We start from the raw sequence: 57,671 nt of genomic DNA, 5'->3' as shown, positions 1-57,671 counted from the left end.
TCGGGGTGCGCGGTCAGAGCGGCCTCGATCTCGCCGGGCTCGATGCGGAAGCCCCTGATCTTCACCTGCTCGTCCGCGCGCCCGACGAACAGCAGTTGTCCGTCCGCCGTCCACCGTGCCAGGTCTCCGGTCCGGTACATCCGCTCGCCGGCGCTGGTGGCGGCGGTACCGAAGGGGCTCGCCACGAACCGTTCGCCCGTCAGCCCTGGACGCCCCACATAGCCGCGTGCCACGCCGGTACCCGTCACATACAGCTCACCCGTCACGCCTGACGGTACGGGCTCGAGGGTGTCGTCCAGGATGTAGAGGCGGGCGTTGTCGATGGGTGTGCCGATCGTCGGCTCGGCGTCGGGTGTGAGCGGCTGGGACATCGACGCGCAGACGGTGGCCTCGGTCGGGCCGTACGCGTTGATCAGGCGGCGGTCAGGTGCCCAGCGCCGTAGGAGGGCCGTGTCCAGTGCCTCGCCTGCCGACACCAGGGTCCGTACGGAGGCCAGGTCATCGGTCTCCAGGACGGCGAGTACGGCCGGGGGGAGCGTCACGTGCGTGATCGAGTGACGGGTGAGGAGTTCGGCCAGGCCGCCGCCCGGGGTCAGTTCGTCGGCCGGGGCCACGACGAGTGCGGCACCGGAGCACAGGGCCATCAGTACTTCGGAGGTGGCGGCGTCGAATCCGATCGAGGCGAACTGGAGGACGCGCGCGTCGGGTTCCACCGCGAACCGCTCGATCTGTGCGCCGGCCAGGTTCACCGCGCCGCGGTGATCGACCGCGACGCCCTTCGGGGTGCCGGTCGACCCCGACGTGTAGATGACGTACGCCAGGGCGGCCGGCTGGATCGACGTCCGGGGCGGGGTGTCCTGGCAGCCGGCCAGCTGTGCCTCGACGTACGCGTCATCGAGGGCGACCGGCAGCACGCCGCCGCGCAGGGGCAGCTCGTCAAGGACGTCTTCGGTGCCGAGCACGACGGGGGTGCGGCTGTCGGCGAGCAGGAACGCGATCCGTTCGGCCGGGTACTGCACATCGACCGGCAGGTAGGCCGCTCCGGCCTTGAGGACGCCCAGAATCGCGGTGATCAGCCGCGTTCCGCGGGGCAGGCAGATCCCGACCACCGACTCGGGGCCTACGCCGAGTCCGCGCAGGTAGTGCGCGAGGCGGTTGGCCTCGGCGTCCAGTTCCCGATAGGTCAGCACGGTCTGATCGCTGATCAGCGCGGTGGCCTGCGGAGTGGCCGCCACCTGGCGCTCGAACGCGTCGACGATGGTGGAGTCCGGCGCGGTCGTGGCGGTGTCGTTCCAGTCCACGAGTACGCGTCGGCGTTCGGCCGGGTCGAGCAGGTCCACGGTGTGCAGCGGTACGTCGGGGCCGCCGCGCAGGGTTTCGGCGAGTGCGCCGAGTACGTTCTCCATCGCCGTGCAGATCAGGTGGGCGACGGTCCCCGGGTCGATGGGGTCGATGGCGAGGACGGTGACGCTCATCCCGGCGGGGCCGTGGTCGTTGACGGCGGCGGCCAGCGGGTAGTTGGTCTTGTCACGGGCGAAGACACTCTGCACGCCTTCGACGGAGTGCGTCTCGGCGGAGTCGGGGCCGTAGTCGTCGTGGCGGTAGTTCAGCAGCGTGGTGAACAGGGGTGCGTTGCCGGCGATACCGCTGGCCTGCTGAGCCAGGGCCAGGGGGGCGTGTTCGTGTTCCAGCAGTGCCGCCAACTGGGCGCGCATGCCTTCCACCGCGGCCCGCACGCCGACTCCGCCGGTCCGTACCCGCACGGGCAGGGTGTTGATGAACGGACCCAGGACCCGGTCGGCGCCTTCACCGGCGTTCAACCGCCCGAAGAGCACGGTCCCGAACACCACGTCGTCCCGGCCGGCCAGGGTACTGAGCACCCGGGCCCACACCACATGCGACACCGTCGCCGGGCTGACCCCCAGTTCCCGGGTGACCCGTCGCAGCTCCGCCGTGACCTGATCGGGGAGCCGTACCTCCCGCGTCACGACGTCGCTGCCGTCGCCCTGAACATCGAGCAGTCCGTACGGCGCGGTCGACTCGGTCACATCGCCCAGCAGCCCGGCGAAGAACCGCTCGTGCTCGGCCCTGGGGACGGCGCGGGTCTGCGCAACGAAGTTGCGGAACGGCAGCGCGGGCCTCATGCGGTCGGCCCGTCCGGTCAGCACCGCCCGCAACTCGCGCAGCAGCATGTCCATACCCGTGTGGTCCTGGACCATGTGATGCATCCGCACGGCGCCGAGCCATCGGCCGTCGGCCGCCTCGGTCACGTGCACGTCCAGCAGCGGGGCGCGGCGCAGTTCCATCACAGAACCGGCGAGGGCGAGCAGTGCCTGGGTCGGGTTCGGGTGGGTGTCATCGACGGTGTGCTCGATGACGGGTAGTTCCGCGTGCCGCCATACCACCTGGACCGGCTCCGGCAGCCCTTCCCAGATCACGCCGGTGCGGTAGACATCGTGCCGGTCCACCACGTGCTGGAGGGCCCGCAGGAATGCGTCCAGCCGGTCACGGGTGTCGAACTCGACCACGCGCACGGTGAGGTAGACGTCCTCGCCACCACTCGCCATGAGGTGGTGGAAGAGCATGCCCTCCTGCAAGGGCGCAAGCGGGTAGATATCGGCGACGTTCGGCGCACCGCCGTCGACCGAGGCCACCACCCGATCGATCTCAGCCTGCTCCAGCTCCACCAGCGGCAGCATCTCCGGGGTGATGTGCTCAGCGTCCGCCGGAATCAGATTCTCCGGTACCTCCACCGACCCGACCGCAGCCGCCCGCGCCAGCCCCGCCGGAGTCGGCGACTCGAACAGCGCCCGGACGGACACGGACACACCACGGCCCCGCAACCGCTCCACCAATGACACCGCCAGCAGCGAATGCCCACCGAGCCGGAAGAAGTCGTCCTCCGCACCGACCGACTCCAGGCCCAGCACCTCCGCGAAGACCGCGCAGAGGATCTCTTCCCGCAGGGTGACCGGGCCCCGCCCGCTCCCACCGGTGCGCTCCGGCGCCGGAAGCGCCCGGCGGTCCAGCTTCCCGTTCGCGGTCAGCGGCAGCTCGTCCAGGGCCACGAACGCCGCCGGCACCATGTAGTCCGGCAGCCGTGCCGCCACCAGCTCCCGCAGCCCCTCCACGTCCTGGACCGACGGCACGACATACGCCACCAAGGCGTCCTCACGGGCCACCACAGCAGCCTGCGTCACCTCGGGACGGGTCAGGAGCACGGTCTCGATCTCACCCGGCTCCACCCGGAACCCGCGCACCTTGACCTGATCGTCCGCCCGCCCCGCGAACACCAACTGCCCGTCCGCAGTCCACCGCGCCAGGTCACCCGTCCGATACATCCGCCGCCCAGCATCGAACGGAGACGCCACAAACCGCTCACCCGTCAACGCCGGACGATTCACATACCCGCGCGCCAGCCCAGCCCCGGCCACATAGAGTTCCCCGGCGACCCCGGTGGGAACGGGCTCAAGCGCATCGTCCAGCACATACAACCGGGTGTTGGCGATCGGGCGGCCGAACGGCACCGGACCCGGACGGCCCCCATCCACCACCTCGGCTGCCACCATCACCGTCGCCTCGGTCGGCCCATACGTGTTCACCAACCGACGGCCCACCGACCAGTCCCGCGCCACCGCCTCACTGATCGCCTCGGCACCCACCAGCAGCGTCCCCACCTGAGCCAGATCCTCCGGCTCCAGCACACCCAACAGTGACGGCACCACACTGGCGGCCCGGACACCCGCCAGCTCCGCCAGCCGACGAGGCTCCTCCCGCTGCCCCTCACTCGCGATCCACAACGAGGAACCCGACGACAACGCCACCGCCACATCCAGCACCGACGCATCGAAACTGAACGACGCGAACTGCAACACACCCACACCCGGACCCGCACCCATCACCGGCCCGAACACCGACACCAGATTCGCCAACGAACCGTGCGAGACCGCCACACCCTTCGGCGTCCCCGTCGAACCCGACGTATAGATCACATACGCCAAGTCCCCAGAGACCCCGGGCGCAGAAGCAGACTCACCGGGCTGGTCCAGCTCCTCCGGACCCACCACCACACCCACACCCGCATCCGCGAGCATGAACTCAACCCGCTCACCCGGCAGCCCGGTGTCGATCGGCAGATACGCAGCCCCCGCCTTCCACACACCCAGAATCCCGGTCACCATCCCGGCGCCACGCGGCAACCTCAACCCCACCACCGACTCCGGCCCCACCCCCCGACCCCGCAGATAATGCGCCAGCCGATTCGCCGCCGCATCCAACTCCCCGTACGACAGCTCAGCACCCTCACTCACCACCGCCACCGCACCCGGGTCGGCGGCCACCCAGTGCTCGAACAGCTCCGGCACCGACACTCCGGCCGTCTGGGACTCGGTGTCGTTCCACTCGACCAGCACCCGGGACCGCTCACTCGGATCGAGGACGGGTACCCGGTCGAGGGCTGTATCCGGACCGCCGGCCAGCGTGTCGGCGATCACGCTGAGGACGTTCTCCGTCGCGGTCTGGAGCAGCCGCCCGACCTCGGTCACATCGATCGGAGCGGCGGCTTCCACATTGAAGGTGACGCCGTCCGCCCCGAGGTCACTGACGGCCACCGTGAGCGGATAGTTCGTCCGGTCCCGTGCGGAGACCGTCTGGACGCCCTCCAGGACCTGCGGCCGGCCACTGTCCGTGCCATTGCGGCTGCCGTGATGCCAGTAGTTGAAGAGCGAAGTGAAGAGAGGGGTGTTTCCGAGGACTCCGCTGGCCTGCTGTGCGACGGCCAGGGGTGCGTGCTCGTGCTCCAGCAGCGCCGCGAGCTGGTCCCGCATCCCGTTCACCGCGGCCCGCACACCGACTCCGCCGGTCTCCACCCGCACGGGCAGGGTGTTGATGAACGGGCCCAGCACCCGGTCAGCGCCGACACCGGCGTTCATCCGCCCGAACAGCACGGTTCCGAACACCACGTCGTTCCGCCCGGAGAGCGCCGCCACCACCCGGGCCCACACCACATGGAGCACCGTCGCCGGACTGACACCGAGCTGCCGGGCCATCCCTTGGAGCCGGTCAGCAGCTTCCTCGGGCAGGGGGAACGTCCCGGTTGTCACACCACTGCCGTCACGACGCACATCGAGCAGCCCGTACGGGGCCGTCGGCTCGGTCACATCGCCCAGCAGCTCGGCGAAGAACCGCTCGTGCTCGGCACGCGGTACCCGCCGTGTCTGCGCCACGAAGTTCCGGAACGGCAGTGCCGGTGCCAGATACTCCGTCTCGCCGGTGAGTACCGCTCGCAGCTCGCGCAGCAGCACATCCTTGCCCAGGTGGTCCTGGAGCATGTGGTGCATCCGTACCAGGGCCAGCCATCGGCCTTGCGGCAGTGGGGTGAGGTGCAGGTCCATCAGCGGGGCACGGCCCAGCTCCATGGCCAGCCCCGCCGCGTTCAGCAGGGCGTCAGACACGGCTGCGGAGTCGCAGTGATCGACGTCGAATGTGTGCTCGGTGATCGGCAGCTCAGCGTGCCGCCACACCACCTGAACCGGCTCCCGCAGGCCCTCCCACACCACACCGGTCCGGTAGATGTCGTGCCGGTCCGCCACCTGCTGAAGCGCCTGCGTGAACTCGTCCAACCGGGCGCGTGAGTCGAACTCCATGACCCGCGCGGTGACGTAGACGTCCGCACCGTCGTCCGCCATGAGGTGGTGGAAGAGCATGCCCTCCTGCAAGGGCGCGAGCGGGTACACGTCGGCGACGTTCGCCGCACCGCCCTCGACCGAGGCCACCACCCGATCGATCTCGGCCTGCTCCAGCTCCACCAGCGGCAGCATCTCCGGGGTGATCTGCTCAGCGTCCGCCGGAATCAGATTCTCCGGCACCTCCACCGACCCGACCGCAGCCGCCCGCGCCAGCCCCGCCGGAGTCGGCGCCTCGAACAACGCCCGCACCGACACCGACACACCCCTACCCCGCAACCGCTCCACCAACGACACCGCGAGGAGCGAATGCCCACCGAGCCGGAAGAAGTTGTCCTCGACCCCGACCGACTCCAGGTCCAGCACCTCAGCGAAGGCGGCGCAGACGATCTCCTCTTGCACAGTGACCGGGGCCCTGCCCGCACCCGTGCTGTACTCCGGCTCCGGAAGCGCCCGGCGGTCCAGCTTCCCGTTCACCGTCAGTGGCAGCTCGTCCAGCGTCACGAAGGCAGCCGGCACCATGTACTCCGGCAACCGGGACGCCACCAGCTCCCGCAACCCCTCCACATCCTGGACCGACGGCACGACATACGCCACCAACGCGTCCTCACGAGCCACCACAGCCACCTGAGCGACATCCGCATGCGTCAACAGCACCGTCTCGATCTCACCCGGCTCCACCCGGAACCCGCGCACCTTGACCTGCTGATCCGCCCGCCCCGCGAACACCAACTGCCCATCAGCCGTCCACCGCGCCAGGTCACCCGTCCGATACATCCGCCGCCCCGCATCAAACGGAGACGCCACAAACCGCTCACCCGTCAACCCCGGACGATTCACATACCCGCGCGCCAGCCCAGCCCCGGCCACATACAACTCACCCGTCACACCCACCGGCACCGGCTCAAGCGCCTCATCCAGCACATACACCCGAGTATTGGCGATCGGCCGACCGAACGGCACAGGACCCGAACGACCACCATCCACCTCCCCGATCGCCGAGATCACCGTGCTCTCCGTCGGCCCATACGCATGCACCAACCGCCGACCCACAGACCAATCCCGCGCCACCGCCTCACTGACCGCCTCAGAACCCACCACCATCGGCCCCACATGCCCCAGATCCCCAGGCTCCAGAACCCCGAGGAGCGACGGCACCACACTGGCAGCCCGGACACCCGCCAGCTCCGCCAGCCGACGAGGCTCCTCCCGCTGCCCCTCACTCGCAATCCACAGCGCAGAACCCGACGACAACGCCACCGCCACATCCAGCACCGACGCGTCGAAGCTGAACGACGCGAACTGCAACACACCCACACCCGGACCCGCACCCATCACCGGCCCGAACACCGACACCAGATTCGCCAACGAACCCTGCGAGACCGCCACACCCTTCGGCGTGCCCGTCGAACCCGACGTATAGATCACATACGCCAGATCACCCGCAACACCCGGCGCAGAGGAAGACTCACCCGGCTGGTCCAACTCCTCCGGACCCACCACCACACCCACACCCGCATCCGCGAGCATGAACTCCACCCGCTCACCCGGCAACGCGGTGTCGATCGGCAGATACGCAGCCCCCGCCTTCCACACACCCAAAATCCCGGTCACCATCTGCGGACCACGCGGAAGCCTCAAACCGACAACCGACTCCGGCCCAACACCCTGCCCCCGCAGATAATGCGCCAGCCGATTCGCCGCCGCATCCAACTCCCCGTACGACAACTCAGCACCCTCACTCACCACCGCCACCGCACCCGGAGCCTCAGCCACCCACCCCTCGAACAGCTCCACCACCGAGGCCGCCGGCACCACCGTCGCTGTGTCGTTCCAGTCGACCACCAAGCGGTCCCGCTCACGTGAGTCCAGGACCGGGACGCCGCCGAGGGCCACATCGGATTCGGCGTCCAGTGCTTCCAGGACACTGTGTGTCGTCGTCGCGAGGAGCCTTCCGACCACCGTGGCGTCGATCGGGGCAACCGCCTCCACGGTGAAGCTGAAGCTGTCCGGTCCCAGGTCGTTCACGGCGACGGACAGCGGATAGTTGGTCCGCTGGCGGACGAGGACGCTGCGGACGCCGTCCATGGACTGCGGTTCGGCCGCCGCCTCGCCGCCCAGTCCCCGGTCGGCGTAGCGGTAGTTGAAGAGGGAGGTGAACAGGGGGGTGTTCCCCGCGATCCCGCTGGCCTGCTGTGCGACCGCCAGGGGCGCGTGCTCGTGTTCCAGCAGCGCGGCCAACTGCTCCCGCATGGCCTGCACGGCGGCCCGGACGCCGACTCCGCCGGTGCGTACCCGGACGGGCAGGGTGTTGATGAACGGGCCGAGCGCGCGGTCGGCGCCGACACCGGCGTTCATCCGCCCGAAGAGCAGGGTGCCGAAGACCACGTCGTCCCGGCCGGCGAGTACGGCCAGGACGCGGGCCCACACCACGTGCAGCACCGTCGCCGCGCCGACGCCCAGCTCTCGTGCCGTCTCCCGCAGTCTGATCGCCACCTCGGGCGGCAGGGGGACGACTTTTCGGACCACTCCGCTGCCGTCGCCGCGTACGTCGAGCACGCCGAAGGGCGCGGTCGGTTCGGTCACGTCGCCCAGCAGCGCGGCGAAGAAGTTCTCTTGATCCGGGCGGGAGACACCTCGTGTCTGCGCGACGAAGTTCCGGAACGGCAGTGCCGGTGCCAGTTGGTCGGTCTGTCCGCGGAGCACCGCGCGCAGTTCCCGGAGCAGCATGTGTGTGCCCAGGTGGTCCTGGAGCATGTGGTGCATCCGCAGGAGGCCCAGGCACTTGCCGTCGCCCGTCTTCGTGACGTGCAGATCCATGAGTGGCGCGCGCCCGAGGTTCATCACGGAGCCGCCGGCGGCGACGAGGGCGTCCACCCACTGTGCGGGCTCGGTGGACGCCACGTCGAGGACGTGTTCGACGACCGGCAGTTCGACGTGCCGCCACACCACCTGGACGGGCTCCCGGAGTCCCTCCCACACGACGGCGGTCCGGTAGATGTCGTGCCGGTCCACCACCCGCCGCATCGCCTGCGCGAACTCGTCCAGGCGGGGCCGGGACTCGAACTCCACCACCCGGACGGTGAGGTACACGTCCGTGCCCGCGTCCGCCATCAGGTGGTGGAAGAGCATGCCTTCCTGCAGCGGCGCCAGCGGGTACATGTCCGCGATGTTCGCCGCGCCGCCTTCCACGGTCGCGACCACCCGGTCGATCTCAGCCTGGTCCAGTTCGACCAGCGGGAGCATTTCGGGGGTGAGGTGTTCGGCGTCCGCCGGGATGAGGTTGTCCGGTACGTCCACCGATCCGACGGCCGCGGCTCGCGCCAGTCCGGCCGGGGTGGGCGTCTCGAACAGCGCGCGCACCGATACGGACACACCACGGCCGCGCAGCCGCTCGACCAACGACACCGCCAGCAGTGAGTGTCCGCCGAGCCGGAAGAAGTCGTCCTCCACACCGACCGCGTCCAGGCCCAGTACTTCCGCGAAGGCGGCGCAGAGGATCTCCTCCTGCACGCTGGCGGGGCCGCGTCCCTCTCCGGCGGCGTACTCCGGGGCGGGGAGGGCTTTGCGGTCCAGCTTGCCGTTGGCTGTGAGTGGCAGTTCGGGCAGGACCGTCACGGCGGCCGGGATCATGTGGTCGGGGAGCCGGCCGCGCAGGTGGTGGCGTAGGGCGTCCGTGTCGAGGTGCGTGTCCGGGGCCGCGGGTACCACGTAGGCGACCAGGCGCTTGTCTCCCGGGGTGTCCTCGCGCACGACGACGGCGGTCTGTGCGAGGTCGGGGTGGGTCAGCAGCGCTGTCTGGATCTCGCCGGGTTCGATGCGGAAGCCACGGATCTTGACCTGGTCGTCCGCGCGGCCCAGGTACACCAGTTGGCCGTCGGCGGTCCACTTCACGAGGTCGCCGGTGCGGTACATCCGTCGGCCGGGGTCGAAGGGGCTCGCCACGAACCGTTCGCCAGTGAGTCCGGGGCGCCCGATGTAGCCGCGCGCCACGCCTGCGCCCGCCACGTACAGCTCGCCCGTGACTCCGACGGGTACGGGGTGAAGCGCCGGGTCCAGTGCGTACATCCGGGTGTTGGCGAGGGGGGTGCCGATGGGGACCATGCCGTCGGTGACCGCTGCGGGCGTGAGTTCCGCGGTCGCGACGCCTACGGTCGTCTCCGTCGGCCCGTAGTGGTTGTGGACCCGGCGGCCCGCGGCGGTCGCCGCGGTGACCAGTTCTCGTACCCAGCCGGTGGCGGCGGCCTCGCCGCCCAGCACCAGAGAGGCCGCGGGCAGCAGGGGTTCGTATCCGACGGCCGCGGTGAGTGCGGCCAGGTGCGACGGTACGACTTTGAACGCGTCGATCGACTGCTCGGCGAGGGAGCGGGCCACCGCCGCCGGGTCGGTCACCGTGTCCGCGTCCAGCACGTGGACCCGGCCGCCTGTGGCGAGGCCGGCGAACACCACCGTGTTGCCGAGGTCGGTGACCTGTGCCTGAAGCAGCGCGTACCGGGCGGCCGGGTCGGTCCATCCCAGGCGTGTCGACACCGATGTGACGTAGTTGGCGAGTGATCCCTGGGTGATGCCGACGCCCTTCGGCAGGCCGGTCGAGCCGGAGGTGTAGATCACATACGCCAGGCCGGCCGGGTCTGTGCCGGTCCCGGGTGAGGTGGCGGGGTAGCCGTCCAGGAGGCGGGTGGTCTCGGGGGTGTCGAGGGCGACGGTCCGCGCGGGCAGTTCCGGCGGGGTCTGCCGGGTGCCGATGAGCAGGCGGGCGCCGCTGTCGGTGAGCAGGAACGCCGTGCGTTCCGTCGGCTGCTCGGGGTCGACGGGGAGATAGGCCGCGCCGGCCTTCCACACGGCCAGCGTGGCGGTCACCATCTGTGTGCCGCGCGGCAGGGACAGGGCCACGACGGACTCCGGGCCCGCGCCCAGTGCGCGCAGGTGGTGTGCGAGGCGGTTGGCCGCCGCGTCCAGTGCGCCGTACGAGGTCTCGGTGCCGTCGGCGAGCAGGGCCACGGCGTCCGGGTGGGCGATCGCGTGCCGCTCGAACCGGTCGATGACGGTGGGGGCCGGGGTGGTGGTCGTGGTGGCGTTCCAGGTGTGCAGGACGCGGTGTCGCTCGTCGGCGTCGAGCATGTCCACGCTGGACAGCGGCGCGTCCGGGGCGGCGGTGACCGTCTCCAGCACCCGTGTGAGCCAGTCGGCGAAGCGGTCGGCCGTGGGGGTGTCGAAGAGGTCGGACGCCGCGTTCACGGTGCCGTGCAGGCCGGCCGGGCGGCCGTCGGCGTCGAAGGTCTCCCGCAGGTGGATGTCCAGGTCGAAGCGGGCGGCGGCGTGCGTGGGGCCGTCGAGCGGTCCGGTCCGGATCCCTTGCAGTTCGAGGATGCCCGGTTCCTGGTTGCGCAGGGTCAGCATCACCTGGAACAGGGGGTGCCTGACCAGGGAGCGTGCGGGCGCCAGTTCCTCCACCAGGCGTTCGAACGGTACGTCCTGGTGGGTGAACGCGCCGAGGCTCGCCTCGCGTACCCGGCCCAGTACCTCGCGGAACTCCGGGTCCCCGGACAGGTCCGTCCGGATCACCAGCGTGTTGACGAAGAAGCCGACCAGGTTGTCCAGCGCCTCGTCCGTACGGCCCGCCACCGCCGTGCCGACCGGGATGTCCTCCCCCGCCCCGAGGCGGGAGAGGGTCACGGCCAGTGCCGCCTGTACGACCATGAAGGGCGTGGCGCCCTCGGCCCGGGCCAACTCCGCGACACGCTGGTGTGTCCCGGCCGGTACCCGCAGGGGCACCAGGTGTCCGTCGTGGCTCGGGACGGCCGGGCGGGAGCGGTCGGCGGGCAGTGTCAGCTCTTCGGGGGCGCCGGCGAGGGTCCGGCGCCAGTACTCCACCTGGGAGGAGAGCAGGCTCCGCGGGTCGGTCTCGTCGCCGAGCAGCGCACGCTGCCAGAGGGCGTAGTCGGCGTACTGCACGGGCAGCGGCGCGAACACGGGTCGCTCGCCGCGTGCCCGTGCCGCGTAGGCCGTGGACAGGTCGCGGCCGAGGGGGGCGTGGGACCAGCCGTCGTTGGCGATGTGGTGGAGGACGAGGATCAGGGCATGGTCGTCGGCGCCCAGTTCGAACAGCCAGGCGCGGACCGGTACCTCGGCCGACAGGTCGAACGCGTGGCGGGTGGCGTGTGCCACGGCCGCCGGCAGTGCCTCGGGGGCCACCCGGGACACGGTCAGGTTCCAGTCGAGGGTGGTCGCGTCGAGGATGTGCTGGTAGGGGCGGCCGTCGACGGAGCGGTAGACGGTGCGCAGGGGTTCGTGGCGGGCGAGGACGTCACGCAGTGCCGCGTTCAGGGCGGTGGTGTCCAGTGCGCCGGTCAGTCGTAGGGCGACGGGCATGTTGTAGGTCGGGCTCGGCCCTTCCATCTGGCTGAGGAACCAGAGGCGTTGTTGCGCGAACGAGAGGGGCGGGAGCGCGGGGCGGGCCGTGGCGCGCAGCGCGGGACGGGTCTCTTCCCCGGGCCTCTCTGCGGTCTCGCCTCGGATCTCTTCCCCGGGCCTGTCTCCGGTCTCGCCTCGGATCTCTTCGCCGGGCCTGTCTCCGGTCTCGCCCTGGATCTCTTCCCCGGGGCTCTCTGCGGTCTCGCCTCGGGTTCCTTCCCGGGCTCCTCCTCGTGTCTCGTCCGGTGCTGCTTGTCCGGTCCGCTCTCGGCCGGGGCCGGTGAGGTGGGCCGCGAGTCCGGCCGGGGTGGGCGTTTCGAAGAGGGTCCTGATGCGGACCTCCACGCCGAGCCGGGAGCGGATGCGGGACAGCAGGCGGATCGCGAGCAGGGAGTGCCCGCCCAGGTCGAAGAAGCTGTCGTCGACGCCGGTCGTGTCCCGGCCGAGGACCTGAGCGAAGATCTCGCACAGGGCGGTCTCGGTGGGGTCGGCCGGGGCGCGGCCCGTGGTGCGGTCCGCGGGGTCGTCGGGGTCGGGCAGGGCCTTGCGGTCGAGTTTGCCGTTCGGGGTGAGCGGGAGTGCGGGGAGGACGACTTCGGTGGTGGGCACCATGTGGGCGGGGAGTCGCCGGGCCAGGAAGTCGCGGAGTTCGCCGTCGGCGGGTTCGGTGCCGGTGAGGACGACGTAGGCGACGAGTCGGCCGTCGCCGTCGGCGCCGTCGGCTCGGGCGACGACCGCGGCGCGGGAGACGGCGGGGTGTTCCAGGAGGGCTGTCTCGACCTCTCCGGGTTCGACGCGGTAGCCGCGGATCTTGACCTGGGTGTCGGCGCGGCCGACGAACACCAGTTGGCCGTCGGAGGTCCACTTCACGAGGTCCCCGGTGCGGTACATGCGCTCGCCCCGGGTGCCGTAGGGGCCGGCGACGAACCGTTCCGCGGTGAGGGCGCGCCGGCCCGCGTAGCCGCGGGCGAGTCCGGTGCCGGAGACGTAGAGTTCGCCGGTCACGCCGGTCGGGACGGGGGTGAGGGCGTCGTCGAGGACGTACAGGCGGGTGTTGGCGAGGGGTCTGCCGATCGGTACGACTCCGGTGGCGAGGGTCGCCGGGGTGAGTTCGGCGGTGGCGACGCCGATGGTGGTCTCGGTGGGTCCGTAGTGGTTGAACACGCGTCGGCCGGCTGCCGCCGCGACGAGGTCGTGCAGCCAGGTGACCGAGGCGGCCTCTCCGCCGAGGACGAGGGAGCGGGCGGGCAGTACGGCGCTCGCCTCGGTGTCGGCGGACAAGGCGGAAAGGTGGGAGGGGACGGCCTTGACGTGGTCGATGCGGTGTTCGCGCAGGTAGCCGGTGACGGCGGCCGGGTCGGTCACGGTCTCGGGGTCGAGGATGTGGAGTTGTCCGCCGGTGGCGAGGCTGGTGAAGACGACGGTGTTGCCGAGGTCGGTCACCTGGGGTTGGAGCAGGCCGTAGCGGGCGCCCGGGCCGGTCCAGTCGAGCCGTTGCGACACCGAGGAGACGTAGTGGGCGAGGGCCCCGTGGGTGACCATCACTCCCTTGGGGGTGCCGGTCGAGCCGGAGGTGTACATCACGTAGGCCAGGCAGCCGGGGTCCACCGCGGTGGCCGGTGCGAGGGGCGCGGGTCCGGCGGGGTCGGTTTCGGTGAGGGCCTCGTCGATCCACGTGACCGGTAGGTCCGGTGCGTGGTCGGTGATCGTGCGGCCGGAGTCGCGGTCCGTGAGGAGGGTTCGTGCGCCGCTGTCGGTGAGCATGAACGCGATCCGCTCGGGCGGGAGGTCGCGGTCGATGGGCAGGTAGGCGGCGCCGGTCCGCCACACGGCGAGGATCGCTGTGATCATCTCGGCGCCGCGGGGCAGGCACAGGCCGACGACCGATTCGGCGCCGACTCCCAGGGTGCGCAGGGAGTGGGCGAGGCGGCCGACGCTGGCGTCGAGTGCGCGGTAGGTCAGTTCGACGCCGTCGGCGACGAGGGCGGTGGCGTCCGGGGTGGCGGTGACCTGGTCCCGGAACAGGTGGATGACGGCGGGGGGTTCGCCGGGGACGGTGGTGTCGTTCCACCGGTGGAGCACGCGGTCGCGTTCGGCGGGGTCGAGGACCTCGACGGCGTTGAGCCGTACGTCCGCGGTCTCGGTGACGGTGTCCAGCACGCGCTGGAACCAGGTGGCCATCCGGGCGGCGGTCTCGGCGTGGAACAGGTCGGCGGCGAGGGTCACCTGGGCGCGCAGTCCCGCCGGTTGTCCTTGGTCGTCGAAGGTCTCGCCGATGGTGAAGTGCAGGTCGTAGCGCGAGGGGGGTGCTGCCGCCGCGTCCAGGTCGGGTGTGGTGCCGGTGGCCGGGTGGGCGCCGGGCAGGGTGAGTTCGGCGTGCTCGACGTTCTGGACGGTGAGCATCGTCTGGAACAGGGGGTGGCGGGCGAGCGACCGGGTGACGACCAGTTCCTCCACGAGCCGCTCGAACGGTACGTCCTGGTGGGCGAGGGCCTGGAGGCCGGCTTCCTGGACCTGCGCGAGGATGTCCCGGAAGTTCGGGTTGTGGGACAGGTCGGTGCGGATCACGAGGGTGTTGACGAACGATCCGACGAGGTGGTCGAGGGCGGCGTCGGAGCGTCCGGCGACGGGGATGCCGAGGGTGATGTCCGTGCCGGCGCCGATCCGGGACAGCAGGACGGCGAGGGCGGCCTGGAGGGTCATGGACGGGGTGGCGTTCTCGGCGCGGGCGAGCCGGAGCAGCCGCCGGTGGGTCTCGGCGGGGATGTGGAACGGGACGCGGTGTCCGCGGTGGCTCGGTTCCGCGGGCCTGGGCAGGTCGACGGGGAGGTTCAGTTCCTCGGGTGCTCCGGCCAGGGTGCGGCGCCAGTGGTCGATCTGTGCGGTCAGCAGGCTGTCGGGGTCGGAGGCGTCGCCGAGGAGTTCGCGCTGCCAGAGGGCGTAGTCGGTGTATTGCACCGGCAGGGGTGCGAAGGGGGGTTCCTCGCCGCGTGAGCGGGCCGTGTACGCCGTGGACAGGTCGCGGCCCAGCGGTCCCATGGACCAGCCGTCGGAGGCGATGTGGTGGAGGACCACCACGAGGAGCCGTTCGTCCGCGCCGGCTTCGAACAGCCAGGCGCGCAGGGGCGGTTCGGCGGCGAGGTCGAAGACGTGGCGCATGGCGTGGGCGGCGGCGTCGGCCAGGGCGCCGGGTGCGACCGGTACGACGTCGAGATTCCAGTCGAGGTCGTGCGGGTCGAGGATGTTCTGGTACGGCTCCCCGTCGACGGCGGGGAACACCGTCCGCAGTGATTCGTGCCGTGCGATCACATCGCGGAACGCCTGGGCGAGGAGTCCGGCGTCGGTGTCGGCGCCGAGGCGGATCGGGGCGGAGATGTTGTAGGTGGCCCCGGAGCCTTCGAGCTGGGCGAGGAACCAGAGGCGTCGCTGTGCGAAGGACAGCGGGATGTGTTCGGGGCGGGGTGCGGTACGGAGCGGGAGTCGGGCTTGTCCGGCGCCGTCCGCGGTCAGCCGGGCGGCGAGTTCGGCGACCGTCGGGGCCTCGAACAGCAGCCGGAGCGGTAGCTCGACGCCGAGGGTGTCACGGATGCGTGAGGTGAGGCGTACCGCGAGCAGGGAGTGTCCGCCGAGTGCGAAGAAGCTGTCGTCGACGCCGACCGACTCCATGCCGAGGACGTCGGCGAAGGCGGCGCAGAGGCGTTCTTCGTGGACGGTGGCGGGCGCGCGTCCCGCGGTCGTGCCGTATTCGGGTGCGGGCAGTGCCTTGCGGTCGAGTTTGCCGTTGACGGTGATCGGCAGGAGGTCGAGGGGGACGAAGGCGGCCGGGATCATGTACTGCGGCAGTCGTGCGGCGGCGAAGGCCCGCCATCCGTCGGGGTCGGGGTCGCCGTCCGGGACGACGTAGGCGACGAGTCGCTGGTCGCCCGGTGTGTCCTCGCGGGCCACGACCGCGGCCCGGGTGATGCCGGGGTGGGCGAGCAGGACGGCTTCGATCTCGCCGGGCTCGATGCGGAAGCCGCGGACCTTGACCTGGTCGTCCGCGCGGCCGAGGTAGACGAGCTGTCCGTCGGGCGTCCACTTGACCAGGTCGCCGGTGCGGTACATCCGTCGGCCGCCGGTGCCGTAGGGGCAGGCGACGAAGCGTTCACCGGTCAGTGCCGGGCGGCCGAGGTATCCGCGGGCCAGTTGGACGCCGGCCAGATAGAGTTCGCCGCTCACTCCGGGCGGTACGGGTGTCAGGTGCTCGTCGAGCACGTAGACGCGGGTGTTGGCGACGGGTGCGCCGATGGGGACGGAGCCGTGGTGCTGGTCGGGGTCGCACGCCCAGGCGGTGACCTCGACGGCGGCTTCGGTCGGCCCGTACAGGTTGTGCAGTTCCACCGCGGGGAAGGCGGCGAAGAAGCGGGTCTGGGTGGTGAGGGAGAGGGCCTCGCCGCTGCACACCACGCGCCGCAGTCCGGGCAGGGGGCCCACGTCGGCCTGGAGGAACACGTCGAGCATCGAGGGCACGAAGTGGGCGACGTCGATGTCCTGGGCGCGGATCAGGTCGGCCACGTAGTCGGGGTCCCGGTGTCCGCCGGGCCGTGCCACGACCAGTGTCGCGCCCCACACCAGGGGGCCGAGGAGTTCCCACATCGACACGTCGAAGACGATCGGTGTCTTGTGGAGCACCCGGTCCCCGGCGCCGAGACCGTAGTGGTCCTCCATCCACACCAGTCGGTTCACGATGCTGCGGTGCGACACCAGCACGCCCTTGGGGCGTCCCGTGGAGCCGGAGGTGTAGATCACGTAGGCCGCGCTGTCCGGGTGGATCGTGGGCAGCGGGTCGGTGCCGTGCGTGTCGTCGGCCGCCACGCGGGCCACGGTCGGTGCGTCGTCCAGCACCACGACCGGGGCGGCGTCCTCCAGCAGCAGCGCCACCCGTTCGGCGGGGTATCCGGGGTCCACCGGCAGATACGCGGCTCCCGCCTTCAGTACGCCCCACAGGGCCACGACCAGTTCCACGCCGCGTTCCAGCACGACGGCGACGGTCGATCCCGGGCCGGCTCCGCGGGCGGCGAGGTGGCGCGCGATCCGGTCGGCCCGTACGTCGAGGTCGCGGTAGGTCAGCTCCTCGCCTTCGAACACGAGCGCCACCGCGTCCGGTGCCTGGCGCACACGGGTCTCGAACAGCGTGGGCAGGGTGAGGGGCTCGACGGGTTTCGCCGTGTCGTTCCACCGGGTCAGTACGCGGTGCCGCTCGTCGGTGTCCAGGACGTCCACGGCGTGCAGCCGCAGGTCCGGGTCGGTGACCACGGTGTCCAGCACCCGCTCGAACCGCCGGGCGATCGTCTCGGTCGTCGCTGCGTCGAAGAGGGCGTCGTCGGCGATGAGGTGGCCGATGAGGCCGTCGGGGCGGCCGTGGTCGTCGTGCCGTTCCTCGATCATCGCTTCGAGGTCGAAGCGGGCCACCGGCAGGTCGGAGGGCAGTGCCTGGGCGGTGACGCCGGGCAGGTCCAGGGTTGCCCGGGCCGTGTTCTGCACGGTCAGCATGACCTGGAACAGCGGGTGCCGGTTCAGGGACCGTTCGACGGTCAGTTCCTCCACCAGCCGTTCGAACGGCACGTCCTGGTGGGCGAAGGCTCCCAGTCCCGTCTTCCGGACCCGGGCCAGTACCTGCCGGAAGCGGGGATCGCCCGAGAGGTCGGTGCGCATCACGAGGGTGTTGACGAAGAAGCCGATCAGGTCGTCCAGGGCCTCGTCGGTCCGGCCCGCCACCGCCGACCCGATCGGGACGTCCGTTCCGGCGCCGAGCCGGGACAGTGTCACGGCCAGGGCCGCCTGCACCACCATGAACGGGGTGACGCCCTCGGCGCGGGCCAGGTCCGCCAGGCGCTGGTGGGTGGCGGGGGACACCCGTACCGGCACACGGTGCCCGGTCCGGTTCGCGACGGTCGTGCGCGGCCGGTCCACGGGCAGGGTCAGTTCCTGCGGAGCGCCCGCCAACGTCTCTTTCCAGTAGGCGAGTTGGGCGGCCACGCGGCTGGTCGGGTCGGATTCCTCGCCGAGCAGTTCCCGCTGCCACAGCGCGTAGTCCGCGTACTGCACCGGCAGCGGCTCCCAGTCGGGTACCTCGCCGCGCAGCCGGGCCGCGTACGCCCGTGACAGGTCGCGGCCGAGCGGGCGGTGCGACGAGGCGTCCGTGGCGATGTGGTGCAGGACCAGCAGCAGCACCTGCTCGTCGGGCGAGTGGGTGAGCAGGACGGCGCGGACGGGGATGTCGCGGGAGAGGTCGAAGGGGGTGCGCGCCTCGGTCAGCGCGGCTTCGGCCACCTCTTCGGGCGCGGTGGGCCGTACCGCCAGTTCCCAGTCGAGTTCCGCCGGATCGAGAATGCGCTGATACGGCTCGCCCGCCTCGGCGGGGAACACGGTGCGCAGGGATTCATGGCGTTCCAGCAGGTCCCGTAGGGCCGCGGCCAGTGCCGGGGTGTTCACCTGTCCGCGCAGCGCCAGGGTGATGACGTTGTTGTAGGCGAGGCCCGAGTTTTCCAGTTGGGACAGGAACCAGAGCCGGCGTTGGGCGAACGACAACGGGATCATCAATGCCTCTCCTTTGTGCATCGAACTCCACGCCAAAGCTCCGCATGGGCATCGATGTGCGCGTTTTCCGCGCTCCCCCCGGCCCAGTCGGCCCGGTCATTTCAACGCATCTCCGGGCGGCGAACAAGGCTGAACAGGGGGGTGGCCGCAGTGCGGCGGAGAACGGGAGGAGTGGGAGAGGCAGCCTGTTCAACTGGGCGAATGCGGCGGTTGAACGGGCCGGGGGGCGAGGGGGGCGGCGGGAACGGGGCCGGCCGCCGCCTCGCCGAAGGGGTCCGGGAGGGCGGCGGCCGGGGCGGCCGGGGGCGGGGGCTCCGAGGGCCCCGTATCGTCATCAGCCCCCTTGGTTGTTGGGGAACTTCGTGTTGCAGGTGGTGTAGGCAGCGACCACGTCTTCCTGGGTGTCGGCGCCCTCTTCCAGGGTGATGCGGGTGGTGCCCGGCTCCGGGTCCTTGGCGCTGATCCCTTCCTCGCGCAGGCACTCGGCCTTCTTCACCGCGGTGTCGTAGGCGTCCTCGTCGACCTCCTCGGCGCCCTGCGGCGGGGCGAACTTGGCGCAGGCGGCCTGCGCCGCGTCGATCACCGCGGCTGATCCCTGGGCGGCCTCGAACTGCGGGGCGCCCCCTTCGTTGTCCTCCGGGGCGTCGGGCACGTCCATGCCGTGCTCCCGCAGACACTCGATGAACTGCTGCTGTCGTTCGACGTCCTCCGGCGACGTGGGCGAGGCCGCGTTGGGCTTGTCGTCGCCGCCGCACGCGGTCATCCCGAAGATGGCGGCGGCCACGAGGGCCGCTGAGGCGAAAGCGTGTGTCTTCATGTCCACCAGAGTGGCTGCCGGGAGGTTTCCCCTCGGTGACCGCGGGCGTTAACCGGTCTCTTACACGCGGTGGTACTCGCACCCGACCCCCGCCCCCGCCGGTACGCGGCCCCGGGCGCCCCCACCTGCTGCCCACGCCGGGACACGGGCCGACGGGGCGGTGGGCGTTGCTCGGCTGCGGGCTCGGGGCCGGGCGAGGGGCGGCCCCACCGCGTTGCCGGACCGGGCCGACGGCCACGGACACCGAGGCCCGGGGCACGACCCGGCCGACGGAGCCTCGGCGACCGACCGGGGTGACGGACTGCGGCCCCGGGCGGCGCCCGTCGCGTTGCCGCGCCAGGGCCGGTCGCGGATACCGCCGGGCGGGCGCCGGGCTCGGTGAACGGACCGGGCGACGGGCCGCCGCGGCCCGCGTCACCCGGCCGGCGGGCCACCCGTGGGCGTCTCCGGCCCCCGGCGTGCCCACACGAGCGAGGTGCCTCCGCGTCCGCTCGGTCGGACGCGAAGGCACCCCTGGGTGACCGGTCCGGGGGAAGACCGGTCAGCTGGTGGCGAGGGCCTCGGTGGGGGTGAGGTTCGCGGCCCGGCGGGCCGGATACACCCCGGCGAGTGCCCCGATGGCGAACGCGGCCAGCGCGCCGCCGATGATGGCCTGCCCCGGCAGGACCAGCGGCCAGTCCCGATAGACGGCGTAGCCGAGACAGGTGGCCAGTCCGATGAGGACTCCGGAGATTCCGCCGAGCGCCGACAGGGTCACCGATTCGGTGAGGAACTGGAGCCTGATCTGCCCGCGGGTCGCGCCCAGCGACCGGCGCAGCCCGATCTCCTGGCGTCGCTCCAGCACGGAGATCACCATGATGTTGGCGATGCCGACGCCTCCGGCGAGCAGCGCGATGGCGCCCAGACCGAAGAACAGCGAGTTGAAGGTGCGCTCCGCGGCGGCCTGCGCGGTCAGCGCGTCCGAGGGCCGGGAGACCATCACCTCCTCCGGGTGCTGCGGGTTGACGGTGTTCGCGAGCACCGCGCGCACCGATTCCACCGTGCTCTCGGTGGAGCGCTCGTAGAGGGTGGTGACCCTGCCGTCGAAGCCCATCCGGGTGGCGTAGTCCCAGCCGATCAGGGCGGAGCGGTCGACCTCGGGGGCGAGTGCGACATCGTCGAGGACACCGACGACCAGGAACCACTGCCCGTCGATGTAGATGTGCCCGCCGGCCCGGTCGATGCCGAGTCGGTCGGAGGCGGTGGAGCCGAGGACCACCGCCGGGTACTGGCTGGTGGCGGCGTTGAGGAAGGCGCCGGAGGCGATCGTGCCGTTGAGGGTGCCGAGCAGGTTGGTGCGGGTGGCCTGCACGGAGACGCCGCTGGTCGTGTCCGAGTCGATCTTGTCGGTGCGGCGGGCGGTGGCGTCCTCCACCCTGCCGGTGGCGGAGACTCCGGTCACGCCGGGGACCCGGGTGACCATGCCCTCGGCGCCGGTGGGCAGTGCCGACTGCTTGCCGGTGAGGGTCGTGCCGGGTTCGACGGTCAGCAGGTTGGTGCCGAGAGCTTCGATCTCGGCCATCAGCGCGGCCCGGCTGACCGTGCTGATGCCCACGAGGCCGATCATGGCGGCGACGCCGATGGCGATACCGAGCGCCGACAGCACGGCGCGCAGTGGTCGGCCGCGCAGTCCTTCAAGGCCGACGGTGGCCAGGTCTCCGGCGCGCAGCCGGGCAGGCTCCGGTAGGGCTTTCATGCCGGTACCCCCGTGTCGGCCTGGATCCGGCCATCGCGGATCTCCAGGCGGCGCGGCAGCGCCGCCGCGACCTCAAGGTCATGGGTGATCACCACGATGGCGGTGCCGTCGCGATTGAGTTCGTGGAGCAGTTTCAGCACCCCGGCGCCGGAGGCGGTGTCGAGGTTGCCGGTCGGTTCGTCGGCGAGCAGCAGGGGCGGGTTGCCGACCACCGCGCGGGCGATGGCGACGCGCTGCTTCTCGCCGCCGGAGAGCTGGTGGGGGCGGTGGTCGAGGCGGTGTCCGAGTCCGACCCTCCGTAGTGCGGCACGTGCTCGTCTGCGGCGTTCGCGTGGTGCGATGCCGTGGTAGAGGAGCCCGGTGGCGACGTTGTCCATGGCGGACAGGTGCGGGGTGAGGAAGAACTGCTGGAAGACGAAGCCGATCCAGTGGGAGCGGACCGTGGCGAGTGTGCGGTCGGGCAGTCGGGCCGCGTCGTGCCCCTCGATGAGGACCCGGCCGGTGGTCGGCCGGTCGAGGGTTCCCATCAGGTTCAGCAGGGTGGACTTGCCGGATCCGGACGGGCCGAGGATCGCGACGAGTTCGCCCTGGCCGACGGAGAGCGAGGCCCGGTGCAGGGCTGTCACTCCACCGGCGTACTCCTTGCTGACGTTGTCCACCTCGATGACCGGGCTGGTGGCCGGGCCGCGGCCCCGTGGGGGGTTGCGCACGTCGAGAGCGGGCTCGGCGGTGCTGGCGTGGTCGGTCATGACTTGGGCACCTGTACCTTCATGCCGGGCTCCAGGTTGCCCTTGACCTCGACGTTGTCGCCTTCGAAGATGCCGAGTTCGACGGGGACCGAACGGGCCGTGCCGTCCTCGTCGACGACCTTCACCTCGTACTTCCCGTCCGACGTCGCCAGCAGGGCGTTGATCGGCACGGCCAGTACGTCCTTGTGTTCCTCGCTGGTGAAGCCGACGGTCGCCGGGGCGCCGGTGAGGCTGCCCGCGCCGTCCTTCTTGTCGAGGGTGATGTAGACGGGGATGGTGGCGTTCTCGGTGCCCTCGCCGGTCTGCGACTCGGAGTTGGTGTCGCCGGCGGTGGCGACCGTGCCGATGGAGCTGACGGTTCCGGTGGTCTTCTCCCCGCCGGGGAGAGTCACCTCCACCTTCGCGCCCTTCTTGGCGAGGCCCTCGTCGGTGACGGGCAGGTCGACGGTGATCCGGCGGGCGGTGCCGCTGACGGTGAGGACCGGGCCGGACGCCTGGCCGCCGAGGGTGGCCTCCACCTTGGTGACCCGGATCTCGTTGGACTGCATCACCACATCGCCGGGCTTGACGATGCCGGTCTCGGAGACCCCCAGGTCCTCCTGCCATTCCTCGACGGCGCTGGCGGTCGCGTCGGTGAACTCCTCGTTCAGGGTGAAGGAGCCGCCGTAGCCCAGTTCGGTCAGGTTGCGTTCCAGTTCCTCCACGTCCTCGCCGTCGGACATGCCCGCCTCCAGGTTCCGCCAGAAGGGGGTGGAGCCGTAGAACAGCGGCACGTCGTGGCCGTCGACGCCGTACACCCGTTCACCGCGTTTGATCACCTCGCTCGTGCGCGGGAGGGCCGTGATGCGTCCGGTGCCCTCGGCGAGCACCGACCGGCTGCCGGAGTAGCCCAGCTCGCCGTCGACCTGGGTGGTGTTGACCATGTCGGTGCGGACCACCTCGGCCGTGGGCAGCGTCGAGGTGTCCGACGCGCTGCTGCCGCCGTCGTCCCGTGCCACGTACACGGCACCCGCCGCGCCGATGGCCAGTACGGCGGTTCCGCCGACCCAGGCCCCCAGCCACCTGCGGCGCCGGCGCTTGGGTGTGGGCTCGTCGTCCTCGTGCTCCTCGCGCCGGTCCAGGTCCTGTACGACCTCGGGCTGCTCCTCGGGGCGCCGGGCGGGCTCGCCCTCGGTGCGCTGTTCCAGGTGCCCCTCGGTGCGCCGCTCCAGTTCCTGGCCGGGTTCCGGTTTCCGCTGCCCCACCGGGGGCGTGGCCTCAGACTCGATCATGGCTAAGCCTCCGTGTGTCTCCCGTGGCGTCGCCGCGGGCCGGACCGGAGTGGAGGCCGACGGCCGCGGTCACCGTGCGAGTTGACGTAATCTGCATGTCTTCAGCGTGGTACGCCACAGGTTTCCCTGCGGTTACCGTGTTCCTTAACCCCCGCCTTATCGCGGGACGCGGACACCGCGGGGGCGGCTTCCGCCGGACGCGGGAACGGAGTCCGGCGGCCGTTCAACTGTGGCGGCGCCGAGGTTGAACAGCCGACGGCGGACCCGGCCGGTGCACCGCGCGGCACATCGACACGGCTCATGGCCGCTGTGCACGCTTTCGCAGCGTTCGACTTCGCCGGTACGGTCGCTGACCGTCAGTCCCGGCCAGAAAGGAAGTCTTCGTGGCCATGATGGGCGGCCCGCGCATGGGCCCGACGCCATTGGGCGTCGACAGCTCGATCACCAAACAGAGGATCAAGCCCGGCACAGTGCGTCGCATCGTTCCGTATGCCCTGCGCTACCGCTGGTCGTTGGCGGTGATCATGCTGACGACGGCCGTGAGCGCGACCATCACGGCCTCCAGTCCCCTGCTGCTCAAGGTGATCATCGACGACGGGATCGGGCAGCGCCGCGAGGGGCTGGTGGTGGCGCTCGCGTTCGCCATCGCGGGACTCGCGCTGGTCGATGTGGTGTTCGTGTTCGTACAGACCTGGTTCTCCGGACGGGTGGGCCAGGGCATCGTCTACGACCTGCGCTGCCGGGTGTTCGAGCACGTCCAGCGGCAGCCGCTGGCGTTCTTCACCCGGGCGCAGACGGGCGCGTTGGTCAGCAGGCTCAACACGGATGTGGTGGGGGCGCAGCAGGCGATCACCACGCTGCTGTCGCAGGCGGTGTCGATGCTGCTGACCCTGGCCCTGGTCCTCGGCATGATGTTCTACCTGTCGTGGCAGATCACCCTGGCCGCGCTGGTGATGGTGCCGTTCTTCCTGCTTCCGGCGAAGTTGGTCGGTCGCAGGTTGCAGCGGCTCACCCGGCAGGGCATGGGTCTCAACGCCGACATGGGCTCGATGATGAACGAGCGGTTCAATGTGTCCGGCGCGATGCTGGCGAAGCTGTACGGGCGGCCGGACGACGAGAACGGGCGGTTCGCCGACAAGGCGGGGCAGGTGCGGGACGTGGCGATCACCACGGCCGTGTGGGGGCGCATGCTCTTCATCATCATGACGCTGATCACCGGGGTGACCACCGCGCTGGTCTACGGTCTCGGCGGGGTGCTGACCATCGACGGCACGCTTCAGATCGGCACCCTCGTGGCCATGGTCACGCTGCTGATGCGGTTGTACGGGCCGCTGAATCAGCTGTCGAACATGCAGGTCAACGTGATGATCGCGCTGGTCAGCTTCGACCGTGTCTTCGAGGTCCTGGATCTGAAGCCGCTGATCGACGAGAAGCCCACCGCCCGGCCGTTGCCCGCCGTCGCCGACGGTGTCACCCCGGACATCGAGTTCGACGCGGTGGCGTTCCGCTATCCGTCCGCCGACGAGGTGTCCCTGGCCTCGCTGGAGACGATCGCGCTGCCGAGCCCGGAGCGGCGCGACAACGCCGTCGTCCTGGACGGGGTGAGTTTCCGGGTGCCCTCCGGGAAGCTGACGGCGCTGGTGGGGCCTTCGGGGGCCGGCAAGACCACGGTCACCCAGTTGGTGCCGCGGTTGTACGACCCCACGTCGGGGACGGTCCGTATCGGCGGCCATGATGTGCGGGAGCTGACGTTGCGTTCCCTGCACGACACGGTCGGCATCGTCACCCAGGACGCCTATCTGTTCCATGACACGATCCGGTCGAACCTGCTGTACGCGCGGCCGGGCGCCGGTGAGGCCGAGTTGGTGGAGGCGTGCGAGGCGGCCAGGATCTGGGAGACGATCTCGTCGCTGCCCAATGGTCTCGACACCGTCGTGGGTGACCGTGGCTACCGGCTCTCCGGCGGGGAGAAACAGCGGGTGGCGCTGGCCCGGCTGCTGCTGAAGTCACCGCCGGTCGTGATCCTCGACGAGGCCACCGCCCATCTGGACTCCGAGTCCGAGGCCGCCATCCAACGGGCGCTGGAGACCGCCCTGTCGGGCCGTACGTCCCTGGTCATCGCGCACCGTCTGTCCACCATTCTGGAGGCGGACCAGATCCTGGTCCTGGAGAACGGGCGGATCAGGGAGCGCGGCACCCATGGCGAGCTGCTCGACGCCGAGGGGCTCTACTCCGAGCTGTACCGCACTCAGTTCGCCACGCAGGGCGTGAACGGCAGACCGAGGCGGGACGAGCACCGACTCCCCCGACCGAGAATCACCAAGAGCGAAGGACACTGAGGTGCCGAATCCTTTCGAAGACCCGGAAGCAAGCTATCTCGTCCTGGTCAACGACGAAGGCCAGCACTCGCTGTGGCCCGTGTTCGTGGCCGTGCCCGACGGCTGGACGTCGGTGTTCGGTGAGGCGCCGCGGCAGGAGTGCCTCGACTACATCGAGAAGTCGTGGACCGACATGCGGCCCAAGAGTCTGATCGAGGCCATGAAGGAGAAGTGACGTTGGACGTGACGGACTCGGGCCCGGACGCGGGCCCGGACGCGGAATCGCGCGCGGGCGCCTGGCGGCCGTACGAGATCACTCCGGACGCGGCCGGTACCGCCGATCTCGTCGGCTGGCTCGACCGGACGGGCGCGCGAGCGCTGACCGAGTCGCTCATCGAGCACAAGGCGCTGGTCTTCCGGGACTTTGGTGTCACGCCGGACACCGTGGACCCGGTGTTCGCCCGGCTGGTGCCGGACCGGCTGCCGTATGTGCACGGCAACTCGCCGCGCACCAAGGTCGGCGGCAATCTGTACACGTCGACGGAGTATCCGCAGCAGTACACGATCTCCCTGCACAACGAGCTGAGCTACGCCCACCGCTGGCCGACCCGTCTCGCCTTCTACTGCGAGACGGCGGCGGAGAGCGGTGGCGCCACCCCGGTGCTGGACGGGGAGCTGTGGCTCGCCTCGCTCGACGCGCGGGTCCGTGAGGCGTTCGCGGACGGTATCCGCTATGTGCAGAACCTGCATGACGGGCTCGGCTTCGGGAAGAGCTGGCAGGACACCTTCGAGACCGACGACCGCGCGGCGGTGGAGGCGTTCTTGCGTGCGTCGCGCGCCGAGTGGGAGTGGAACGAGGAGGGCCTGCGGGTCGTCCAGCAGCGTCCCGCCACCACCAGGCATCCGGTGACCGGTGCCGAGGTGTGGTTCAACCAGGCCGACCAGTGGCATCCGGCCGGCCTCGGCGACGAGGCGTCGGCGGAGCTGTACGACATCCTGGCACCGGAGGAGTTCCCGCAGTACGTGACCTTCGCCGACGGCAGCGCGATCCCCGACGCCTACATCGAACAGATCCTCGGCCGCGGTCTGGACGGCGCGGTGGACGTCGACTGGCGGTCCGGTGACGTCCTGCTCATCGACAACGTCCTGCTCGCCCATGGCCGCCGCCCCTTCACCGGGAGCCGGCGGGTGCTGGTGGCCATGTCGGACACCTAGGTCCCCCTCCGTCTCCCTGCCGCCCAGGTCCGCCCGAAGGGGTGGAGCTGGGCGGCGTCATGTGTGGGTGCCCCCGACGGGCCCGCCCCTGGGGCGGCCCCAAGGGCGGTCCCCGGCACAGTCGGCGGCGCCCACCACCGCGCCCCGCGCTGTCCTCTCAGGCGCGCATCGGTCGCAGGCGCGGCCTGACCTGGGGGGTGTCCGCCGCGTTGTCGGCCATCCAGGCCGCGAGTTCGGCGGGCGTGGGGCGGTCGAACAGGATGTGGATCGGGAGTTCCTCGCCCAGCGTCACCCGGACCCGGCTGACCAGTTTCGTCGCGAGGAGGGAGTGGCCGCCCAGGACGAAGAAGTCGTCGTGCACACCGACCGCGGGCAGGGCGAGGATCTCGGCGAAGGCGGCGCACAGGGCCTCTTCGCGGGCGTCGGCGGGGCGGCGCCCGGTGCCCGCCGCGGCGGCCCGGTCGGGGGCGGGCAGGGCGGCGCGGTCCAGCTTGCCGTTGGCGGTCAGGGGCAGGGCGTCGAGGACGACGACGGCGGACGGCACCATGTGCGGCGGCAACTCCTGCCGGGCGTGCCGGCGCACCGCCTCGGTGAGGACAGCGCCGTCGGTGTCGGCGCTCCGGTCGGCCGGGACGACGTAGGCGACGAGGTGCCGGTCGCCCGGGACGTCCTCGCGGACGATGACCGCGGCGTGGTCCACGTCGGGGTGTGCGGTGAGCACCGTACGGACGTCGCCGGGCTCCACCCGGAAGCCGCGGATCTTGACCTGTTCGTCGGCGCGGCCGAGGTACTCCAGGGCGCCTTGGGCGGTGCGGCGCCCGCGGTCCCCGGTGCGGTACATCCGGGTGCCGTCGCCGAAGGGGGCGGCCACGAACCGCTCCGCCGTCGTCCCGGGTCGGCCCACGTAGCCGCGGGCGAGTTGCGCGCCGGCGACGTACACCTCTCCGGGGGCTCCGGCCGGTACCGGCTGGAGGGCGTCGTCCAGGACGTACAGCGCGGTGTTGGCGACCGGGGTGCCGATCGGGACGCTCGTGCCGGTCACGGTCGTGGCGTCCAGGGGGCCGGTGGTGACGCCGATGGTGGTCTCGGTGGGGCCGTAGTGGTTGAACACCGCGCGGCTGTCGGCGGCTTGGAGGAGTTGCCCGGCCCAGTCGGGCGGTGTGGCCTCGCCGCCGAGGACCAGGGTCCGCTGCGGGAGCAGCCAGCGCAGGTCGCCGGTGGCGCCGAGCGCGGCGAGGTGTGAGGGGACCATCTTGACGTGGTCGATGCGGTGGCGGGCGAGATAGCCGGTGACGGCGAGGGGGTCGGCCACGTCCGCCGCGTCCAGGATGTGCAGTTCGCCGCCGGTGGTCAGGCTGGCGAAGAGCACGGTGTTGCCGAGGTCGGTGGTGAGGGGCTGGAGCAGCGCGTAGCGTGCGCCGGGTTCGCCGAAGCCGAGCCGTGCCGGTACGTGGGTCACGTAGTTGGCGAGGGCCTCGTGGGTGACGGCGACGCCCTTGGGCCGTCCGGTGGAGCCGGAGGTGTAGATGACGTACGCGAGACTGCCGGGGTGGGTGCCGGGGTCGGGCGCGGTGTCCGGCTGGGTCTCCAGTGCCGCCGCCACGGCGGGGTCGTCGAGGGCGACGGTGCGCAGTCCGCCCATGACGGGCAGGTCGTCGAGGATCTCGGTGGTGGCGATCAGTACCACGGCCCGGCTGTCGGTGAGCATATGGCCGAGCCGGGGTGCGGGGTAGGCGGGGTCGAGCGGGAGGTAGGCCGCTCCGGCCTGCCAGACGCCGAGGAGGGCGGTCACCGCGTCGATGCCGCGCGGCAGGCACAGTGCTACGACGCTCTCGGGGCCGACGCCGAGGCCGCGCAGATGGTGTGCCAGGCGCCGGGCGCGGCGCTCCAGGTCGCGGTAGTCGATGCGGGTGTTGCCGTGGACGACGGCGGTGGCGTCGGGGGTGTGTGCGGTCCGCGCGGCGAGGAGGTCCGGCACGGTCCGTTCCGCCGTGGGTGCCTCGGTGCGGTTCCCCTCGTGGGCGAGGCGTCGGCGTTCGGCGGGGTCGAGTACGGCGAGGGCGGTGAACGGGGTGTGGGGGGCGTCGGTGAGGGTGGTGACGAGGTGGTCCAGGCAGGTGTGGAGCAGGGACTGGACGCGGTCGGGGTCGGCGGGTGCGACGGCGTCGACGGTCACGGAGAACCCGGATCCGACGTCTCTGATGATCAGGGTGACGGGGTAGTTGGTGCGTTCCTCGGTGTAGCGGACCTCGATGCCGTCGAGGCCGGTGCCGGTCTCGGTGAGGGGGAGGCCGTGCTGGTAGTTGAGGATCGAGGTGAACAGGGGGCCGCCGGCCGGTACCGCGCTGGCCTTCTGGGCGAGGGCGAGCGGCGCGTGCTCGTGTTCCAGCAGTTCGGCGAGGCGTCCGCGCAGCCGGGTGAGGGCCGTGGTCGTGGGGTCGGCGTCGACGCGGACGCGCAGGGGGAGGGTGTTGAGGAAGAGGCCGGGTGCGCGGTCGGCGCCGACCCCGGCGGTCATCCGGCCGGTCAGGACGGTCCCGAACACCACGTCGTCGCGGCCGGACACGGCGGCGAGCACCCGCGCCCAGGCCAGGTGGAACAGGGTGGCCGGGCTGACGCCGAGGGCCCTGGCGGTGGTGCGGACCCGTTCGGCGAGCGGTGTGTCGACCACGCGGTCGGCGCGGGTGACGGTGGCGCCGTCGCCGCGTACGTCGAGGAGGCCGAACGCGGCGGTGGGTTCGGTGACATCGCCGAGCAGGGCGGCGAAGTAGCGTTCGTGGTCGTCGGCGGAGGTGCCGAGACGGGCCTGTGCGACGAGGTCGCGGTACGGCAGCGGCTCGGGGAGGTGTTCGCCCCGGCCGGCGAGGAAGGCGCGGATCTCTTCGAGGAGCAGTCCGACGGTGGTGTGGTCGCCCATCATGTGGTGGACCCGCAGCAGTGCGAGGCGTGGCCCGTCGCCGGGCTCGGTGAGGACGTGGACGCGCAGGAGCGGTGCGCGGTCCAGTTCCATCCAGGTGCCGCCCGCGGCGAGCAGGTGCGCGACCGGCTCCCGGTGCGGGTCGCGTTCGAGGTGCTGGACGGGGACCGGGGCGTGGCGCCAGACCACCTGTACGGGTTCGCCGAGTCCTTCGGAGAGCATCGCCGTGCGGTAGACGTCGTGGCGGTCCACGACCTGCTGGAGGGCGGCGAGGAAGGCGTCCAGCCGTTGCCCGGTGTCGAACTCCAGGACCACGGACCGCATGTAGACGTCGGTGTCGCCGTCGGCGCGTGCCAGGTGGTGGAAGAGCATGCCTTCCTGGAGCGGCATCAGGGGGTACACGTCGGCCACGTTGGCGGCGCCGCCGTCGACGTGGGCGACGACCTGGTCGATCTCGTCCTGGTCGAGTGTGGTGAGCGGCAGCATGGCGGGGGTGAGCCGGGTGGCGCCCTCGGGGATCGGGTTGGGTGCGATGTCCACCTGGGGCGGTCCGGCGACGGCGGCGAGGCCGGACGCGGTCGGGGTGAGGAACAGGGCGCGTACGGACACCGAGAGTCCGTGGGTGCGTAGTTCCTCCACGAGGGCCACGGCCACCAGGGAGTTCCCGCCGAGTGCGAAGAAGTCCTCCTCGGGGCCGACGACGTCGAGGCCGAGGACGTGTGCGAACGCGTCGCACAGGATCTCTTCCCGTACGTCCCGCGGTGCGCGTCCGGCGCCCGCGCCGGCGGCGCGCTCGGGTTCCGGCAGTGCGGCCCGGTCGAGTTTCCCGCTCGGGGTGAGGGGCAGTGCGGCGAGTACGACGACGGTGGCGGGCACCATGTGGTCGGGGAGCCGTCGGGTCAGGTGCTGTCGTGCCCGTTCGTCGAGGCTGTCGGTGTCGGCGCGGTCGGCGGGGACGAGGTAGGCGATCAGACGGGGCTGTCCGGTGGGGTCCTCGCGGGCGATGACGGCGGCTGCGGTGATGTCGGGGTGGGCGGTGAGTGCGGTCTCGATCTCACCGGGTTCGATCCGGAAGCCGCGGATCTTGATCTGGTCGTCCGCGCGGCCGGTGAACTCCAGTCGTCCGTCGGCGCCCCAGCGGGCCCGGTCGCCGGTGCGGTACATGCGTGCGCCGGAGTCGAACGGGCAGGCCACGAAGCGTTCGCCGGTCGGTCCCGGCCGGTTGACGTAGCCGCGCGCGAGGCCGGCGCCCGCGAGGTACAGCTCTCCGGGGACGCCCACGGGCAGGGGTTGCAGCCAGGTGTCGAGGACGTAGGCGCGGACGCCGCCGAGGGGGGTGCCGATGGGGACGTGTCCGGTGTCGGTGTCGTGGGGGGTGAGCCGGGTGGTGGTGGCGCCGATGGTGGCTTCGGTGGGGCCGTAGTGGTTGTGGATCGCGCGGTCCCCGGCCGCCGCGAGGAGTTCGCCGACCCAGGCCGGTGCGGCGGCCTCGCCGCCGAGGACGAGGGAGCGTGCGGGGAGCAGGGCGTCGGGTCCGGTCTGCGCGGAGAGCGCGGCCAGGTGGGAGGGGACGGCCTTGAGGTGGTCGATGCGGTGGTCGGCGAGGTGGGCGGCGACGGCGTCCGGGTCGAGGACGGCGTCGGGGTGCAGGACGTGCAGTTCGCCGCCGGTGGCGAGGGAGCAGAACAGCAGGGTGTTGCCGAGGTCGGTGACCTGCGGCTGGAGCAGTGCGTAGCGGGTGCCCGCGCCGCCGAGGCCGAGCCGTTCCCGCGCGGATCGCAGGTAGTTCGCCAGTGCGCCCTGGGTGACGGCCACGCCTTTCGGGGTGCCGGTGGAGCCGGAGGTGTAGATGACGTAGGCGAGGTGGTCGGGGTGGGGCTTGGGGTGGGGCACGGTGGCGGGGGCCGCCGGTGCGGTCATCTCCTCCAGCGTGAGGATCCGTACCTGTCCGGCCGGCTGGTCGTCGAGCAGTTCGTCGGTGGTGATGAGCAGCAGGGCACGGCTGTCGGTGAGCATGAACGCGGTGCGTTCGACGGGCTGTCGGGGGTCGAGCGGCAGGTAGGCGGCGCCGGCCCGCCAGACGCCCAGCATCGCGGCGATCGTCTCGGCGCCCGCGGGGAGGCAGAGCGCGACGACCGATTCGGGGCCGATCCCGGCGCCCGCCAGATGGCGCGCGACGGTTTCGGCCCGGGTCCGGAGTTGTGCGTACGTCAGTGTCGTGTCGCCCTGGCGTACGGCGACGGCGTCCGGGGTGCTGCGTGTCTGCGCCCAGAACCGGTCCACGACGGTGGGCGCGGGAGTGGTCGGCGCGGTGTCGTTCCAGTCGGTCAGGACCCGGGCGCGTTCGGCGGGGTCGAGGAGGGCGGCCTCGCTGAGCCGCAGCCGTGGGGTGTCGGTCACGGCGTGCAGCAGGCGCAGCAGCCGTTCGGCGAGGCCGTGGGCGAACGCGGGGTCGAACAGGTCGGCGGAGGCGGTGACGGAGCCGGTCAGTCCGGCGGGGTGGGCGTGGGCGTCGAAGTTCTCGTTGACCATGACGTCGAGGTCGAACTTCACCCCGGGGCGGGCGCCGGGTACCGGTGTGACCTCCAGGCCGGGCAGTTCCAGCGCCACGTCGGCGGTGTTCTGCATGGTGAGGACGGTCTGGAAGAGCGGGTTGCGGGCGACGGAACGGGTGGGGGCCAGTTCCTCCACCAGCCGTTCGAAGGGTACGTCCTGGTGGGCGAAGGCGCCCAGCGTCACGTCCCTGACCCGGTGCAGGACGTCGCGGAACTCGGGGTCCCCGGTGAGGTCGGTGCGGATCACGACGGTGTTGACGAAGCAGCCGACGAGGTCGTCGAGCGCCTCGTCGGTGCGGCCCGCGACGGCGGAGCCGATGGGGATGTCGGTGCCGGCCCCGAGCCGGGACAGCAGTACGGCGAGTGCGGCGTGCAGGACCATGAAGACGGTGACGCCCTCGGCCCGTGCCAGTTCCGCGATCCGGGCGTGCAGGTCGGCCGGGGCGTCGAGGGGCACGTCGTGGCCGCGGTGGCCAGCGACCGCGGGGCGGGGCCGGTCGAAGGGCAGGGCGAGTTCCTCGGGGCTGCCGTCCAGTGCTCGGCGCCAGTAGGCGACCTGGGCGGACATGCGGCCGGCGGGGTCGTCGTCGGCGCCGAGGAGTTCGCGTTGCCAGAGCGTGTAGTCGGCGTACTGCACGGGCAGGGGCGGCCAGTCGGCGGCGCGGCCCTGGCGGCGGGCCGCGTAGGCGCTGGACAGGTCGCGGGTGAGGGGGCCCATGGACCAGCCGTCGGCGGTGATGTGGTGCACCACCACGACGAGGACGTGGTCGTCGGCGCCGAGCGCGAACAGCCAGGCCCGTACGGGCGGTTCCGAGGTCAGGTCGAAGGCGTGGCCGGCGGCGCGGGCGAGGGCGTCGGGCAGGTCTTCGGGGGTGGTCAGTTCGATCTGGGGCTGTCCGCTCATCGTGTCGATTCCGACGACGTGCTGGTGGTGCTTGCCGTCGGCCAGGGGGAACACGGTGCGCAGGGCTTCGTGGCGGGCGAGGACGTCCCGGAAGGCGGCGCTGAGGGCGTCCCGGTCCAGCGGTCCGGTCAGGCGCAGCATGATGGGCGCGTTGTAGGTGGTGCCGCGGCCTTCGAGTTGTTCGAGGAAGAGGAGTCGGCGTTGCGCGAAGGACGGCGGGACGTGCCGCGGGCGGGTCTGGGGGACGAGCGCAGGCCGGGCGGGGGTGCGGGTGTCCCCGGTCGTGGAGAGGTGTTCGGCGAGTCCGGCGGGGGTGGGGATGCGGAACAGGTCGCGCATCTCCAGGTCGACGCCGAGGGCGGCGCGGACGCGGGAGGTCAGCCGGGTGGCGAGGAGTGAGTGGCCGCCGAGTTCGAAGAAGTTCTCGTCGGGTCCTACGGTGTCGATGCCGAGGGTCTCGGCGAAGATCCCGCAGAGGATCTCCTCCTGCGGTGTCGCCGCGCGGCCCGTGCCGGTGGTCCGCGCGGGCGCGGGCAGCGCCTGCCGGTCGATCTTCCCGCTGTGGGTCAGGGGGAATGCGGGCAGGACGGCGAAGGCGCCGGGCACCATGGGCGCGGGCAGCCGGCCGGTGAGGTACTCGCGCAGCCGGCCGGGCAGGTCAGCGCCGGAGTTCGGGTCGTGGCCGGGGCGGGCGTCGGTGACGTAGGCCACCAGCCGGCGTTCGCCGGAGTCGGACGTGCGGGCCACGACGACGGCCTGGGCGACGTCGGGGTGGCCGCCGAGTTCGGCCTCGATCTCGGCGGGCTCGATCCGGTGTCCGCGGATCTTGAGCTGTCCGTCGGAGCGGCCCACGAACAGCAGGCCCTCGTCGGCGGTCCAGCGGACCCGGTCGCCGGTGCGGTAGAGGCGGTCGCCGGTGCCGCTCGGGTCGGCCACGAACCGCTCCGCGGTCAGCGCGGTGCTGCCGGTGTAGCCGCGGGCGAGGCCCGGTCCGGCGACGTAGAGTTCGCCGGTCGTTCCGGCGGGTACGGGTTCCAGGAAGTCGTCCAGGACATGGACGCGGGCGCGGGCGACGGGGGTGCCGATGCCGGGTGCCGCGTCCGGTAGGAGCGGGGCGGACAGGGTGGCGCAGATCGTCGTCTCGGTCGGCCCGTAGGCGTTGACCAGGTCGCGGTCCGCCGCCCAGCGTTCGACCAGGTCGGGGGTGAGGGCCTCGCCCGCGGACACGAGGGTCTCCAGCGTGGGGAGGTCGTCGGGGTCGAGGGCGGCGAGCACGGCGGGGGGCAGGGTGGCGTGGGTGACGCGGTGCCGGGTCACGACCTCGGCGAGGCCGCTGCCGGGCAGCAGTTCGTCGGCGGGGGCGACGACGAGCGCGGCCCCGGTGCCCAGCGCCATCAGCAGTTCCCAGGTGGCCGCGTCGAAGCCGATGGACGCGAACTGGAGCACCCGGCTGCCGGGTCCCACGCCGAGCCGCGCGGCCTGTGTGGCGACCAGGGCGGCCACGCCCGCCTGGGTGAGGGCGACGCCCTTGGGCCGTCCGGTGGAGCCGGAGGTGTAGATGACGTACGCGAGCGAGCCCGTCTCGGGGCGGTGCGGTGGCCGGGTCGCCGGTTGCGCGTCGATCTCGGCGCGCACCTGGGGGCTGTCGACGGCGAGCGCCAGCAGATCGTGTGCGGGCAGTTCGTCGAGCAGGTCGGCGGTGGTCAGCAGGGCCGCGGCTCCGCTGTCGGCGAGCATGTGGGAGACGCGCTCCAGCGGCTGGCGGGGGTCGATCGGCAGATAGGCGGCGCCGGTCTTCGCGACGGCGAGCAGGGTGGTGACGAGGTCGACGCCGCGGTTCAGCACGACCGCGACCACTGATTCGCGGCGCAGGCCGAGCCCGGTCAGGAAGTGCGCGAGCCGGTTGGCCCGCAGGTCGAGTTCCGCGTAGGTCAGTCGGTGCCCGTCGGCGATCACCGCGGGTGCGTCCGGCGTCTGGTCGGCCCGGGCGTGGAACAGGTCGGGGGCGGTCAGTGGCGGCACGGGGAGGGTGTCGGCGGCGGGGGCGGGGTGTTCGTCCTCGTCGTAGAGGCGGACGCCGCCGATCGGTGCGTGGGGGGCGGCGGTGGTCATCCAGTCGAGGATCCGCCGGAAGCGGCGCAGCAGGTCGTCGGCGGTGTGCGGCGGGTGGCGGTCGCCGTTGACGTCGACGTCGATCCGTACGGCGGCGTCCGCGATCTGGTCGTAGACGTTGATCTGCCGGTCCTCGGTGGGCCCGTGGGTGAGGTTGTGCACGGTCGCGGTGGCGGTGCCGAACCGGGGCGGGTAGCCGTAGCCGAGGATGTTGACGTTGAGGTCGCACAGGGCGCCGGTGCCGGACGGTGTCAGTTCCCGCGCCAGGTCCTCGTAGCGGTAGCGCTGGTGGCGCAGGCTCTCGCCGATCGCGGTGGCGGTGCGGCGGACGACGTCGGCGACGGTGAGGGCGGGGGTGATCTCCAGGCGGAGCGGCATGACGTTCGAGGTCATACCGGCGATCCGCTGTTCGCGGCGGCCGGTCCGGCCGAGGACGGGTATGCCGAGGACGAGGTCGTGGGCGCCGGTGGTGCGGTGCTGGCAGACGGCCGCGGCGGCGACGACGAAGGCGGCGAGGCTCGTCCGGTGGTTGCGGGCGGCGGCCCGCAGCCGGTCGGCGTCGGCGGCGGGGAGGTCGGCGGTGGAGCGGGCCGGGGTCCCGGCCCGCAGTCCGCCGCCGGCGGCCCGCTCCTCGGTGCCGGCCAGGGCGGTCAGCCAGAACGCGCGATCGCGGGCGTGGGCGGGCGAGGCCCGGTAGGTGTGTTCGGAGTCGATGAGCACCGCGCTGGAGTCCGGTGCGTCCCCGTCGTAGTCGCGGCCTTCCAGGAGGGCGGCGTAGGCGTCGGCGACGCGGGCGGTGACCAGGGCGCCGCCGTGTCCGTCCATGAGGAGGTGGTGGGCGCGGTGGTACCAGAGGAGGTGGCCCTCGCCGACGGCGAGGACGGCGACGGCGAACAGCGGGCCGTCCAGCACCTCGACCGGCCGGGCGAGTTCCGCGCGCATCCATGCCTCGGCCGCCGCCCGCGGGTCGGGTTCGGCGCGGACGTCGACGAGTTGCACCGGGACGCCGGCGTCGGGGTCGGCGTACTGCCGCGGCTCCCCGTCCACCAGCTGGAACCGGAGCCGGTAGGCGTCGACGTCGGCGAGTGCCTGCCGCAGCGCCCGTACGAACAGGTCGGGGTCCACCCCGTCGTCGATCTCCAGGTACTCGGCGACGTTGAGCACGACATCGTCCCGCGCGACCTGCTGCGCGTACCAGATGCCGAGCTGCGCGGCGGTCAGGTGCCACGGTGTGGGCTCAGCGGAGGTCATCGGCCCTCACCCGCCGACCGGAACCGAAACCCGCTTTCGGAAACGTCGATTGGAATCGGCACGGGCCGTCCTCCCGGGAGGGTGAATGCCGGCGAAGGGTGCCGGGCGTGGCAAGGGATACGGCCACGGCCGTCCGTATGTCGGCAGGACGCCGCGGCAAGCCGCTGAACTTCCCTGAGCGGTGGAGGTGAAAGGGGGCGGGGCCGCCGGATGCTGAACCTTCGGCGCCATCTTCGCCAGGGCCGCTATGTGCGTCAACACGCGTCCCTCACCGGGTGGTTCAGGTGTTCAACCGTGGCCTCGCCGCGGTTAAACAGACGCCGACTGTGAATACGGACCGGTATGCACGCAGACTTTCAGGGTCTTGGGGCTGCCGGTACCGTCGGCGGCGAGAGGAATCGACCGGGGGTGGATTTCTGGTGATGAGCGGAACCGCCGGGGAACCCGCGGAGCGGGTTCCACCGGATCGTCCGGCGCTGCCAGAAGAGATCGCGGAGCTGACCGATCCCGGCCATCGCGAGGACCCGTATCCCTTTCTGGACAGGCTCCGTGAGCGCTCCCCCTACCGGCCGTTCGACGGGCTGGTCGTGGTGGGGCGGCACGCGCAGGTCTCGGCGCTGCTGCGTGATCCCGCGATGAGTTCGGCCCGGGACCGGGCCACGCTGGCGCCGACGCCGCGGGGGCCGCGTACCCGCAACTTCCTGCATCTCGACCCGCCGGAGCACACGCGGTACCGCCGGCTGGTGGCGGGCGCGTTCGCCCGCCGGCAGGTCGCGGGTCTGGAGCCGCGGATCCGTGGGATAGCGGCGGATCTGATCGGGACCGCCGCGGAGGCCGGGACGCTGGATGTGGTGGAGGGTCTCGCGTATCCGCTGCCGCTCCAGGTGATCTGCGAACTGCTGGGGGTTCCGTTCGAGGACCGGCAGTTGTTGCAGGACTGGTCGGGGATCCTGTCCGAGGCGCTGGACCCGCCGCTCGGCGCGGCCCCGCAGGGGATGACGACCGAGGCGGCGCGGGCGCGGGCCGGGTTCGTGACGTATTTCCGGAAGCTGATCGAGGAGCGGCGGGCCGCGCCCCGCGACGATCTGATCTCCCATCTGGTGCAGGTCGAGGAGCACGGGGAGCGGCTGGACGATCACGATGTGCTGGCGACCTGTGTGCTGCTGCTGAACGCGGGGCACGAGACGACCGTCAATCTGATCGGCAACGCGGTTCTCGCGCTGCTGCGGCATCCGGAGCAGTTCGCGCGGCTGCGCGCGGCACCCGGACGGATAGCGCCGGCGGTCGTGGAGGAGGTCCTGCGCTATGACGCGCCGGTCCAGATGACGACCCGGGTCGCGCGCGAGGAGGGTGCGGTCGGCGGGGCCGCGCTGCACCCCGGAGACACGCTGCTGCTGTTGCTGGGGGCGGCCAACCGGGATCCGGAGGTGTATCCGGACCCGGGCGGGTTCGACATCGGCCGCTCCCCCGCCGCCCCGCATCTGTCGTTCGCGGCGGGGCCGCATTTCTGTCTGGGCGCGGGACTGGCCCGGCTGGAGGTGGCGGTCGCCCTGGAGCTGTTCGCCACCCTGCTGGTCCGGCCGCGATTGCGGCCGGACGGCCTCGCCTACCGCCCCAATCTGAATCTGCGGGGACCGGCCCGTCTCCGGATCGACATGGACGACGTCCGCCCCCGCCGGGTGCCCGGCGCCCGGTCAGCCGCCGCGGAAGGACGTTCCCATGACTCATGAGCCGAAGGACTCTCCCATGACTCATGACCTGACCGACGCCCCGGATCTGGTGACGCTGTTCCATGAACGGGTGGCGGCCCACCCCGACGCCGAGGCCGTCGCGTTCGTCGCCGATCCCTCCGATCTCGACGGCGGTGTGCTGCGCTGGTCGTACGCCCGGCTCGACCAGGAGGCCCGGGCCCGCGCCGCCTGGTTGCGGGAGCATCTGCCGTCCGGCGCGCGGGTGTTGCTACTGCATCCGTCCGGGCTGGAGTTCGTGGCGGCGCTGTGGGGGTGTCTGTACGCCGGGATGATCGCGGTGCCTGCGCCGCTTCCGGGGGGTCACCGCCACCACCGCAGACGGCTGGCGGCCATCGCGCGGGACTCGGGGGCCGCGGCCGTACTGACCACGGAGGCGCATCTGACGGAGGTGGGTGAGTGGGTGGCGGATCTGCCGGACGCCTCCCTCCTGGTGGTCGCCGGGGACCTGCTGGGGGCGGACGGGCCGCGCGAGTGGCAGCCGGTGCCGCTGGACCGGTCGACGATCGCCGTGCTCCAGTACACCTCGGGGTCGACGGGTGACCCGAAGGGTGTGGTCCTCCAGCATGAGCAGATCCTCTTCAACACCCTCGTGGGCGCGGGCGCGCTGGGCTTCGGCGGGCGGGTCGGCGGCTGGCTGCCGCAATACCACGACATGGGGCTGTTCAGCCAGATCATGTGGCCGCTGCTGCTGGGCGGGAGTACGGTGCTGATGGCGCCGACGGCGTTCATCCGGCGGCCGGTCCAGTGGCTGCGGATGATCGACGCCTTCGGCATCGGATTCTCCTTCGCCCCGAACTTCGCGTTCGACCTGTGCACCCGCAAGGTCCGCGACCAGGATCTCGTGGGCCTGGACCTGTCCCGCTGGCAGGTGGCGGGCTGCGGGTCGGAGCCGATCGACGCGCGGGTCCTCGGCGCGTTCAGCGACCGGTTCGCCGCGGCGGGCCTCGACCCGCGCGCGGTGACCGCCTGCTACGGCATGGCGGAGACGGCCGTCTACATCTCGGTGGATGTGGCCGGGCCGCTCAAGACCCGCCGGGTGGACCTGGAGGCGCTGGCGCGGGGCGAGTTCACTCCGGCGGTGGCGGACCGCGCGGGGCGTGATCTCGTCGGCTGCGGCCGGCCGGACGCCTCGTACGACACCCGTGTCGTCGATCCGGAGACCGGGGAGGTGCTGCCGGAGGGCCGGCTGGGGGAGATCTGGCTGCGTGGCCGGAGTGTCTCCCCGGGCTACTGGCGGCGCGACGACAACGCGGACGTCTTCGACGCGACCACCGCGGACGGTGACGGCGGGTATCTGCGCACCGGGGACCTGGGGGTGTTCAGCGACGGCGAACTCTATGTGCACGGACGTCTCAAGGATCTGATCATCGTGCACGGCCGCAACATCTATCCGCAGGACATCGAGCACGAACTCCGCGCCCAGCATCCGGAGTTGGGCCGGGCGGGAGTGGTCTTCGCCGGGCCGGGTGCCGCCTCCGGCGACGACGGCTCCTCCGTGGTCGTCACCCATGAGGTGGCGGGGGTCGCGGCCGACCGGCTGCCCGCCCTGGCCGCCGAGATCCGGCACACGGTGGGACGTGAGTTCGGCATCGCCGTCGCCACCGTCGCCCTGGTGAAGCCGGGCACGGTGCTGCGGACCACCAGCGGCAAGGTCCGCCGCTCGGCGATGCGGGACCTCTTCCGCGAGGGCCGTCTGGTCTCCCTGCACCAGGACCCCCGTCAGGGCTTCGCGGACCCCGCGACGCCGGGATGACCCGAACGACCGGCCCAGCCCCCTCAGCCCGCCGTGCACCGAAGGAGTCCGCATGCACAATCCCACGACCGACCCCGCGACGGAGGACGTCGAGGCAGAGCTGCGGGAGTGGCTCTGCGCCTACCTCACGGAGGAGCTGAGACTTCCGCCCGACGCGATCGACCCCGACCAGCCCATGTCCGTCTACGGTCTGGACTCGGTCAGGGCCATCACCCTGATCACGGAGGCCGAGGACCGGCTGGGCTGCGAACTCGACCCCAACGCCCTGTGGGAGTTCCCCACGGTGGCCTCCTTCGCCGGGCTGCTCGCCGCGCAGGTGTCGGCCGAGGACCGGGAACGGCTCACCTGAGTCACCGCCCGGGTCCGGGTCCGGCGCCGGGGGAGGATCACGTACGCGAGGCGACGCCCATATGACCGCGTGTTAAGTCGAGTTGACGCACCGATACCCACCATGTCGTGCCCATGACAGTCTGCCGAGGGCGCTTGTCCTCCCGTGCGGCCCGTCGTCATCGTCGGAGTGCGCCGGATCCCTGGCGCACCACCGTTCGAGGAGGACCTCTCGATGGCAGCAGGACGCAACACCAGGCGGCGCGTCGTCACGGCGATCACCACCGCGGCGACGGTAGCGCTGGCAGTCGGAGTCGGTACGGCCTCACCCGCCCAGGCGGCTCCGCCGGAGGGCCGGATCCTGCACGCCGGGGCGGCCGAGCCGGTGCCCGGAAGCTACATCGTCACCCTCAAGCCGACGGCCGGGTTCGAAGCCTCCACGGCCCGCGGCAAGCAGCTGATATCCGGCTACGGCGGCCAGATCAAGCGCGTCTACACGTCCGCGCTCAACGGCTACGCCGCCGAACTCAGCGGGGCGCAGGCGCGCCGGCTCGCCGCCGACCCGGCGGTCGCCTCGGTGGAGCAGGACCAGAAGGTCCGGGCGAACGCCACCCAGACCAATCCGCCGTGGGGTCTCGACCGTATCGACCAGGCGAACCTCCCGCTCAGCGGCACCTACACCTACCCGGACTCGGCGGGCGAGGCCGCCACCGTCTACGTCCTCGACACCGGGGTCCGCATCACCCACCAGGACATCAGCGGCCGGGCCTCGTACGGCTACGACTTCGTCGACAACGACACCATCGCCCAGGACGGCTACGGACACGGCACCCATGTCGCCACAACCGTCGCCGGCACCGTCCACGGCGTCGCGAAGAAGGCGAAGATCGTCGCGGTGCGGGTCCTCGGCAACAACGGCTCAGGCACCACGGCCGGGGTCATCGCGGGTGTCGACTGGATCACCGCCAACCACGGCCCCTCGTCCATCGCGAACGTCTCCCTCGGCGGAGGACCCAGCACCGCCCTGGACAACGCGGTGCGCAACTCCATCACATCCGGCGTCACCTACTCCATCGCGGCCGGCAACTCGTCCGCTCCCGCGTCCGGCTACTCCCCCGCCAGGGTGAGCACCGCCATCACCGTCGGCGCGACGACCCGGACCGACGCCAAGGCCACCTACTCGAACTACGGCCCCGTCGTGGACATCTTCGCGCCGGGCTCCGACATCACGGCCGGCTGGAACACCTCGGACACCGCCACCCTGACCGGGAGCGGCACCTCCTTCGCCGCGCCCCATGTCTCCGGCGCCGCCGCGATCTACCTGACCAACCACCCCGGCGCCTCCCCGGCGGCCGTCGCCACGGCCCTCGTGAACGGCGCGACACCCAACGTCCTCACCTCCGTCGGAGCGGGCTCGCCGAACAGGCTGCTGAGGCTCGTGCCGTAGCCACCTCCAGGACCGGGCCCTTGCGGGAAGCGCTCCCGCAGGGGCCCACACCCGTTCCCGGAGACGAAGGGGGTATCTGGTACCGGTACGCCGACGCGCGGACGGCGGCCGTCGAGGGGTGACCGGCTGGATATCCTGGCGGTCACCCCTCACGCACCGAAGATCGGAACCGTCATGACCGCCTGGACCACCCGGCCCGAGACCGCGGACGACATCCCCGCCATCCGCGAGATCCTCCTCGGCGCCTTTCCCACAGCCGAGGAGGCCGACATCGTCGACGCGCTGCGCGCCGACCCGACGGCATGGATCGACGGCCTGTCCATGGTCACCGAGGCCCCCGACGGCACCCTCGTCGGACAGGCCCTGCTCAGCCGCTGCCATGTGGACGGTGAGCCCGCCCTCGCCCTGGCCCCGTGCGCCGTACTGCCCTTCGCGCAGCGCCAAGGGGCCGGCTCCGCGGCCGTCCGCGCGGGACTGGACGCCGCCCGCGCCCGGGGCGAGAACCTCGTCCTCGTCCTCGGGCACCCCGACTACTACCCGCGGTTCGGCTTCACCCCCGCCTCCCGCTTCGGCATCCGCGCCCCCTTCGAGGTGCCCGACGAGGCCATGATGGCCATGACCCTGGACGACTCCCGCCCGGCGCCCAAGGGCACCATCCAGTACCCCGCCGCCTTCGGCGTCTGACCCTCCCTCGGCGCCCCGGGGACATGAACCCGGGGGCGCCACAGGCCGTTTCAGAGGATGAGCCGGTCGTTCAGGCGGATCTGCGGGGCCCGGGGGCCAGGCGGCCTTCCAGTGCCCGCGGCAGGGGGTAGACCCGCTCCAGGGGAAACAGCCGCTGCGCCTTCGTGGCCTGCCCGGTGCGTATCAGTGCCGCGGCCTTGCGGACCTGGGGGGTGAGGTCGGTGAGGCCGACGATCCAGTCGTCGGAGAAGGTGCGGATCAGGCCACGGCCAATACCGACCTGGATGCTGTAGTGGTTCAGTGCCGCTCCGCGCAGTGAGCGCTCCGGATCCCACTGGACATGTACGTCCGCCCGGGCCACGGCGGCGGGGTCGGCGGTCGTGAGCACGGCCCGGGACAGCGCTTCTTCCCAGCCCTGCCGGGTGATCCGCACGGCGAGAACACGCTCCTGACCGGGTTCGCGGGCCCAGTTGCTGCGGTGCATCAGCCACAGGAACGAGGGTTTGATCCATGTCATCCGGTGGAACGAGAACGGCGCGACGAAACGACCCGCCCGTAGTGCCGGGTCGGCGACGGCAGGCGCGTACGCCTGGTGGACCACGATCGTGTGGGCATCGTAATCGGCGCGAATCTGGTGCTGTGGTGCCATCCGCCGCACCTTGTCATCCGCTCCCCTCGCCTCGCGAACCGTTTTTCCGAGATCGTGCCGGTGCTCCCGCGAACGACCCGGTGCTCCCGCGAACGACCCGCCCGGCCGGAGGTCCGAGCGGGTCGTCAACCCTTCCGTGTGCGTGGCTAGGCCGCCTTGCCCAGGCGGGCCCAGGGGTTCTGCGGGTCGGACGCGTCGGGCACGGTGCCCTTGGTCCAGTACTTGGCCCTCCAGTAGTACCCGCCGTGGGAGACGACCGTGCGGGTGGTTCCGCCCGGGTCGCCCGCGACCGCCCGGGTGCCGGAGCCGATGCCGCTGTTCCTCGGCTCCATGACGAAGCCGTTGGCGGCCTTCAGACTGTGCGGCTGGTTGTCGCCGGGCACGGCCGGGGTCGGTGCCCCCTTCTCGTCGGTGAACTGCCAGCGCTGTCCCGGGCTCCCGTCGCAGTCCCGGACGGCCAGGTCGGCCAGCAGGCCGGTGGCGGTCAGACACTGCTCACGGCCGCTGGTGGCGCTCTTGATCAGCATCCGCCCCTCACCGGCCGGGGTGATGTTCCAGAGCTGGTTGGCGTTGCCGTTCTGCGCGTCGACCAGATGCGCGGTGGTCCAACTGCCCGGATGGTCCAGGACATTGCTGCTGACGACGTCCTGGATCTTCCAGCGGTCCCCGGTCTTCCAGAGCGTGAACGGGGCCCAGACCGGGTTGTAGGTGCGGCCCGCGTCCCAGGCAGCGGCCTGGCAGGCCGGCCCGCCCCCGGTGGCCGGGGGTTCCACGACCTCGGTGCCCCGGCGCCGGTCCTGGGTGAGCCCGTAGGTGGTGTCCCCGATCCTCGCGGTGAGGTTGGCGGGGCCGGTCAGCGGCAGGAAGTACTTGATCCCGATGTCCCGGGTGCCGCGCGCCGGTACGGCCTCGCAGTAGCCGAGCTTGATCGTGACCCGATGGAAATCGGCCTTCAGACCGCCGGTGTTGGGTCCGCTCCTGCCGGGTCTCACCTCGTCCTTCATCTCCCGCCACGCCTCGTCCTTGAGCAGCGGGGGCGCGCTGGTGGGGATGTCGAAGGACAGCTCGGTGCCCGAGGGCAGTTCCCGGCCACTGTGGTTGGTGATCCGCAGCTTGGGCTGCTGCGGCCACAGGTCGCGCTCCTCGGTCGGGTGGTCGGCGAACTCGACGGACACATCGAGCACCTGGTCCGGCAGCGGGGTCGAGCCGGCCCGGTCCGCCTTCGCGGGCCCCGAGCCGTGCAGGGCCCGGTCGATCCGGCTGGTCAGGTCGTAGCCCATGCGGTACGTGCCGTCCTGGCTCCGGGTGTAGTCGCCGGACAGCTCCCACATCATGACCCCGCCGATACCGTTGTCCTTGATGTATCCGGCCTTCGCGTCGAGGGACCGCTCGTCCTCGGTGGTGAGGAAGACCTTCTTCTCCGCGTTCCAGAGCCAGCCCGCTTCCAGTGCGGTGCTGTAGGTGTTCCGGTAGGTGCCGGTGAGGCGGTTCTCGGGGCGGGAGGTGTCCAGGCCGAAGGCGTCGAGATAGCCGGGGACGGTGCCGGCCTGGAGGTTCTTGGCGTGCCACAGCGGATTCACCCCGGCGGCCACCTCCCGGCCCCTGCTGGTGTCGTGCCAGAGGTTGTCGATACCGACCGCGCCGTTGCCGCAAGGCGTGCGGCTGCCGGTACCGGGCTGGCACTGGCCCTGGTCGGGCAGGGCGGCCGTGCCCCACAGCCCGTCGGTGCCGCCCTGCACCTCGCGCCAGCCACGGGTGTAGTACGGGATGCCGAGGTTGATCCGGCCGGGCTGGAGAGCGCCCCGGTAGTAGTGGTAGGCCCAGTCGACGTTGAAGTAGCCGGTGCGGTCGTACTCGGGATTCTTCGCGCTGTCGTAGATCCCGGCCGCGGCCAGTTCGCCGTCCCGGCCGTCGTCGTACAGCGGTGCTTGCGGTCCCACGTACTGGTTCCAGGAGCCGTGCAGGTCGTACGTCATGACATTGACGAAGTCCTGGTAGGCGAGGGCCTGTCCGCCGTCGTAGCCGCGCACCAGATGGCCGGAGGCGGAGGCGGCGGAGGTCAGCAGGTAGTACCGGCCGCGCTCGGCGCCCGCCCGGTCGAGTTTCTCGCGCAGGGTCTTCATCAGCGCGTTGTAGCCGGCCTGGAGCCCCTTGCGGCGCGGGTTGGAGACCGGCCAGTCGTCCGGGTTGCCGCTGTCGGGGACGGCGGTGGGGTACTCGTAGTCGATGTCGACGCCGTCGAAGGCGGCCCCGTAGCGGTCGAGGAAGGCGACCACCGAGTCGGCGAAGGCGTCGACACCGGCCCGGTCGACCGATCCGTCGGCCCGGGTGGCCATCTCGTAGAAGCCCCGGCTCGCGGTCCAGCCGCCCACCGCGATCAGCGACTTCACCTGCGGATGTCGCTTCTTGTACGTCGCGAGCTGGTTGAAGTGTCCCTGGTACGGGAGGGCGGGGTCCATCTCGGCGCCCTCGACGCCGGGCCAGGTCATTCCGGTCGCCGGGTTGTCCTTCGCGCTCTCGTCACCGATGGAGATGCGGTTCCCGGCGACGCCCGCGAAGGCGTAGTTGATGTGGGTCACCTTCGACCAGGGGATGTTCTTCACCAGATAGCGCGGCCGGCCGTCGGTGCCGTTGCGGGTGGCGTTGAAGTAGCCCACGATCCGCTTGTCGTGGCCGCCGCCACCGAGCCACTCGCGCCCGGCGGTGTCGTACACCTCGCAGTAGCGGGCTTCGACGCCCGGCGTCGCGGCCATGCCGTCGGGACGGCAGGCGGAGTGCGGCCCGGAGACGGCCGGCTTGGGCGCGCGGTCGTCGAGGGCGTTGTCGAAGGGGTCGCCGGCGTCACCGGTGCCCGGCGCGGTACCGGCCTCCCGCTGCCCCTGCCACCAGTAGGTGTTCATCTCCCGGATCTGCGGGAACGGGTCGCCGTCCTTGTACTGGTCGACGGCGACGAAGTTGGGCTTGCGGCGGGCGGCCGTGGTGCACACACGGTCGGCCCGCTCCTTCAGCCGGGCGTTGTCCTCCGCGGAGGCGGGGGCGGAGGGCCAGGTGCGGAAGTGGTTCATCATGAACAGTGGCCGGAACTTGCCCGAGGGGCGGGTGCTCAATGGCCGCTCCGCCCAGCGGGAGTAGCAGGTCCAGTCGGCCACGCCGCCGGGCATACCCATGGACCAGTAGTTCTCCACCCGCCAGCGCTGGTCGTGCATGAAGCCGAGCGGCTGCCGGTCGACCCGGTCCGGATTTCCGAGTCCGGAGAAGATCAGCAGCCGCTTGTTCTTGGCGATCATGTCCTTGAGCAGCGGCCAGCCGTTGTGGTGGACGTTCCAGCCCTGTTTCAGCGCCGGGTCGGTGACCTGGGCGTCGTCGGGGACGAAGAGCAGATCCCGGATGCCGGGCACCAGCTTCAGACCGTAGGTCTCGTAGTCCTGGTTGCTGAGGCTCCCCTGGTCCTCGATGAAGATCGAGATGATCTCTCTCGGATTCGCGTCGAGGAACTCCTTCACCGTCCTGAGCATGCCGTCGAGGCTGTTGCTCTCGACGATCTCCCGGCCGCAACTGCCGCCGTGACACAGCGGGATCCGCCCGTTGACGACCTCTTTGTTCACATCCGGCATCAACGCCCTTACCCCGTCGGCGAGTTGCCGCTTCATGGAGTGGGGCTGGTTGGGGGCGCTGGTGCCGTAGCCGTCCTCGGTGTTGATCATCGCGTTGTGGGTGGTGAGGTACGTCATGTGCTCCAGCGTCCGCCGGTCCTCGGGCGGCATCGGGAGCCGGGGCCACTCCAGCGGAGTGATGAACCAGCCGGCACCGGCACCGGTCGCGGTGCTCATGTCCAGGTCGGTGGTGCGCTTGTCGGCGTGGATCTGCCCGGTGGAGACGAGGCGGGCGTCACTGCCCGGAACTCCGAAGCGGAACTCGTCCTCGGCGGGCGAGGAGATGTCCCAGACCGCGTGCGCGGCCGTGCACGGGCCGACGACCGATCCGATCGTCGCGTCCCGGACCGCGCACTTGTCCGGCACCTCCACATTGCGCACCAGGTGGCCGCCGTCCGTGGCCTCGATGCGCCACGACTGGTGCTTCTCCTTGTCCTCGCCCGCCGGGACCTGGGCCTCCAGCCATTCCCCGCGCTCCCCGACCGGGCCGGTGAGCCTCCGGGTCATGCCGAGCTGGGAGCCGTTGCCGATGTTCTGGATGTGGACGGGCTGGCCGGTGGGTATGCCGCCGGTGCTCGCCGTGGTCGCGGAGCCGGTGGTGTCGGCCGCTCCGGTCGCCGTCCGCTGTGTCGCCGTGCTCACGGCCGCCGCTTCCTTCTCCGCCCCGGGCCGTTCCGGGACGGCGGCCAGGGCCACCGGGACCGTACCGGCCAGCAGGGCTCCGGCCAGCAGGGCGATGACCCCGGTCCGGGCCCTGCCCCGGACATCCCGGGACCGCCCTCCCCGCACCCGCGTTCGTACCTGTCCGCTGTCTCTCACTCCGGGAAACCCCCTTGTCTCGTCGTTCGTCGTCATCGGTCCGGCGCGGCTCTGTGACCCCGCCGACGGCAGAGCGTGCGAGGCCGACGTGAACGGATGATCAACGAATGATCAACGCCATAGTCAGGAGGGGTGACTATCTCATAGTCAGGACAGGGGACTATCCTCGGAGGGGTCAGGGTCAGGGTCGGGGTCAGGGTCGGGGTCGGGGTCGGGGTCGGGGCCGGGGGGGACCTCGGACTCGGGAGGTCTCGCGGGACCCGGCCCTCGCGGGGGCAGGGGCCGGGCCCTCGCTGTCCGTCGGAGGGAATACTCTGGACGAATGAGTGAGCGGGCGATGCAGGAACTGGCACTGCTGGTGCTGACGGCCCTGGCGGACGCGCCCCGGCACGGGTACGCGGTCGCGCAGGAGATCAAGGGGATCACCGACGGCCGGGTGACACCGCGCACCGGGGCCCTGTACGGGGCGCTGGACCGGCTGGTCACGGAGGGGCTGATCACCGTCGTACAGGAGGAGGTGGTCGACGGCCGGGCGCGGCGCGTCTTCGCCCTCGCCCCCGAGGGCCGGGAGCGCCTCGCGGTCGAGACGGAGCGACTGGCGGTGGCGGTCCATGAGGCCAGACGGCGACTGGGGCTCGACGACGCGCCGGTGACCGCGTGATCGACCGGTTGCTGCGGCTGTATCCGCGCGAGTACCGGACGGCGTACGGACCGGAGATCGCCGGCACCTACCGGGAGATGACGGCCGGCATGGCACGCTGGGGCCGGCTGCGGGAGGGCTCGGATCTTGCCGCGCACGCCCTGCGGGTCCGGTTCGGTCTGCGGTCGGCCGATCCACTGGGCCGTCTCGCCGCGTCGGCCGCCCCGTTCGCCGTGGCCGCCGCGGGGGTGAGCGGGGGCATCCGGGTCACCGGCTGGTACGCCGGGGTCACCCTCTCGCCGACGCCATGGAGGCTGGAGTTCCAGATCCTCCACACGGCCGAGATCCTCGGTCTGCTGTCTCTCCTGCTGACCTGCCTCGGCGCGATCGTCGCGCTGACGGGGCGGTGGGCCGCAGGGGTGTCCGCCACGGTGTGCGGACTGGCGGGGACGGCGGTGCTCGCGCTGAGCGAGACCCACCCGAACGAGTATCAGTACCGGATCATCGTTCCGGTGGCCGCCGTTCTGACGATCGCGGTGCTCCTCGCCTGCCCGCCCGACCTGCGCCCCGGGCCGGGCATGTCGGCGGTGGCCGGGGCGATGGCGGGGGCCGCCTGGCTGCCCGCCATCGTCGTGGAGAGAGGCGTGGTCGGCTGGATGAGCACGGACTACGGCGGCTGGCCGCTGCTGGTCCTCGCCGCCACCGGGGTGGCACTCGCCCTGCGGGCACGCTCCTCGGGGCTACGGGAGTCGGGGGCGATGGCCATGGCCTCACCGCCGTTGCTCGCCGATGCCTGCCTCCTCAACTGGTACGACCCGAAGCCCTTCGCCGTCCTGCTGCTGGCCCTGCCGGTCGCGGCGCTGCTCACCGCGGTCGCCGAGAAGGTACGCCGACGACCGCGCTGACGCGGCCCCGCGCCCTCCGAGCCGTTCTCCTTTCGAGGGGGGCGGCTCTTCGTCGTGCGTGACGTGTCACGCCGGATACGAAGCACAGTGGCCTGAGCTGGCCTGAAGCGACCTGACCTGGCCTGAGCTGGCCTGAGCTGGCTCGACCTGGCTCGACCTGACCTTCTGGACATAGTCAGGTGAGCGGAATATGCTTCTCAGCGTTCCATGTGACCGGTGTGACGCGGGCTGCCGCCCGACCACGCCGCCCGACCACGCCGCCCGACCACGCCGTCCGACCACGCCGTCCGGCCCGTCGCCCCGACGGGTGCGCGGCTCGCCCGCGCGCCGGTCGGTCCCGAGCGAAAGAGCGCCCCCGAAGTGCCGTTCACCCTGTCCCACACGGCCGCGGTCATACCGCTGCTGCGCAGCCCCTTCGTTCCCGTGGCCCTGGTCATGGGAACGATGGCGCCCGACATCCCCTACTTCCTCCAGACCCTGCGCATGACGGTGGCCGCCGGCGACTGGTACGCGCCCTTCCTCAACGCCACCACCTCGCACTCCCCCGCCGGAGCCCTGACCGTCACGCTCCCGTTCACGCTCGGCCTGGTCGCCCTGTACCGGCTGCTGCGGGGGCCGGTCTCCGCACTGCTGCCCCCGCACCTCGCCCTGCCCACGCCGGCACCACTGCGAGGCGTGGCGGAGTGGGCCCGCCATGCGGGGTGGCTGGTGCTGTCCGCGCTCATCGGCATCGCCACCCACCTGATCTGGGACTCCTTCACGCACGTAGACGGGTACCTGGTCACGCGGCTGGCCTTCCTGCGCGAGTCGGGTGCGGGCGGGCTGTCCGTGGCCCGACTGCTCCAGCACGCGAGCACGGTGGCCGGACTGGCGGCCCTCGCCGTCCACCTGTGGCGCCGTCGCAAGCGGCCTCGCCCGCCACGGACCGAGGCCCGCACGGGCCCCACTGCACCCACTGCACCCACACGCGCCCTCCGGTGGGGCATCACGGCATGCCTCGTCCTGGCCGCGCTGCTCGGCGTGGCCGCCCGCACCGGCGGCATCGACTCGTACCGCCAGGTGACCGTGGCGGACACCAGCCGCCCCCTGGTCCGTGAGGTCGACGGCGAGGTGGTCGAGGTCTCTTACCCCACCCGGACGGAGAACGCCCCCTGGACCACCGTCGCCGAGGGCGCGCTGTCCGACGCGGCGAAGGGCGCGGGCACCTCCCTCACCGCCGCGCTGCTGCTCTACGGGACCGGCTGGCATCTCCACCGCGCGGTGCGCGCACGGTGGAGAATCCGAGCCGCGGCCTGACCCGAGGCGGGCGCTGCTAGAAGAAGGGCGTGTCGGGGTCGAGCCCCGACAGGACCCGGCCGTACAGCTCCAGGTTGGCGGCGGGGTTGACGAACGAGTGCAGGTTGAGGGCGTTCACGTCCCGCACGATCCGCTGGATCGGCACGTCCCGGTGCAGGGAGGAGGCACCCGAGGCGGACCCGATCAGGTCGACGGCCTCCTTGCACAACCGCGCCACATATCCGCACTGCGCCCTGATCCGGGCCCGTTCCTCCGTCGTGTACGGCTCTCCGTCGGCCGCCTTGGACTCGATCAGCTCCACCAGCTCGGCGGCGAGGAGTTCCGCGGAGGTGGCTCTCATCGCGGCCTCGGCGAACTGGAGATGCGTGACCGGGGCCTCGTGCTGACGCTCGTAGGAGGTGTACGTGATGCCCCGCTGGTGGATGCGCTCCCGGAACTCGGTCAGGGCCGCCCGTGCCAGACCGAGGGCGTTCGCGGCCGTCCAGGCGCAGAACAGCAGCAGCAACGGCATCCCGTAGTAGGGGTCGGCGCTGTTGCGCCGCGACGGGAAGGTGCCCGCCAGCAACTGCTCCACCGAGAGGACGCGATGGGCGGGCACCTGGACATCCTGGGCGACGACGGTGTTGCTGCCGCTCCCGGTCAGCCCGGTGACATGCCAGTCGTCCAGCACCTTGAGTTCGGTCATGGGGATCGCCAGCCACAGCAACTGCGGCGGGTCCTCCCCGGTGTCGGCCCGCGCGGTCAGCAGATGCCAGTCGGCGTCCTGGCAGCCGGTCGCGAAGGGGGAGCTGCCGTTCACCACATAGCCGCCGTCCACCGGAACGGCTGTCGAGCTGGGGATGAGGGTGCCACCGATCCGTGCGTCGGGGCTGGTGAAGATCTCGTCCTGGGCCTCGTCGGGGAACAGGGCCGCGATGAACCCGCCCCCGGCCTGGATCAACGCCATGTACCCGGCCGACCCGCAGGCGGCGGAGACCTCGCTCAGCACATCGATCTGGGTCCGCAGCGAGGTCTGGTAGCCCCCGTACCGACGGGGCACGTTCATACGATGGATCCCGGCGCCGGTGAGTGCCTCGACAACCTCGCCCGTCACCCGCCGTTCCTGTTCCGCGCGCGCGGCGTGGGAGCGGATGAGCGGCTGTAACTCGCGTACGCGTTCGACGAGGTCGGTGTCCGAACGAGGTGCTGACGAACCGGCCAAGGGGGCAACCTCCGGTCTCGGGTCACAGGGAACACTCACCGTCGCGCCGATCCCGACGACTGTCAATGCCCCATCGGAGCGGCGCGGTTGCGTGGAGTGACGCAGTGCGCGGGAAGCGGCGGAGGGAAGCGGACTCACGCGTCCTTGTCCGTGCGTTCGGGCCAACTGCCGCTGCCCTCCGGCGGAAGGGGAGGTCGGGGCAGGGGCTCGCTGTAGTGGTGGGTGGCGATCCGGGCGTCGTGCTGCGTGTTGACCCGGTGGATCAGAAGCATTCCGACGCCGGTCGCGAGGACGATCGCCACGATGAGGACGAAGGTCGCCATGGGGGCTCACCTCCAGGTGGTCTCAGGCGGTGGAAGGGCTCGTCCGTCCGTCCAGCGGACTTCCGAAGGGGGACATACAGGCACCGCCCTCGCTCTCCCAGGCGTCTTCCCGGCGCAGGGCATCACCGATGCCGCGCCCGGTGACGGCTTCCTCGGCCATCAGGGCGCCGGCGGTGAGGACGCTCCCGGGGATCGACGCGGCGGCCATCAGACGGGCCGCGGCGGCGGGCTCGGTCTCGGGCGGGATCACCAGCAGGTCCCAGCGGCCTCGCGTATAGGAGAGCAGAATCAGCTTGTCGGGGTGCTGTTCGGTGAACCAGCCGGCATGCACGGTGTGCCCCGCCACCGGTACCTTCCGGGGGACGACGGGCCAGCGGGTGGGGTTCACGACGACGCGGGTGATGCGTCCCCAGCCCTCCTCCAGCGCGGCGACGAGCGGTGGCAGCTCCGCCTCCAGGCTGCGTGAACGGGGCCACCAGGCCCCGTCGAGCTGGCCGGCGAGAGTGGTCTCGGGGGTGAGGGACAGACGGGCCGGCAACGCTGCGGCGAGGTCGCCCGGCACGGTCAGATCGAGTGTGGTGGTCATGGTGCGGACCTGCCCCCGGGCTGCTCGTCGGCAGCCCGGTTTCTCGTGATCGCCGAAAACGACACCTGCGTGGAAGCCGGTGTGCGAGATACTCCCGGTGCCTCCACTGTACCCCCGTTCGACCGACTTTGACCGTCCTGACCAGGTGCTTTCCGGCGGAGGGTCCGCGGGCGGGCCGACCGCCGCGCGGATGCCTGAGAAACGGGCGCCGGGACGGTCGGCTTCCGGGCGGTGCCGGGGCGGGTGCCAGGGGGTACGGGGCCGGGGGTGCCGGGGCCGGGGGTGCCGGGGCCGGGGGTGCCGGGGGGGGCCGGGGGTGTCAGGGGCCGGCGGCCAGGGAAAACTGTGGCCTGGGGTCAGGGGCCTGTGGCCTGGGTCAGGGGCCTGTGGCCTGGCTCAGGGACCCGTGGCCTGGGTCAGGGACCTGTGGCCTGGGGTCAGCGGCCGGCGGCCTGGGGCCAGGGGGCCTGGGGCCAGGGGGACCCGGTCAGGGGGCCCGGTCAGGGGGCCCGGTCAGGGGGCCGTCCACCGATCGGTGGACCTGAGGTTCAACCGGTGGATCCTGTCACCGCTGCCACCGCTCCGAGCAGCATGCATCCCATGACGAATCCCACTGTACGTATGGCTCGCTGGAGTGCCCGCCATCCCTGGCGGGCCATCACCGGATGGCTCCTCTTCGTCGCCCTCTGCCTCGGCGCCGGCATCACCATCGGGGGCAATCCCGCGGCCGGCGAGGACTTCTGGATCGGCGAGGCGGGCCGGGCCGAGGCGATCGCGACGGAGGGCGGACTCCAGCAGAAGCCCGTCGAGCGCGTCCTGATCCACACCCGCCCCGGCACGGGCGCACTGGACCAGGAGCAGGCCGCCGCCGCGGCCCGCGACATCGGCGACCGGATGCGACGGCTCCCCGAAGTCGCCTCGGTGGCCGAACCGGTGCCCGCCTCCGACGGCTCCGCTCTCCGGGTCGACATCACCATGAGAGGCGCCGAACTCGACGGCAAGAAGCACGTCGACGCGCTGCTCGCCCAGACGGCCGCCGTTCAGGACGCCTATCCGCGGTTGTGGCTGGAGGAGGTCGGCAGCCCCTCCATCAGCAAGGGCGTCGAGAAGCTCCGGGGCGACGACCTCGCCCGCACCGAGATCATCGCGCTGCCCATCACCCTGCTCACCCTGCTGCTCGTCTTCAGCTCGATCGTCATGGCCGTCGTGCCGCTGCTGCTGGCACTCTCCTCGATCATCGCCGCGGTCGGCCTGTCGATGATCGCCTCGCATGTCTTCCCCGACGCCGGGGTCGGCACCAATGTGATCCTGCTGATCGGACTGGCCGTGGGGGTCGACTACACCCTCTTCTATCTCAAGCGGGAGCGCGAGGAACGGCTCAAGGCCGACGGCAGCCTCAGTTCGCAGGCCGTCGTCGAGTTGGCCGCCGCCACCTCCGGCCGGGCCGTGGTGGTCTCCGGTCTCGCCGTCGCCGTCTCCAGCGCCACCTTGTTCCTCGCCGACGACGTCATCTTCTCCTCCATCGCCACCGGCGCGATCCTCGTCTCCCTGGTGGCGGTCCTCAGCTCACTGACCGTGCTGCCCGCGCTGCTGGCCACACTCGGCGAGCGCGCCGAGCGCCGTAAGGCCCGCAAGGCGGCCCGCGCCGTCGCCCGGGGCCGTGCCCCGCGCGTCCGCCGGCCGCGGACCGGCGCCGGCCGTCTCACCGCCGCCGTACTGCGCCCCACCGCCAAGCACCCCCTCGCCACCCTGGCCGTCGCCACCCTGGCCATGGTCGCCCTCGCCCTGCCGGTCCTGAACCTGAACCTCACCGACATGGGCCGCGAGACGCACTCACGCGCCATCGGCGCCATGCAGACGTACGACCGGATGACGGCCACCTACCCGGAACTGAAAGCCATGCACCAGGTCGTCGTACGGGCCGACGCCGAGCGCGGTGCGGAGGTCGAGGGCGCACTGCGCGATCTCGCGGGCCGCGCCGCCCGCTCCACCGCCGTGAGCGGCCCCCCGGTCATCCGCACCTCGCCCGACGGCCGGATCACGATGCTGGAGATGGCGGTCCCGCATTTCGTCAGCACCGACGAGGCCCGGAACTCCCTGGAGCAGGTGCGCGGCACCCACATTCCCGCGACGGTGGGCGCGCTCCCCGGTGCCGAGGTCGCCGTCACCGGCGATGTCGCGCGCTACGCCGACTACCCCGCGCACCAGAAGCAGAAGCTGCCGCTGATCATCGGGGCGCTGCTGCTGGTGACCTTCGCCATGACCGTCTGGGCCTTTCGCTCGGTCGTCCTCGGTCTGGTCGGGCTCGCCCTCAACCTGCTGTCGGCCTTCGCCTCGCTCGGTCTGCTGGTGCTGGTCTTCCAGAACGAATGGGCCGAGGGTGTGCTGGACTTCGACTCCACCGGTTCCATCGGTTCCCGGGTGCCGCTCTTCCTCTTCGTCATCCTCTTCGGGCTCTCCATGGACTACCAGGTCTTCGTGATCAGCCGCATCCGGGAGGCCGCCATGAACGGCACCCCGACCCGGCAGGCGATCCTGGACGGTGTCGGCAGCTCGGCGGGGGTGGTCACCAGCGCCGCCGTGGTCATGGTGACGGTCTTCGCCAGCTTCGCCTCCCTGCATCTGATCGAGATGAAGCAGATCGGCTTCAGCCTCGCGGCGGCCGTCCTCCTGGACGCCTTCGTGATCCGCGTCCTGATCCTGCCGTCGCTGATGCTGCTGCTCGGGGAGTGGAACTGGTGGCCCTCACGCGGGATGCGTCGGGTACGGGCGGGGAAGTCAGCGGGCCGTCAGCTGGAAAACGTAGGCTGACCACATGAAGGAACGGCCCCGGCCCTACGACCGGTTGTCCCCCCGGACGCTGCATCGCTGGTACTCCGCGGCCTGGGTGCTCCTCGGTCTGTTCCCCTCGGCCATCGCGGTGGAGAACGAGCCGGGGGCACCCAAGTGGGCCACCCTGGCCCTGCTGACGGTCCTCGCCTCCGGCTACGCCACCGTACGGCGGTTCCCGGACAACTCCGTGCTGCGGCCCCAGGCGTTCCTGGCCCTGCTCGCCCTGGGGCTGGGCGCCATGGGAGGTCTCCCGGGCGGCGGAGCCGCCCTGTTCATCGTCTCCCTCCCGCAGTTCTGGCTCCTGGCCACCGACCTCCGTGCCTCGGTCATCCTCAGCGGAGCCGCCGCCGCGGCCACCGTCGTCGGAACCGTCCTGCGCGGCGACGAGTACCTCGTCCGCAACCTCGTCGCCGTCGTCGTCGGGTACGCCGCCTCGGTCCTGATCGGCCTGCTGATCCACCGGCTCCTGGCGGACGGTGAGGCCCGTGCCGGGGTGCTGGGCGCCGCACTGGAGGACACCCAGGCCCGGTTGGCGGAGGCGCACCGGCGGCAGGGCGCGGCGAACGAGCGGGAACGGATGGCGCGGGAGATCCACGACACGCTCGCTCAGGGCTTCGCCTCCATCGTCGTGCTGGCGGAGGCGGCCCGCTCGACCGTCTCGTCGGATCCGGAGCGCACCGTGCGGCAGTTGGTCTCCATCGAGCAGACGGCCCGTGAGAACTTCACCGAGGCGCGGATCCTGGTGGGTTCCGCCCCGCAGGACGGGCCGGGGCCCGGCCCGCTCGCGGACACCCTCCGCAGGACCCTGGACCGGTTCACCCAGGACACCGGGGTGAGCGTGGAGGCGGAGCTTCCGTCGGACATCGTCTGTGACCCGCAGACCCGGATCGCGCTGCTGCGCTGCACCCAGGAGTCGCTGGCCAACATACGCAAGCACGCCGCGGCCGGCACGGTCGGTGTGGTCCTCACCCGGCTTCCGCACGCCATCGAGCTGGAGATCACCGACGACGGTCAGGGCTTCGTCGTGGAGGACTCCCGCGGCTTCGGCCTCAACGGCATGCGCGAACGGCTCGCCGAGCTGGGCGGCGATCTCACGGTGACCAGTTCGCTCGGGGACGGCACCCGCGTCCTCGCCACGATCCACACGGACGGACAGCACTGATGAACACCCCACCCGACGACGCCGTGACCGGTGCCGGTGCCGGTGCCGGTGCCGGTGCCGGTGCCGGGGAAGCCGACAGGATCCGGGTCATCGTCGTGGACGACCACACGGTGATGCGTGCCGGAGTGGTCGCCCTCCTCTCCCCCGAGCCGTCCATCGCCCTCGTCGGCGAGGCCGGTGACGGTCGGGAGGCCGTCGCACTCGTCGAGGCCCTGCGCCCGGACGTGGCCCTCATCGACCTGCGGATGCCGGTCATGGACGGTGTGGCGGCCACCGCCCGGATCGTCGCCGGACCGGCCGCGACCCAGGTCCTGATCCTCACCACGTACGACACGGACGTGGAGATCGAACGGGCCGTGGAGGCGGGGGCCATCGGCTATCTGCTGAAGGACACCACCCGCGAACAGCTCGTGGCCGCCATCCGCTCGGCGGCCCGCGGCGAGACAGTGCTCGCCCCCCGGGTGGCTCAGCGGTTGATGGCCCGGATGCGCCGACCCGCCCCGGTGGCACTGACCGCCCGCGAGCTGGACGTGCTGGGCGCGGTGGCCGACGGGCTGTCCAACTCCGACATCGGCCGACGTCTTGTCATCGCGGAGGCCACGGTCAAGACGCACCTTCTGCGGATCTTCGCCAAGCTGGACGTCAGCGACCGCACCCACGCCGTGGTCGTCGCCCTGGAGCAGGGTCTCCTGATCCGCCCCGAACGCGACTGAGCGGGCCGCTCCGGTCGGCGGTGACGAGGACGACGGGAGACCCCCGCCGAGGAACCCGCCCGGCCGGTCCGGCCCTCCTGCATGATCTACTGGCGGGGTCGGGCCGGCCGGGCACGGCGTGCGTGGGGCGGCCGGGGTGATGACGACCGACAGCGACCGCGATGACGGGGGTGGGGATCCGGATGTTCGGTTTCCGGGAGCGGCGGAACGATCCGCCGACCGAGCGTTCCAGGGGTGGGGGCAAGGAACTGGTCCTGCCGTCCGCCGACCCGGACGAGCGGGCGTACGCGCTGAGTTGGCTCCAGGAGCACGCGGGTCACCATCTGGACTCCGGGGCCCTCGCCGACCGTGAGGACCGGCGGTGACGTCCGTCGAGCGGCCGGCCCCGCGCTACCTCGCCGACACCTCG

Annotated in this window: 27 protein-coding genes (2 of these 27 running past the window's edge); 16 read left to right on the top strand and 11 right to left on the bottom strand. The window is 71.6% G+C overall.

Annotated elements, in window-relative coordinates; all coding sequences use genetic code 11:
• The 5 genes from ACIQNG_RS10450 to ACIQNG_RS10430 all read right to left on the bottom strand — a co-directional run.
• On the bottom strand, positions 1–18,677 hold the 5' portion of the coding sequence (locus tag ACIQNG_RS10450) for a non-ribosomal peptide synthase/polyketide synthase (RefSeq protein ID WP_401483849.1). The gene continues 22,585 nt to the left of window position 1, outside the view; 18,677 of the gene's 41,262 nt are visible here — the first part of the coding sequence; the start codon lies at positions 18,675–18,677; its stop codon lies beyond the left edge, outside the window.
• 334 nt (positions 18,678–19,011) lie between these two features.
• The gene (locus ACIQNG_RS10445) at positions 19,012–19,494 is read right to left on the bottom strand and encodes a hypothetical protein (RefSeq protein WP_401432093.1); all 483 of its coding nucleotides are present in this window, start codon (positions 19,492–19,494) and stop codon (positions 19,012–19,014) included.
• 541 nt (positions 19,495–20,035) lie between these two features.
• Positions 20,036–21,229, bottom strand: coding sequence for an ABC transporter permease (locus ACIQNG_RS10440; RefSeq protein WP_401432090.1), 1,194 nt, complete (start codon positions 21,227–21,229; stop codon positions 20,036–20,038).
• A complete protein-coding gene (locus ACIQNG_RS10435) occupies positions 21,226–21,978 on the bottom strand; it encodes an ABC transporter ATP-binding protein (protein ID WP_401432088.1) in 753 nt (250 codons plus the stop codon). Before ACIQNG_RS10435 ends, ACIQNG_RS10440 begins: the two co-directional genes overlap by 4 nt.
• Positions 21,975–23,249, bottom strand: a complete 1,275-nt coding sequence (locus ACIQNG_RS10430; protein WP_401432086.1) for a peptidoglycan-binding protein — start codon at positions 23,247–23,249, stop codon at positions 21,975–21,977. Before ACIQNG_RS10430 ends, ACIQNG_RS10435 begins: the two co-directional genes overlap by 4 nt.
• Before the next feature lie 389 nt (positions 23,250–23,638).
• On the opposite strand from ACIQNG_RS10430, the gene ACIQNG_RS10425 reads away from it, so the two are divergent.
• Genes ACIQNG_RS10425 through ACIQNG_RS10415 form a run of 3 tightly spaced genes read left to right on the top strand, consistent with a single transcriptional unit; the run spans position 23,639 to position 26,782 of the window.
• Positions 23,639–25,588 carry an ABC transporter ATP-binding protein gene (locus ACIQNG_RS10425; RefSeq protein WP_401483894.1) on the top strand — a complete coding sequence of 650 codons (1,950 nt, stop codon included), beginning with the start codon at positions 23,639–23,641 and terminating at the stop codon, positions 25,586–25,588.
• Between the two features lies 1 nt (position 25,589).
• Positions 25,590–25,802 carry an MbtH family protein gene (locus ACIQNG_RS10420; RefSeq protein ID WP_401432083.1) on the top strand — a complete coding sequence of 71 codons (213 nt, stop codon included), beginning with the start codon at positions 25,590–25,592 and terminating at the stop codon, positions 25,800–25,802.
• Positions 25,799–26,782, top strand: coding sequence for a TauD/TfdA family dioxygenase (locus tag ACIQNG_RS10415; RefSeq protein ID WP_401483846.1), 984 nt, complete (start codon positions 25,799–25,801; stop codon positions 26,780–26,782). The genes ACIQNG_RS10420 and ACIQNG_RS10415 overlap by 4 nt, the downstream gene beginning before the upstream one ends.
• Positions 26,783–26,939: 157 nt before the next feature.
• Here ACIQNG_RS10415 and ACIQNG_RS10410 read toward each other — a convergent pair whose 3' ends face one another.
• Positions 26,940–36,521 (bottom strand): amino acid adenylation domain-containing protein, encoded by a 9,582-nt coding sequence (locus ACIQNG_RS10410; RefSeq protein WP_401483844.1) that lies wholly within the window; start codon positions 36,519–36,521, stop codon positions 26,940–26,942.
• Positions 36,522–36,943: 422 nt separating this feature from the next.
• Between ACIQNG_RS10410 and ACIQNG_RS10405 the strand changes: the two genes are divergently transcribed.
• From ACIQNG_RS10405 to ACIQNG_RS10385, 5 genes are all read left to right on the top strand, one after another.
• Positions 36,944–38,251, top strand: coding sequence for a cytochrome P450 (locus ACIQNG_RS10405; RefSeq protein WP_401483843.1), 1,308 nt, complete (start codon positions 36,944–36,946; stop codon positions 38,249–38,251).
• A 16-nt stretch (positions 38,252–38,267) separates the two neighbouring features.
• Positions 38,268–40,025, top strand: coding sequence for a fatty acyl-AMP ligase (locus ACIQNG_RS10400; RefSeq protein ID WP_401483841.1), 1,758 nt, complete (start codon positions 38,268–38,270; stop codon positions 40,023–40,025).
• 52 nt (positions 40,026–40,077) lie between these two features.
• Complete coding sequence (locus ACIQNG_RS10395; RefSeq protein WP_401432071.1) at positions 40,078–40,374, top strand: acyl carrier protein; 297 nt, start codon at positions 40,078–40,080, stop codon at positions 40,372–40,374.
• 213 nt (positions 40,375–40,587) lie between these two features.
• A complete protein-coding gene (locus ACIQNG_RS10390; protein WP_401432069.1) occupies positions 40,588–41,799 on the top strand; it encodes a S8 family peptidase in 1,212 nt (403 codons plus the stop codon).
• A gap of 174 nt (positions 41,800–41,973) precedes the next feature.
• The gene (locus tag ACIQNG_RS10385; protein WP_401432067.1) at positions 41,974–42,483 is read left to right on the top strand and encodes a GNAT family N-acetyltransferase; all 510 of its coding nucleotides are present in this window, start codon (positions 41,974–41,976) and stop codon (positions 42,481–42,483) included.
• A gap of 70 nt (positions 42,484–42,553) precedes the next feature.
• Here ACIQNG_RS10385 and ACIQNG_RS10380 read toward each other — a convergent pair whose 3' ends face one another.
• Both ACIQNG_RS10380 and ACIQNG_RS10375 read right to left on the bottom strand, forming a co-directional pair.
• A complete protein-coding gene (locus tag ACIQNG_RS10380; protein WP_401483839.1) occupies positions 42,554–43,132 on the bottom strand; it encodes a DUF4291 domain-containing protein in 579 nt (192 codons plus the stop codon).
• 146 nt (positions 43,133–43,278) lie between these two features.
• Positions 43,279–47,604, bottom strand: a complete 4,326-nt coding sequence (locus ACIQNG_RS10375; RefSeq protein WP_401483837.1) for a glycosyl hydrolase family 18 protein — start codon at positions 47,602–47,604, stop codon at positions 43,279–43,281.
• A gap of 322 nt (positions 47,605–47,926) precedes the next feature.
• On the opposite strand from ACIQNG_RS10375, the gene ACIQNG_RS10370 reads away from it, so the two are divergent.
• The 3 genes from ACIQNG_RS10370 to ACIQNG_RS10360 all read left to right on the top strand — a co-directional run bounded on the left by ACIQNG_RS10370 (position 47,927) and on the right by ACIQNG_RS10360 (position 50,445).
• A complete protein-coding gene (locus tag ACIQNG_RS10370; RefSeq protein ID WP_401483836.1) occupies positions 47,927–48,265 on the top strand; it encodes a PadR family transcriptional regulator in 339 nt (112 codons plus the stop codon).
• On the top strand, positions 48,262–49,149 hold the full coding sequence (locus ACIQNG_RS10365) for a hypothetical protein (protein WP_401483834.1): 888 nt from the start codon (positions 48,262–48,264) through the stop codon (positions 49,147–49,149). The genes ACIQNG_RS10370 and ACIQNG_RS10365 overlap by 4 nt, the downstream gene beginning before the upstream one ends.
• 360 nt (positions 49,150–49,509) lie before the next feature.
• Complete coding sequence (locus ACIQNG_RS10360) at positions 49,510–50,445, top strand: DUF4184 family protein (RefSeq protein WP_401483832.1); 936 nt, start codon at positions 49,510–49,512, stop codon at positions 50,443–50,445.
• 16 nt (positions 50,446–50,461) lie between these two features.
• Here the strand turns inward: ACIQNG_RS10360 and ACIQNG_RS10355 are convergent, their stop codons facing one another.
• The 3 genes from ACIQNG_RS10355 to ACIQNG_RS10345 form a co-directional block, all read right to left on the bottom strand.
• Positions 50,462–51,646 (bottom strand): flavin-dependent monooxygenase, encoded by a 1,185-nt coding sequence (locus ACIQNG_RS10355; protein WP_401483830.1) that lies wholly within the window; start codon positions 51,644–51,646, stop codon positions 50,462–50,464.
• 134 nt (positions 51,647–51,780) lie between these two features.
• Positions 51,781–51,969 (bottom strand): hypothetical protein, encoded by a 189-nt coding sequence (locus ACIQNG_RS10350; protein ID WP_401432051.1) that lies wholly within the window; start codon positions 51,967–51,969, stop codon positions 51,781–51,783.
• 22 nt (positions 51,970–51,991) lie between these two features.
• Positions 51,992–52,555 (bottom strand): DUF5994 family protein, encoded by a 564-nt coding sequence (locus tag ACIQNG_RS10345; protein ID WP_401432049.1) that lies wholly within the window; start codon positions 52,553–52,555, stop codon positions 51,992–51,994.
• 600 nt (positions 52,556–53,155) lie between these two features.
• Between ACIQNG_RS10345 and ACIQNG_RS10340 the strand changes: the two genes are divergently transcribed.
• The 5 genes from ACIQNG_RS10340 to ACIQNG_RS10320 all read left to right on the top strand — a co-directional run.
• Positions 53,156–55,366, top strand: a complete 2,211-nt coding sequence (locus ACIQNG_RS10340; protein WP_401483827.1) for an MMPL family transporter — start codon at positions 53,156–53,158, stop codon at positions 55,364–55,366.
• 4 nt (positions 55,367–55,370) lie between these two features.
• Complete coding sequence (locus ACIQNG_RS10335; protein ID WP_401483825.1) at positions 55,371–56,549, top strand: sensor histidine kinase; 1,179 nt, start codon at positions 55,371–55,373, stop codon at positions 56,547–56,549.
• Positions 56,549–57,262: a response regulator gene (locus ACIQNG_RS10330; RefSeq protein WP_401483823.1), complete on the top strand. Its 714-nt coding sequence runs from the start codon at positions 56,549–56,551 to the stop codon at positions 57,260–57,262. The genes ACIQNG_RS10335 and ACIQNG_RS10330 overlap by 1 nt, the downstream gene beginning before the upstream one ends.
• Before the next feature lie 161 nt (positions 57,263–57,423).
• Entirely contained in the window at positions 57,424–57,627 is a 204-nt protein-coding gene (locus ACIQNG_RS10325) for a hypothetical protein (RefSeq protein ID WP_401483821.1), read from the top strand.
• On the top strand, positions 57,624–57,671 hold the start of the coding sequence (locus tag ACIQNG_RS10320) for a VapC toxin family PIN domain ribonuclease (protein ID WP_401483819.1). It continues 456 nt past the right edge of the window; only the first 48 of its 504 coding nucleotides appear in the window; the start codon lies at positions 57,624–57,626; its stop codon lies off the right edge, out of view. Before ACIQNG_RS10325 ends, ACIQNG_RS10320 begins: the two co-directional genes overlap by 4 nt.

The organism is Streptomyces sp. NPDC091377, from assembly GCF_044757045.1.
Lineage (GTDB): Bacteria > Actinomycetota > Actinomycetes > Streptomycetales > Streptomycetaceae > Streptomyces.
This window is presented reverse-complemented; position numbering and strand designations above follow the sequence as displayed.

Coding starts and splice junctions, on each gene's coding strand:
- ACIQNG_RS10445 (WP_401432093.1), bottom strand. CDS start 19,494: ATGAAGACACACGCTTTCGCCTCAGCGGCCCTCGTGGCCGCCGCCATC.
- ACIQNG_RS10440 (WP_401432090.1), bottom strand. CDS start 21,229: ATGAAAGCCCTACCGGAGCCTGCCCGGCTGCGCGCCGGAGACCTGGCC.
- ACIQNG_RS10435 (WP_401432088.1), bottom strand. CDS start 21,978: ATGACCGACCACGCCAGCACCGCCGAGCCCGCTCTCGACGTGCGCAAC.
- ACIQNG_RS10430 (WP_401432086.1), bottom strand. CDS start 23,249: ATGATCGAGTCTGAGGCCACGCCCCCGGTGGGGCAGCGGAAACCGGAA.
- ACIQNG_RS10425 (WP_401483894.1), top strand. CDS start 23,639: ATGATGGGCGGCCCGCGCATGGGCCCGACGCCATTGGGCGTCGACAGC.
- ACIQNG_RS10410 (WP_401483844.1), bottom strand. CDS start 36,521: ATGACCTCCGCTGAGCCCACACCGTGGCACCTGACCGCCGCGCAGCTC.
- ACIQNG_RS10405 (WP_401483843.1), top strand. CDS start 36,944: ATGAGCGGAACCGCCGGGGAACCCGCGGAGCGGGTTCCACCGGATCGT.
- ACIQNG_RS10400 (WP_401483841.1), top strand. CDS start 38,268: ATGACTCATGACCTGACCGACGCCCCGGATCTGGTGACGCTGTTCCAT.
- ACIQNG_RS10395 (WP_401432071.1), top strand. CDS start 40,078: ATGCACAATCCCACGACCGACCCCGCGACGGAGGACGTCGAGGCAGAG.
- ACIQNG_RS10390 (WP_401432069.1), top strand. CDS start 40,588: ATGGCAGCAGGACGCAACACCAGGCGGCGCGTCGTCACGGCGATCACC.
- ACIQNG_RS10385 (WP_401432067.1), top strand. CDS start 41,974: ATGACCGCCTGGACCACCCGGCCCGAGACCGCGGACGACATCCCCGCC.
- ACIQNG_RS10380 (WP_401483839.1), bottom strand. CDS start 43,132: ATGGCACCACAGCACCAGATTCGCGCCGATTACGATGCCCACACGATC.
- ACIQNG_RS10370 (WP_401483836.1), top strand. CDS start 47,927: ATGAGTGAGCGGGCGATGCAGGAACTGGCACTGCTGGTGCTGACGGCC.
- ACIQNG_RS10350 (WP_401432051.1), bottom strand. CDS start 51,969: ATGGCGACCTTCGTCCTCATCGTGGCGATCGTCCTCGCGACCGGCGTC.
- ACIQNG_RS10345 (WP_401432049.1), bottom strand. CDS start 52,555: ATGACCACCACACTCGATCTGACCGTGCCGGGCGACCTCGCCGCAGCG.
- ACIQNG_RS10340 (WP_401483827.1), top strand. CDS start 53,156: ATGACGAATCCCACTGTACGTATGGCTCGCTGGAGTGCCCGCCATCCC.
- ACIQNG_RS10335 (WP_401483825.1), top strand. CDS start 55,371: ATGAAGGAACGGCCCCGGCCCTACGACCGGTTGTCCCCCCGGACGCTG.
- ACIQNG_RS10330 (WP_401483823.1), top strand. CDS start 56,549: ATGAACACCCCACCCGACGACGCCGTGACCGGTGCCGGTGCCGGTGCC.
- ACIQNG_RS10325 (WP_401483821.1), top strand. CDS start 57,424: ATGACGGGGGTGGGGATCCGGATGTTCGGTTTCCGGGAGCGGCGGAAC.